This window comes from Mesorhizobium sp. IMUNJ 23232 (assembly GCF_044326205.1).
Classification (GTDB): domain Bacteria; phylum Pseudomonadota; class Alphaproteobacteria; order Rhizobiales; family Rhizobiaceae; genus Kumtagia.
The window spans coordinates 1-57,671 of record NZ_JBIRCY010000036.1; the positions used below are offsets into that span (position 1 = coordinate 1).

The 57,671-nt window shown below is 64.0% G+C and carries 48 protein-coding genes and 2 pseudogenes (1 of these 50 running past the window's edge); 15 read left to right on the top strand and 35 right to left on the bottom strand.

From position 1 onward, the window contains the following. Window positions 1-192: transposase (locus ACH196_RS23460; protein WP_396647233.1), on the bottom strand; the 192-nt coding region annotated here is incomplete at its 3' end. Between the two features lie 891 nt (window positions 193-1,083). Here ACH196_RS23460 and ACH196_RS23465 point away from each other — a divergent pair. The 8 genes from ACH196_RS23465 to ACH196_RS23500 all read left to right on the top strand — a co-directional run bounded on the left by ACH196_RS23465 (window position 1,084) and on the right by ACH196_RS23500 (window position 12,848). Further along, window positions 1,084-2,484 (top strand): calcium-binding protein, encoded by a 1,401-nt coding sequence (locus ACH196_RS23465; protein WP_396649362.1) that lies wholly within the window; start codon window positions 1,084-1,086, stop codon window positions 2,482-2,484. A 401-nt stretch (window positions 2,485-2,885) separates the two neighbouring features. Beyond that, window positions 2,886-4,736, top strand: a complete 1,851-nt coding sequence (locus ACH196_RS23470) for a beta strand repeat-containing protein (RefSeq protein ID WP_396649363.1) — start codon at window positions 2,886-2,888, stop codon at window positions 4,734-4,736. Between the two features lie 312 nt (window positions 4,737-5,048). Next, window positions 5,049-7,820 carry a beta strand repeat-containing protein gene (locus tag ACH196_RS23475; protein ID WP_396649364.1) on the top strand — a complete coding sequence of 924 codons (2,772 nt, stop codon included), beginning with the start codon at window positions 5,049-5,051 and terminating at the stop codon, window positions 7,818-7,820. Between the two features lie 179 nt (window positions 7,821-7,999). Beyond that, window positions 8,000-10,291, top strand: coding sequence for a PBP1A family penicillin-binding protein (locus tag ACH196_RS23480; protein ID WP_396649365.1), 2,292 nt, complete (start codon window positions 8,000-8,002; stop codon window positions 10,289-10,291). Window positions 10,292-10,381: 90 nt separating this feature from the next. Beyond that, window positions 10,382-11,191 carry a SapC family protein gene (locus ACH196_RS23485; protein ID WP_396649366.1) on the top strand — a complete coding sequence of 270 codons (810 nt, stop codon included), beginning with the start codon at window positions 10,382-10,384 and terminating at the stop codon, window positions 11,189-11,191. Between the two features lie 311 nt (window positions 11,192-11,502). Further along, the gene (locus ACH196_RS23490) at window positions 11,503-11,976 is read left to right on the top strand and encodes a hypothetical protein (protein ID WP_396649367.1); all 474 of its coding nucleotides are present in this window, start codon (window positions 11,503-11,505) and stop codon (window positions 11,974-11,976) included. Between the two features lie 60 nt (window positions 11,977-12,036). Next, a complete protein-coding gene (locus ACH196_RS23495; RefSeq protein ID WP_396649368.1) occupies window positions 12,037-12,231 on the top strand; it encodes a hypothetical protein in 195 nt (64 codons plus the stop codon). Window positions 12,232-12,233: 2 nt separating this feature from the next. Beyond that, a complete protein-coding gene (locus ACH196_RS23500) occupies window positions 12,234-12,848 on the top strand; it encodes a hypothetical protein (protein ID WP_396649369.1) in 615 nt (204 codons plus the stop codon). A 92-nt stretch (window positions 12,849-12,940) separates the two neighbouring features. Here the strand turns inward: ACH196_RS23500 and ACH196_RS23505 are convergent, their stop codons facing one another. Beyond that, window positions 12,941-13,573 carry a hypothetical protein gene (locus ACH196_RS23505; RefSeq protein ID WP_396649370.1) on the bottom strand — a complete coding sequence of 211 codons (633 nt, stop codon included), beginning with the start codon at window positions 13,571-13,573 and terminating at the stop codon, window positions 12,941-12,943. A gap of 314 nt (window positions 13,574-13,887) precedes the next feature. Between ACH196_RS23505 and ACH196_RS23510 the strand changes: the two genes are divergently transcribed. Then, entirely contained in the window at window positions 13,888-15,636 is a 1,749-nt protein-coding gene (locus tag ACH196_RS23510; RefSeq protein WP_396649371.1) for a hypothetical protein, read from the top strand. Window positions 15,637-15,740: 104 nt separating this feature from the next. Here the strand turns inward: ACH196_RS23510 and lepA are convergent, their stop codons facing one another. From lepA to ACH196_RS23530, 4 genes are all read right to left on the bottom strand, one after another. After that, a complete protein-coding gene (gene lepA / locus ACH196_RS23515) occupies window positions 15,741-17,552 on the bottom strand; it encodes a translation elongation factor 4 (protein WP_396649372.1) in 1,812 nt (603 codons plus the stop codon). A 227-nt stretch (window positions 17,553-17,779) separates the two neighbouring features. Further along, complete coding sequence (locus tag ACH196_RS23520; protein WP_396649373.1) at window positions 17,780-17,962, bottom strand: DUF1127 domain-containing protein; 183 nt, start codon at window positions 17,960-17,962, stop codon at window positions 17,780-17,782. 217 nt (window positions 17,963-18,179) lie between these two features. Then, entirely contained in the window at window positions 18,180-18,617 is a 438-nt protein-coding gene (locus ACH196_RS23525; RefSeq protein WP_396649421.1) for a hypothetical protein, read from the bottom strand. 254 nt (window positions 18,618-18,871) lie between these two features. Next, window positions 18,872-19,150, bottom strand: a complete 279-nt coding sequence (locus ACH196_RS23530; protein ID WP_396649374.1) for a DUF4242 domain-containing protein — start codon at window positions 19,148-19,150, stop codon at window positions 18,872-18,874. Between the two features lie 169 nt (window positions 19,151-19,319). Between ACH196_RS23530 and ACH196_RS23535 the strand changes: the two genes are divergently transcribed. Beyond that, entirely contained in the window at window positions 19,320-21,017 is a 1,698-nt protein-coding gene (locus ACH196_RS23535; RefSeq protein WP_396649375.1) for a hypothetical protein, read from the top strand. A gap of 41 nt (window positions 21,018-21,058) precedes the next feature. On the opposite strand, the gene groL is transcribed toward ACH196_RS23535, so the two are convergent. The 7 genes and pseudogenes from groL to ACH196_RS23570 form a co-directional block, all read right to left on the bottom strand. Next, window positions 21,059-22,699 carry a chaperonin GroEL gene (groL, locus tag ACH196_RS23540; RefSeq protein WP_396649376.1) on the bottom strand — a complete coding sequence of 547 codons (1,641 nt, stop codon included), beginning with the start codon at window positions 22,697-22,699 and terminating at the stop codon, window positions 21,059-21,061. Window positions 22,700-22,749: 50 nt separating this feature from the next. Continuing rightward, window positions 22,750-23,050, bottom strand: a pseudogene (locus ACH196_RS23545) (co-chaperone GroES). Between the two features lie 78 nt (window positions 23,051-23,128). Further along, window positions 23,129-23,728 (bottom strand): DUF922 domain-containing Zn-dependent protease, encoded by a 600-nt coding sequence (locus tag ACH196_RS23550; protein WP_396649377.1) that lies wholly within the window; start codon window positions 23,726-23,728, stop codon window positions 23,129-23,131. 88 nt (window positions 23,729-23,816) lie between these two features. After that, a complete protein-coding gene (locus tag ACH196_RS23555) occupies window positions 23,817-24,446 on the bottom strand; it encodes a dihydrofolate reductase family protein (RefSeq protein WP_396649378.1) in 630 nt (209 codons plus the stop codon). Beyond that, window positions 24,443-24,914: pseudogene (locus tag ACH196_RS23560) on the bottom strand (SRPBCC family protein). The gene ACH196_RS23555 and the pseudogene ACH196_RS23560 overlap by 4 nt, the downstream one beginning before the upstream one ends. A gap of 1 nt (window position 24,915) precedes the next feature. Next, window positions 24,916-25,245, bottom strand: a complete 330-nt coding sequence (locus tag ACH196_RS23565; protein ID WP_396649379.1) for an ArsR/SmtB family transcription factor — start codon at window positions 25,243-25,245, stop codon at window positions 24,916-24,918. 234 nt (window positions 25,246-25,479) lie between these two features. Then, window positions 25,480-29,025: a beta strand repeat-containing protein gene (locus ACH196_RS23570; protein WP_396649380.1), complete on the bottom strand. Its 3,546-nt coding sequence runs from the start codon at window positions 29,023-29,025 to the stop codon at window positions 25,480-25,482. 298 nt (window positions 29,026-29,323) lie between these two features. On the opposite strand from ACH196_RS23570, the gene ACH196_RS23575 reads away from it, so the two are divergent. Continuing rightward, window positions 29,324-31,114, top strand: a complete 1,791-nt coding sequence (locus ACH196_RS23575; RefSeq protein ID WP_396649381.1) for an ATP-binding protein — start codon at window positions 29,324-29,326, stop codon at window positions 31,112-31,114. A 141-nt stretch (window positions 31,115-31,255) separates the two neighbouring features. On the opposite strand, the gene ACH196_RS23580 is transcribed toward ACH196_RS23575, so the two are convergent. The 7 genes from ACH196_RS23580 to ACH196_RS23610 all read right to left on the bottom strand — a co-directional run bounded on the left by ACH196_RS23580 (window position 31,256) and on the right by ACH196_RS23610 (window position 39,255). Further along, the gene (locus tag ACH196_RS23580; protein ID WP_396649382.1) at window positions 31,256-32,923 is read right to left on the bottom strand and encodes a N,N-dimethylformamidase beta subunit family domain-containing protein; all 1,668 of its coding nucleotides are present in this window, start codon (window positions 32,921-32,923) and stop codon (window positions 31,256-31,258) included. Window positions 32,924-32,960: 37 nt separating this feature from the next. Further along, window positions 32,961-33,782, bottom strand: coding sequence for an SMP-30/gluconolactonase/LRE family protein (locus ACH196_RS23585; RefSeq protein WP_396649383.1), 822 nt, complete (start codon window positions 33,780-33,782; stop codon window positions 32,961-32,963). Window positions 33,783-33,836: 54 nt separating this feature from the next. Then, the gene (locus tag ACH196_RS23590; RefSeq protein WP_396649384.1) at window positions 33,837-34,859 is read right to left on the bottom strand and encodes an ABC transporter ATP-binding protein; all 1,023 of its coding nucleotides are present in this window, start codon (window positions 34,857-34,859) and stop codon (window positions 33,837-33,839) included. Between the two features lies 1 nt (window position 34,860). Continuing rightward, entirely contained in the window at window positions 34,861-35,844 is a 984-nt protein-coding gene (locus tag ACH196_RS23595; RefSeq protein WP_396649422.1) for an ABC transporter ATP-binding protein, read from the bottom strand. After that, window positions 35,844-36,608, bottom strand: coding sequence for an ABC transporter permease (locus tag ACH196_RS23600; RefSeq protein ID WP_396649423.1), 765 nt, complete (start codon window positions 36,606-36,608; stop codon window positions 35,844-35,846). The genes ACH196_RS23595 and ACH196_RS23600 overlap by 1 nt, the downstream gene beginning before the upstream one ends. Before the next feature lie 71 nt (window positions 36,609-36,679). Then, window positions 36,680-37,690, bottom strand: a complete 1,011-nt coding sequence (locus ACH196_RS23605) for an ABC transporter permease (protein WP_396649385.1) — start codon at window positions 37,688-37,690, stop codon at window positions 36,680-36,682. A gap of 29 nt (window positions 37,691-37,719) precedes the next feature. Beyond that, on the bottom strand, window positions 37,720-39,255 hold the full coding sequence (locus ACH196_RS23610) for an ABC transporter substrate-binding protein (protein WP_396649386.1): 1,536 nt from the start codon (window positions 39,253-39,255) through the stop codon (window positions 37,720-37,722). 126 nt (window positions 39,256-39,381) lie between these two features. Here ACH196_RS23610 and ACH196_RS23615 point away from each other — a divergent pair, with 126 nt between their 5' ends. The 3 genes from ACH196_RS23615 to ACH196_RS23625 are packed head-to-tail and all read left to right on the top strand — an operon-like array spanning window position 39,382 to window position 41,950. Next, complete coding sequence (locus ACH196_RS23615; protein ID WP_396649387.1) at window positions 39,382-40,254, top strand: transketolase; 873 nt, start codon at window positions 39,382-39,384, stop codon at window positions 40,252-40,254. Then, window positions 40,251-41,243 carry a transketolase family protein gene (locus ACH196_RS23620; protein WP_396649388.1) on the top strand — a complete coding sequence of 331 codons (993 nt, stop codon included), beginning with the start codon at window positions 40,251-40,253 and terminating at the stop codon, window positions 41,241-41,243. Before ACH196_RS23615 ends, ACH196_RS23620 begins: the two co-directional genes overlap by 4 nt. Beyond that, entirely contained in the window at window positions 41,240-41,950 is a 711-nt protein-coding gene (locus tag ACH196_RS23625) for a GntR family transcriptional regulator (RefSeq protein ID WP_396649389.1), read from the top strand. The genes ACH196_RS23620 and ACH196_RS23625 overlap by 4 nt, the downstream gene beginning before the upstream one ends. Here ACH196_RS23625 and ACH196_RS23630 read toward each other — a convergent pair. From ACH196_RS23630 to otnK, 5 genes are all read right to left on the bottom strand, one after another. Continuing rightward, entirely contained in the window at window positions 41,947-43,248 is a 1,302-nt protein-coding gene (locus ACH196_RS23630) for an aspartate aminotransferase family protein (protein WP_396649390.1), read from the bottom strand. The two genes, ACH196_RS23625 and ACH196_RS23630, sit on opposite strands and share 4 nt — an antisense overlap. Window positions 43,249-43,252: 4 nt before the next feature. Next, window positions 43,253-43,981 (bottom strand): GntR family transcriptional regulator, encoded by a 729-nt coding sequence (locus ACH196_RS23635; protein WP_396649391.1) that lies wholly within the window; start codon window positions 43,979-43,981, stop codon window positions 43,253-43,255. A gap of 114 nt (window positions 43,982-44,095) precedes the next feature. Continuing rightward, on the bottom strand, window positions 44,096-44,884 hold the full coding sequence (locus ACH196_RS23640; protein WP_396649392.1) for a shikimate dehydrogenase family protein: 789 nt from the start codon (window positions 44,882-44,884) through the stop codon (window positions 44,096-44,098). A gap of 33 nt (window positions 44,885-44,917) precedes the next feature. Beyond that, window positions 44,918-45,565, bottom strand: a complete 648-nt coding sequence (locus ACH196_RS23645; RefSeq protein WP_396649393.1) for a class II aldolase/adducin family protein — start codon at window positions 45,563-45,565, stop codon at window positions 44,918-44,920. Between the two features lie 11 nt (window positions 45,566-45,576). Continuing rightward, window positions 45,577-46,854 (bottom strand): 3-oxo-tetronate kinase, encoded by a 1,278-nt coding sequence (gene otnK, locus ACH196_RS23650; protein ID WP_396649394.1) that lies wholly within the window; start codon window positions 46,852-46,854, stop codon window positions 45,577-45,579. A 156-nt stretch (window positions 46,855-47,010) separates the two neighbouring features. Here otnK and ACH196_RS23655 point away from each other — a divergent pair, with 156 nt between their 5' ends. Further along, window positions 47,011-48,237, top strand: a complete 1,227-nt coding sequence (locus tag ACH196_RS23655; protein ID WP_396649395.1) for an aminotransferase class III-fold pyridoxal phosphate-dependent enzyme — start codon at window positions 47,011-47,013, stop codon at window positions 48,235-48,237. A gap of 45 nt (window positions 48,238-48,282) precedes the next feature. On the opposite strand, the gene ACH196_RS23660 is transcribed toward ACH196_RS23655, so the two are convergent. The 10 genes from ACH196_RS23660 to ACH196_RS23705 form a co-directional block, all read right to left on the bottom strand. Further along, entirely contained in the window at window positions 48,283-49,383 is a 1,101-nt protein-coding gene (locus ACH196_RS23660; protein WP_396649396.1) for a M24 family metallopeptidase, read from the bottom strand. Between the two features lie 37 nt (window positions 49,384-49,420). Continuing rightward, entirely contained in the window at window positions 49,421-50,032 is a 612-nt protein-coding gene (locus tag ACH196_RS23665) for an aspartate/glutamate racemase family protein (protein ID WP_396649424.1), read from the bottom strand. Beyond that, entirely contained in the window at window positions 49,927-50,229 is a 303-nt protein-coding gene (locus ACH196_RS23670; protein WP_396649397.1) for a hypothetical protein, read from the bottom strand. Before ACH196_RS23670 ends, ACH196_RS23665 begins: the two co-directional genes overlap by 106 nt. 44 nt (window positions 50,230-50,273) lie before the next feature. After that, window positions 50,274-51,938 (bottom strand): hydantoinase B/oxoprolinase family protein, encoded by a 1,665-nt coding sequence (locus ACH196_RS23675; RefSeq protein ID WP_396649398.1) that lies wholly within the window; start codon window positions 51,936-51,938, stop codon window positions 50,274-50,276. An 11-nt stretch (window positions 51,939-51,949) separates the two neighbouring features. After that, window positions 51,950-54,025 carry a hydantoinase/oxoprolinase family protein gene (locus tag ACH196_RS23680; protein ID WP_396649399.1) on the bottom strand — a complete coding sequence of 692 codons (2,076 nt, stop codon included), beginning with the start codon at window positions 54,023-54,025 and terminating at the stop codon, window positions 51,950-51,952. Between the two features lie 2 nt (window positions 54,026-54,027). Continuing rightward, window positions 54,028-54,528, bottom strand: coding sequence for a GAF domain-containing protein (locus ACH196_RS23685; protein WP_396649400.1), 501 nt, complete (start codon window positions 54,526-54,528; stop codon window positions 54,028-54,030). Further along, window positions 54,515-55,327, bottom strand: coding sequence for an ABC transporter ATP-binding protein (locus ACH196_RS23690; RefSeq protein WP_396649401.1), 813 nt, complete (start codon window positions 55,325-55,327; stop codon window positions 54,515-54,517). Before ACH196_RS23690 ends, ACH196_RS23685 begins: the two co-directional genes overlap by 14 nt. A gap of 226 nt (window positions 55,328-55,553) precedes the next feature. Next, window positions 55,554-56,444 carry an ABC transporter ATP-binding protein gene (locus ACH196_RS23695; protein WP_396649402.1) on the bottom strand — a complete coding sequence of 297 codons (891 nt, stop codon included), beginning with the start codon at window positions 56,442-56,444 and terminating at the stop codon, window positions 55,554-55,556. After that, window positions 56,441-57,274 carry an ABC transporter permease gene (locus ACH196_RS23700; protein ID WP_396649403.1) on the bottom strand — a complete coding sequence of 278 codons (834 nt, stop codon included), beginning with the start codon at window positions 57,272-57,274 and terminating at the stop codon, window positions 56,441-56,443. The genes ACH196_RS23695 and ACH196_RS23700 overlap by 4 nt, the downstream gene beginning before the upstream one ends. After that, window positions 57,271-57,671, bottom strand: the end of a protein-coding gene (locus ACH196_RS23705; RefSeq protein ID WP_396649404.1) for an ABC transporter permease. The gene runs 625 nt beyond the window's last position; only the last 401 of its 1,026 coding nucleotides appear in the window; the start codon falls outside the window, past its right edge — the gene reads right to left on this strand; its stop codon occupies window positions 57,271-57,273. Before ACH196_RS23705 ends, ACH196_RS23700 begins: the two co-directional genes overlap by 4 nt.

Consider the following 57,671-nt stretch of genomic DNA (forward strand, 5'->3'; position numbering starts at 1 on the left):
CCACTGGCAACCGGTCGACAACACATACATCAGCCCATTGACCACCTCGCGCAGCTTCACGCTCCGCTTGCCGCCGCCTGGCCTGCCGGGCGGGATCAGCGGTTCGATCAGCGCCCATTCCTCATCGGTCAGATCGCTCGGATAACGCAGATGATCACGGTTGTAGCGAGCCCGGTTCTCGGCGGTCCACATCGGCGCATTCCTTCTCGAATCATGCCGAACAAGGAATCACAACCGATCCAAAACCAGAAACTCAAAATCCGACAACCGATTCTGCCCGCTCACAAAGTCCCCGGACGGACACTCACTGCTGCGACCGCATTCCTATGGCGACAGCCGCAGGAAATATGCTGTACGGTCGAGGCGGCCGAATGGTCAAAACACCCAGGTTCCAGTGCATCCAGATTTCACCCGCCAGGTGGACCGTTTGGGACACCATTGCGGATCAGCCGGCTTCGCTGGGCGGCAGCCCGTTGACGGCCCGCACCAAGCCAAGCGCCGAAGCCGCCTGCGACGTGCTCAACCGTATCTACAAGAATCGCCTGCGACATGAGCCTTTCAGACCACATACACCCGGAACGTAGCAGGGCTGCCGAAGCAACCGCGCGAGAGCCCACCCGGCGCCGGCGACCGATCTTCCTGACAAAGCGGATTGCCGACCCGCCGTTCGCCGTCGGCCGATCCCCGATCACGGCGCGTTACCGCTTTCCCTTCCCGCCTCCCCATCGCTTTCGAACCGCCGCGAGGATATCGATGGCGGCTTCGGCGAAGCAGTCCACGCCAGCGCTCGGCGTTGAACCCAATGTATTGTCGAGATTTTTCCTATTTAAGAGATCCGTAATGTATCCAACGGAGGCAGAACAGACTCGCCTTCCAGCCGTCGGACACAGATAAACCGATCCTATGCGCCGGAGGATATAAGATACAACGCTTCGTATATTCGTCAATGCGCCTTGTGCAAATAGAGATTGCATAGGAGCCTGAATTCCATTTATCGTGTTCTGCCTATTCGATAGGCGAGGCCCCTTTCAGTCTCTCGCAGCCGGCTGCCGCCTGTGCGACCAGCAAAAGCAGGAAGTATCAATGCCAATCGTCAATCAGTTCTCGCCCGCAAATTCCGGCTACAAAGGCCCTGCCGAGCAACTCTTCTACGCCGGCGGCGGCAGCAGTTCCTTGATACATACGTCCGCCGAGGGCTTCGTGTATGGGCGGAGCGTTCCGAATAACGCTATGGGCGAGGGGTATTTCGACTTGGATCGGTCCAGCATTGTCGTTCAGGGGACCGACATCGGCTATGACACGAATGGCCTGCCGGTCAGCGGCACCATCACCAGCATCAGCATCACCAATGGAGAGGGAACCGTGCTTCCCGGCAATGAGTTCGTTTTCCGGCCGGCGCTGACGATCTCCGGTCTGTCGATGGATGTGGCGAGCCTGGCCGACGAGTTATTCCAGGCCTTCCAAAGCGACCCTTTGCCATTGCAGGCCTATTTCGACACGCTCCCCTGGTTCCATAGCGGCAGTGACGGCGTAGACGCGTTCACGGGCGGCGTTCTCGCCGACGTTATCCAGGGAAACAAGGGCAACGATAGTCTTCAAGGAGGGGTCGGCGACGACAAGCTCTTCGGCGGCGCCGACAATGATGTGCTCACCGGCGGCGCCGGCGCCGACCATCTCAGCGGCAGTTCGGGTATCGACATGGCCCGATACGCCGACGCGGCGGCCGGCGTCACCGTCAGCCTTGCCAATGCGTCGCTCAATACCGGCGAGGCGGCGGGCGACACCTTCGAGTCCATCGAGAACCTCACAGGTTCCGGTTTCGGTGACAAGCTCTCGGGCAACTTTCGCAACAACATCCTTCTCGGCGGCGACGGCAACGACACGCTGACCGGCGCGGCCGGCGCCGACACTCTTGATGGCGGAGCCGGAACCGATACCGCCTCCTATGCCGGAGCCGCCGCCGGCGTCGTCGCCAGCCTCGCCAACAAGGCGTCCAATACGGGGGATGCCGCGGGCGACATCTACCTGTCTATCGAGAATCTCATCGGCTCCGGTTTCGGCGACGTGCTGAACGGCGACAACACCGTCAATGTCATCAATGGCGGCGGCGGCAACGACATCATCAAAGGGGATGGCGGCAACGACCTGCTGAAGGGCGGTTCGGGCAACGACTTTTTCACCTTCAATTCCGCGCTGGATGCAGCCGGAAACGTCGACACCATCATCGACTTCGAGGTGGCAGCGGACACCGTCCGCCTGGACGACGCAATCTTCACGGCCCTGACCGCGGGCGCGCTTGCCGCCTCGGCGTTCAAGGACACCGCCGGCGGCCCGAAGGATGCGGACGACCGCATCATCTACAATTCCGCCACGGGCAACCTCTACTACGATGCCGACGGCTCGGGCACCGCGTTCAGCAACGTCAAGTTCGCGTCGCTCACCGGTGCGCCGGCGCTTACGGCTTCTGATTTCCTGGTGGTCTGAACAGTCCGTTCGAAGCCTCCAGGGGCGCTTGGCGGCCAGGGCGGCCAGCCCCCTCGTCGTGCCCCTATTGTGCGCACATGGTGGGCAATCGTGTCCTGCTCGCGGATCGTCATGGCTCCCAACACTTTTCGGCGTAAGGCTCCAGCACGACGCTCCCGGCACAAGGTATGAATTTGTGCCTCGCCGCCACTTGGGATCGCACGGCAAACTGTCCTGCCTCCGGTAAACTTCAACTGCGGAGGTCAATCATTTCTTAGCCATCACCCAAGAGACGGGCGCCCCTCGTATCGCTGGCGGGTGGAAGCTTGTCATTTTTACGATACAACCCTCGATAGCCGAGTCGGGCCTGGTTTCCGGCGGCCGCAATCATTTCACCACCGACAGCTTGCGAGGAGGACATCATGGCCACTTTCACCGGCAGCAACAGCGCCGAGGTTATCCCTGATCTCATCATCGGCCCTGTCCAGGGCATCGGCAACGACTTCGTCGACGCGCTCGGCGGCGACGATGTCGCGATCGGCTGGTCCGGCGACGATGTGGTGCGCGGCGGCGAAGGCGCGGACGCGATCATCGGCGGTCTTCTCAACGCCGCCGGTGTCATCACCAACTCAGGCATCGACGCCGCCGACTACACGACCTCCGTCGGTGGCGTGACCATCGATCTGTCGGTGACGGTCAGCGAGGTCCGCCCGATGCTGGGCATCAACATCCAGTTCACCGCTGCCTCCCAAGGTTTCGGCGGCGATGCCGAGGGCGACTATCTGCAGGGCATCGTCAACCTGATCGGCTCCAATACCAGCGGCGACAATATTACAGGCAACGCCGGCGCTAACACGGTCAACGGCCAGGGCGGCGACGACGTGCTCAGCGGCAATGACGGCAACGACATCCTGCTCGGCGGCGCCGCAAACGACCGGCTGATCGGGGGCGGCGGCGCCGACTCCTTGCAAGGCGGAGCGGGTTTGGCGGACACGGCGGATTATTCCGCCTCTGCTGCGCCCGTGACCGTCAACCTCACCACCGGGACCGGCAGCGATGGCGACGCCCAGGGCGACACGCTGACCGGCATAGAGCGCCTGATCGGATCGACGGGCAACGATACTCTCATCGGATCATCTTTCACCGACGACACCTTAATCGGTGGCGCGGGAGCCGATGTGCTCACCGGCAATGGCGGCATCGACACCGCCGACTATTCCGCTTCATCCGCGGCGGTGAGCGTCAGCCTCGCCGCCGGTACCGGCACGGGCGGCGACGCCCAGGGCGACACGCTGACGGGTATCACCAATGCCATCGGCTCGGCCTTCGACGATGCGTTGACCGGTATCGGCGCGGGCACGCTGGACGGCCAGGACGGCAACGATCGGCTGAGCGGCGGGTCGGTAATGAACGGCGGAGCCGGCAACGACAGCTTGCTGGGCAGCTCCCTGATCGAGACGCTGAACGGCGGGACCGACAACGACACCGTCAGCTACGCAAACTCGGCGACTGGTGTCACCGTCAATCTCAGCCTGTCGGGCTCGCAGGTCTCGCTCGGCGACGCCAGCGGCGACACGCTGACCGGCATCGAGAACCTCAGGGGCTCGATCTTCGTCGATACGCTGACCGGCGACGCCGGCGACAACATCCTCAACGACGGCGGCTTCGGCGGAGCCGACACGCTGACCGGCGGCGGCGGCAACGACAGCTATTCCGTCTACAATGCCGGCGCGGTGATCATTGAAATCGGCGGAGAAGGCAGCGACCGCGTCAATGCCGGCGTGGACTATGTGCTGGCCAGCGGCGTCAGCGCCGAATATTTGAACACCACTTCGCTGCTCGCCACCTACGCCATCAACCTGACCGGAAACGAACTGGCGCAGCTCGTGCGCGGCAATGACGGCGCCAACGTGCTCGACGGCGCTGACGGAGATGACGTCCTTTGGGGCATGGGCGGGGCGGACACCTTCAGCTTCTCGACCGCGCTCGGCGCTGGCAATGTCGATCGCATCGGCGACTTCAGCGTGACTGATGACCAGATCCAGCTCGACAGCACGATCTTCACCGCACTCGGGATCGGAGCCCTGGACGCCTCGGCGTTCAAGGACAGTTTCCTTGGCCCGCGCGATGCAGACGACCGCATCTTCTACAATTCGAACTCGGGCTCGCTGTATTACGACGCCGACGGCTCGGGCAACGCTTTCGCGGCCGCGAAATTCGGTACGCTCGCCCCCGGCCTTGCCATCACCGCCGCCGACTTCATCGTGGTCTGAGGCGCGGGCGTTTCGTCGCGGCCGGCGGACAGGAACGGCGGCTGGCGCTGGTGGCGCGTGGGCTATCGGCGACTTCGAGATCGCCGTGGACCGCGCGCGACATTGACCCAGGCCGACGCTCCAGCGCATCCGGCAACCTCGAAATCGAGGGTCGGTTCTCGGCGGAAAATCAACACCCGGGAATTGCCGAGACAGAGGCACACATAAAGGTCGGCGGGCGAACAAAGTTTACCGTTCAACGTAGCTTTTCGTTCAGCTTGTTCCGATAGCCCTTGCCGCCATCACAACCAGACCGGGTGGAGATTTCCCGTAATGACCGTCAACGCCAGTTCGCTCATCCGCATCTCGGTCGACAGCAGCGGCGCCAGCGCCAATGCCGCCGCTGTCGGCGGGCCGATGTCGGGCGACGGCCGCTACGTCGTGTTCGAGAGCGGTGCGACCAACCTGGTGGCCGGCGACGCCAACGGTTTCTTCGACGTCTTCCTGCGCGACACGGTGACCGGCACCACGACGCTGCTCTCGACCGCCACCGACGGCACGCAGGGCAACAACGCCTCCAGCGTGGCGGCGATCACCGATGACGGCCGCTATGTGTTCTTCAGCAGTTCGGCGACCAACCTTGTCGGCGGCGACACCAACGCCGCATCGGACCTCTTCATGCGGGACGCGCTGACGGGCGTGACCACCCGGGTCTCAACGGATTCGGGCGGCGGCCAGGCAAACGGCCTCAGCCTGAATGTCGACGTCACCGGCGACGGCGCCTTCATCAGCTTCGCGAGCGCCGCGACCAACCTGGTGGCCGGCGACAGCAACGGTTTCGACGACGCCTTCATCAAGAACATGTCGACCGGCCTCGTCACCCGCATCTCGGTGGCGGACGACGAGTCGCAGGCCAACGGCACCTCCTCTGTGGCCCGCCTGTCCAACGACGGCAACCACGTCTCCTTCGTCAGCTTGGCCAGCAACCTGACGGCAAACGACACCAACGGCACCGTGGGCGATGTCTTCGTCCGCGACATCGCCGCCGGCACCACCACCCTGGTCTCCGCCTCCACCACCGGCGGGTCGGGAAATGCTGTGTCTAACGGCGCCTCGATCTCCGGCAACGGCCGCTACGTCGTGTTCGTGAGCATTGCGACCAACCTGGTCGCCGGCGACACCAACGGCGCCGCCGACATCTTTGTCCGCGACCTGCAGACCAACACCACCACCCGGGTATCCACCGCCACCGACGGCAGCGAGAGCAACGTCCTGTCGAACCAGGCGGTGATCTCGGCTGACGGGCGCTACGTCGTCTTCGTCAGCGGCGCGAGCAACCTGGTGCAGGGCGACACCAACGGGCGGCGCGACGTCTTCCTGAAGGATACGGTGACCGGCAACGTGACGCGCCTGTCCGTCGCTATCGACGGCACCGAGCTCAACGATCTTTCGAGCACGCCCTTGATCTCGGCAGACGGCCGCTACGTCACCTTCCAGACGCAGGCGACCGACACCGGAGTGGGCGCCGAGGGCAACGGCACCGGCCTCGACGTGTTCCGCATCTCGCTCGTCGCCTCGGCGGTAGCCGATCGCATGATCGGTTCCGACGGCAACGACACCATCGACGGTCTGGCCGGCGACGACATCATCACCGGCGGGTTCGGCGACGACATAATCACCGGCGGGCTGGGCGACGACACCCTGATCGGCGGCGCCGGAGCCGATGCCCTCACCGGTGGTGGTGGCGTCGACACGGCCGACTATTCCGGTTCGTCGGGAGCAGTAAGCGTCAACCTCGCCGCCGGCACCGGCAGTGGCGGCGACGCCCAGGGCGACACGCTGACGGGCTTCACCAACGCCCTCGGCTCGGCCTTCAACGATTCCTTGACAGGAAATGGCGCTGGCACCCTGGACGGCCTGGCCGGCGACGATATCCTGAGCGGCGGCGCGACACTGAACGGCGGGACCGGCAACGACACCTTGCTCGCCGGCGCTTCGGCCGAAACGCTGGATGGTGGGGCCGACAACGACACCGTCAGCTATGCGGGTTCCGCGGCGGGCGTGACGGTCGATCTCGGTCTGTCGGGGCCGCAGGTTTCGGCCGGCGATGCTTTTGGCGACACGCTCACGGACATCGAGAACCTGAACGGCTCGGCCTTCAACGATTCCTTGACAGGAAATGGCGCTGGCACACTGGACGGCCTGGCCGGCAACGATATCCTGAGCGGCGCGGCAATCCTGAATGGCGGAGCCGGCAACGACGCCTTGCTCGGCAGTGCCGGGGCCGAGACGCTGGATGGCGGGGCCGATAACGACACCGTCAGCTATGCAGGCTCGGCGGCGGGCGTGACGGTCGATCTCGGTCTGTCGGGGCCGCAGGTTTCGGCCGGCGACGCCAGCGGCGACACGCTGACCGACATCGAGAACCTGAAGGGCTCGGCCTTGGCCGACACGCTGACCGGCGACGCCGGCAACAACATCCTCAACGACGGCGGCGTCGGCGGCGCCGACACGCTGACCGGCGGCGGCGGCAACGACACCTATTCGGTCTACAATGCCGGGGCGGTGATCGTCGAAGTCGCTGGTGAAGGCAACGACCGCGTCAGCGCCGGCGTCGACTACGTGCTGGCCAGCGGCGTCAGCGTCGAATATCTGAACACCACCTCGGTGCACGCCACTTATGCCGTCAACCTGACCGGCAACGAGATCGCGCAGATCGTGCGTGGCAATGACGGCGCCAACGTGCTTGACGGAGCAGGCGGCAACGACTTCCTGGTCGGCATGGGTGGTGCGGACACATTCCGGTTCTCGACCGCGCTTGGCGCCGGCAACGTCGACAAGATCACCGACTTCAGCGTGGCGGACGACCAGATCCAGCTCGACAGCGCGATCTTCACCGCACTCGGGACCGGGCCCTTGGACGCCTCGGCGTTCAAGGACAATTTCCTTGGCCCCCGCGACGCCGACGATCGCATATTCTACAACTCGAACTCGGGTTCGCTGTTCTACGATGCGGACGGCTCGGGCAATGGGTTCGCGGCTGTAAAGTTCGCCTCGCTCACTCGCGGCCTCAGCCTCACGGCCGCCGACTTCATCGTGGTTTGAGGCGCGGGCACTTGGTCGCGGCCGGCGGACGAGAGCAGCAACCGCGCTGGTGAAGCGTGAGCGGTGCCACAATTTGTTACCGCCCGGCTTTCCGATCCGGCCCCTTAACGGCCCCTTAAATCGCCGCATTTAGTCTCCACCCGGTTGCCGCTCAGCAAACGGGATTTAAGTCGCAGGCAATGGCAAAGGGGAACGGGACACGGATCGAGCCGACCTTCGACGGGCCGCCCCGTGGCAAATCCTCCACGGACTTCTCGCTCGACGAGGACGACCGGGTCGTGCCCGCGCCACGCAAGCGCGCCGCATCCGGCCGCAAGACAGCCGGAACCGCAAGAGACAAGGCCCCGGCAAAGGGCCGCGCCAGGCGTCGCGGCTTGCGCCTTGGCCGGCTGGTCTACTGGTGCTGCGTCCTCATGCTGTGGTGCGGCATAGGGCTCGCCGGGATGGTCGCCTGGTATGGCGCGCAATTGCCCAGCGTCGCCGACTGGTCGGTCCCCGACCGGCCGCCCAATGTCAAGATCGTCTCGACCGACGGCTCGCTTGTCGCCAATCGCGGCATGACCGGCGGCGAGGCGATCGGCCTGCACGAGATGTCGCCCTATATCCCGCAGGCGGTGATGGCGATCGAGGACCGCCGCTTCTATTCGCATTTCGGCATTGACCCCATCGGGCTGACGCGCGCCATGGCGCGGAACGTGATCAGCGGCCGCTTCACCCAGGGCGGCTCGACGTTGACCCAGCAGCTCGCAAAAAACCTGTTCCTGAAGCCCGACCGCACGCTGGAGCGTAAGGTGCAGGAGGTTTTGATGGCGCTGTGGCTCGAGCACGAACACAGCAAGGACCAGATCCTCGAAATGTATTTGAACCGGGTCTATTTCGGTTCGGGTGCCTATGGCGTGGAGGCGGCGTCGCGCCGCTATTTCGGCAAGTCGGCGCGCGATGTGACGCTTGCCGAGGCCGCGCTTCTGGCTGGCCTGTTGAAGGCGCCCTCAAAACTGTCGCCGGCCCGCGACCCGAAGGCCGCCGAGCAGCGCGCGCAACTGGTGCTCGGCGCCATGCGCGAGGAAGGCATGATCGGCGACAAGGAACTGGCGAACGCCATGAGCACGCCGGCGACCCGCGCTGCCGCATTCTGGACGGGTTCGGAGAACTATGTCGCCGACCGCATCATGGAAGAACTGCCGGCGCTGATCGGCGACGTGCGTGCCGACATCGTTGTCGACACGACCATCGACCTTTCGCTCCAGCAGCTTGCGGAGACCTCGATCCGCCGGCTGGTCGACGAGAACGGCAAGAAGCTGAATGTCAGCCAGGGCGCGCTGGTGGCGATCGACGATGCGGGCTCGGTGCGCGCCATGGTCGGCGGCTACGACTATGCCAACAGCCAGTTCGACCGCGCCTCGGAAGCGCGCCGCCAGCCGGGCTCGGCGTTCAAGCCGTTCGTCTATCTCGCCGCGCTCGAACAGGGCAGCCGGCCGGACAGCGTGCGCAACGATGCGCCGATCCGCATCGGCAAATGGACGCCGGAAAATTACAACGGAAAATATTACGGCCGGGTGACGCTGGCGACGGCGCTTGCCAAGTCGCTGAACTCGGTCGCGGCGCAACTGGTCATGGAGGTCGGGCCGGGGTCGGTGGTCGAGGCGGCGCAGCGCATGGGCATTGAGTCCAGCCTTTTGGCCAACAATTCCATTGCGTTGGGCACTTCGGAGGTCACCCCGCTGGAACTGACGGCGGCCTATGTGCCGTTCGCCAATGGCGGCTACCGGCCGGACGTGCATTTCGTCCAGCGGGTGACCAGTGCTGCCGGCGACGTGCTTTATGAGCACAAGGAAGGCGGCGCGCCACGGGTGGTCAGCCCGGATGTGGTCGGCATGATGAACGCCATGATGTCGGAGACACTGTCGGACGGCACGGCGCGCAAGGCGGCGTTCGGCTGGCCGGCGGCGGGCAAGACCGGCACCAGCCAGAACTCGCGCGACGCCTGGTTCGTCGGTTATACGGCGAAGCTGACCACCGGCGTCTGGTTCGGAAACGACGATGGCAAGCCGATGAAGAAGGTGACGGGCGGGGCGCTGCCGGCGATTGCCTGGCATGAATTCATGGCGGCGGCGCATGAGGGGCAGAAGGTGGCAAAACTGCCGGGAGGCTGGCAGGCGGCGCCGGACCTCGTCGACCAAAGCGTCCCGGACACCGCGACGCTGATCGAGCCTGCCGCGCAAGTCCCTGAAACGGCTGCGGTTCCGGAAGCGTCCAGGCCGACCCAGGCGACGCGCGCCGAGCCGGAGACGGCAGAGCGGGCAGCACGCGCCCAACCCGAGACGGTCGATCAGGCGGCACGGATCGAGGCCGAACCGGCCGAACAGCCGACCGCCTCGATCCCCAGACCGAGGCCCAAGGCGGATGTCGGCGGGCCGGTGGTCAAGAGCGAGAAGTCGATCCTCGACATCATCCTCGGCGATGGCGGCTGAGCCGCCGAAAGGCCGGATGCATTGGCCGGAATGGCTTGCGCGGGAGCGGTCCGGCGGGCATCATCGGCGCGGGCAGGAAAACGAGAGACAATGGCCGATACACTGCATATGGTGACGCGCGAGCGGCACACCTACAAGAAGTGGTTCCGCTCGCGCGACTACCACTTCGCCGCGGCGTTCAACATGATGCCGGTCAGCGCCGCCGAGATGATCCATATGGCGCGGGCCTTTCCGCTGGCATTTGTGGAACTGGAAGGGGCGCCGACGCTGGTGGCGCTGTTCAGCCTGAAGGTCGGGCACAACCTTTTCGTGGCGCCGGACGGGCGCTGGCTGGCCTCCTATGTGCCGGCGGCGTTGCAGCATTATCCGTTCAGCCTGGGCAAGAAGGCGGATGGCGGCTTCGCCCTTTGTGTCAATGAATCCAGTGGGTTGCTCCGCGACGCCGCGGTCGGCGAGGAGGGGTTTCCGTTCTTTACACACGACGGAACGCCCTCCCGCGAGACGCAGGAGGCGGTGGATACGCTGTCGAAGGTTCGGCTGGGTTTGCAGACGGTGCGAGCGGCGGGCGCGATGCTTCTGGAGAAGAAGCTGCTGGAGCCGTGGCCGATCACCGCGCAGGAGGAGGGCGGCAACCGCAAGATCGACGGCGTTTTCCGCATTTCCGAGCCGGCGCTGAACGCCATCGGGGCCGAGGATTTGTTGGCGCTGCGCAACTGCGGCGGCCTGGCTGTTGCCTATAGCCAGTTGTTTTCCATGGGAAATCTGTCGACGCTGGGAGCGCTGACCGGGGCCCGCGAGCGCGCCGCAAGGCAGCGCATGGCTATCCCCGCCAACAGCTTCATCTCCGAGGACGATGGCAATCTGAAGATCGACTGGGCGACGTTTCTGAAGGACGACTAGGCGTTTTCTAACGTTGTTCGAAAGCATGTCATGCCTGGAAAGTCGCTCCCAATCAATGACATGTCCGCTATCCGCCGGCAAAATCGTGTTTTAAGCCGGACATTGACCCCCGACAAGCCGGACATTCGCCGCCAAAAACCGGTTTTGGCCTGACATGAGCAGGAAAAAGGGCCGTTTGGGCTGGCGTCCGGGCAGGGGCACATGAACGACGTTCAAGGCACCTTCGGATTGCTCCTTATAGATAGGATACTGACCGTCTGGTGTCAGGAGGGGCCTGCTATGATCGGCCCACATCGGGGGGAGATTTTTTCATGCATGATTTAGGCTTCGGCGATTTCGATTTCCTGATCGGGGAATGGACGATCCGCAACGAGGTGCTGAAGGGCCGGCTGGTCGGCTCGACGGAGTGGGAGTTTTTCGACGCCACCTCGAAAGTCGAGAAGGTGATGCCGGACGGCAACGGCGTCTTTGGCGGCAACCTCGACCAGATGTTCGTGCCGGCACGCGGCTTCACCGGCATGACGCTCAGGCTCTACAACCCTGAGACGCAATTGTGGTCGATCTACTGGTCTGACACCAAAAGTTATCGCCTGTTTCCGCCGACCGTCGGACGGTTCGAGAACGGCGTTGGGGAATTCTTCGGCGACGATGTCGAGGGCGGCCGGCCGGTAAAGGTGCGCTTCCTGTGGACGGCGGGCGAGAGCCCGGTGTGGGAACAATCGATGTCGGCGGATGGCGGCGCGAGTTGGGAGAAGAACTGGGTGATGCGGTTCGAGCGGAAGTAACGCAATTTCCGCAACGGAAGATGGCTTGAAGGAAGCGGTCGCTTCGATCATATTCGGGTCATGAGCAAAGCGCCGAAACAGACTCGGGGAATCAGAACGGGGCGGTCGTCGCAGACCGGCCAGTTTATCGGCCGGACCGAAGACGGCATCCTGATCCCGAAACCGGATTTCAAGCCGAAGAGCTTCACCGTGCGGCAGTTGGAAGAAGCGATCCGCGCGGTGCGCCGCCGTCAGGCCGCCGAGCAGGCGGGGTAGATTTGGTCGCCCGGCAGAAGCCGGTCTTCATCAATTGTCCGTTCGATGCGGCCTATCTGCCGTTCTTTCATGCTATTGCTTTCACGGTATCCCGTTGCGGATTCAAACCGCGTTGCGCGCTGGAAGTGATCGATTCCGGCGGCACGCGCATTGCCAAGATCGAAAAGATCATCGAGGAGTGCCCGCTGGGCATTCACGATATTTCGCGCACCGAGCTTGGCGGCAATGGCCTGCCGCGTTTCAACATGCCGCTGGAGCTTGGATTGTTTCTCGGCGCCAAGCGGTTCGGCGACAAGATTCAAGCCCGTAAACGTTGCCTCGTGCTCGACACCGAACCCTATCGTTATCAGATTTTCATGTCGGACATCGCCGGCCAGGACATCGAGGCGCATGGCGGCAAGCTCGAAACTCTGATCGGCAAGGTCCGGAGTTTCCTCAACGCCGCAAAGCGCGGCGCTCCACTGCCGTCAGGTGCGGCGATCGCGGCCGAGTACAAAACCTTTCAAGCCGCGCTGCCGGGGATTTGTAGTGAGCTGAAGGTCGAGGCGGACAGGCTGGAGTTTAAGGATTTCGTCTGGGCGGCCGCGAAGTGGATGTCCGTGAACGCGACGGGCTGACGTCGAAGCGCCGGAGCACGCCGGGACCGATCTCGGCGTGGCCGCCGGCCGTGACTGAGTCGACGAGACACGCTGGATCAGGCCGCGCGCGCTCAGCCCTTGTCCGCCGGGTCGGTCTCGCCGCCGAGGCCGACGCCAAGACCCATGCCGCCCATCATCATGCCGCCACCTCCCTCGCGGCCGCCCCGGCCGCTGGCGGCGGAGGGGCGGGCGGGGCCCTGGTTGGGGATGACGACGGTTTGCGGGATGGCGTCGAGGTCGAGCACCTCGCGGATGTAGTTGCGCAGCGAGACCACCAGCGCGTGCACCTCGACCGGTCGGCCGCCGGCCATGTCGCGCATGGCGCTGGCTGCGAGTTCGACCTGGGCTTGCGTGCCGAACAGCACGATGTCGGAAAGGGCGGCCTCAACGGCGTCGCGCACGCGGCGCGCCCGCTCGGTGCCGCCGCCCGGCGCCTCCGCGCCCTCGGTCTCCGCTATGCGCTTAAGATCGCGCAAATGCAGCGGGCTGACGGTGAGCGTGCCGGTGAAGGAGCCGCCCAAGACCTTGTAGGCTGATATCAGCGCCTTCAGCCGCTCGTTGATCTGCCGGTTCTGGCGCTCGCGCCGCTGCTGCAGCGTCATCATCATGACCAGCCGGATGCCCATGCCGATCAGCGTGACCAGCAGCAACCCGGCGATCGAGGTCAGGATGGTCTGCCAGGAGGAAAAGTCGAAACCGCGCATGAGAACAATCCGGTTGCGCGGGGAGGCTAGCACTGGGAGGCGGTGTGGGCGAGGTGGTATACCCTGAGCCGATCAAGCTCCCCTAAACTCTACCACGAAGAACTCCGTCTTCATAAACGTTCCGTTTGACGGCGCATGTCGTCTTCTCTCGTTACCTTCGTTTCACCTATCCTGTCGCTCAGCTTCGAGACGTGTTGAGAGCTAGAGACTGTCGATTTGGCCCACTAGCCTCATCATAGCTAGCACTAGGCGTTTGAAGCCACACTCGTTGGTGATAAGCGTTCATATATTGCCTGCGAACCTATGTGACTACCGTGACCGAACCGACTCGATCAACGCTTTCCGATGACGATGTTAAAGCTATCGAATCCGATATCGACGCATCGTTTGCTGCAGTCGATTTTCCCAACGTTGACGATTTAGAAGCGCAACGACTTGTATGCACCCTATATGAGATAATATACTTGTCAATAGTAGAAGAATCTGCAAATAAACTAAAGTCTGACGATTTTGGCAGTGTTATGTCAGATCTTATTATTCGACTTGACGCACTGAAATACGCATTTCGTAATCGCTTACGTCTGGCGTCTAAATCGAAAGGTATCGCTCAAGACTTTCGACGGAGTCGTGCTGAACATATTTCTACCATGGAGAATGTTGTAAGCGCCTCTTTACAGTACGAGCGCGCTTCCAGGATATTTTATGAATACCACAACGGCGGCATAACGCTATACAAGGGTGATGATGATGTGATTTATACCAGCGAAACTGAAATAGACACAAGATTTCATGCACTAGAATTTAGTGTTCATGCAGCTTCCAGACGGGCCAACGCGTTCACGTTCTTCGTACTATGTTTTGTTGGTAACAAAGTCAAGTTAGCAGATGGGACCGAGGTATCTTGGCGTGAGGAATTTAAAAGTGTTGCTTCTCGTGCTACTGAAAGAAAGGGGCTCATAAGATACAACTTGATAACGGTTTTGGCAAAACCATTGTACGAAACATTTCTTCATGAGACCGAACTTTTGATAGATTCTTGGTATTTCCCTTGGGGTAATATGCAAGAAACGGCAAGCTTTTTTGCAAGTCTGTCTGCAATCGGACTCTACCATTTGATTTCCATTCATGAGGGGGCAAAGAAGGCACGTCTCGATGACGGAGGAGCGGCGCAGATTTGTTACATCAATAATATCAAAAACTTGGAAACTGACATTTGCCGTATTTCCGGCCTATCTATCAAAGCGACACGAGCAATGATTGAGGCGTTTACCTACGGCCATATGACCCGTACACCGGATCCGGTACTTCAACCCTTGATGCCAATTGGTAATGATCAAATTGCCTTTCCGTCGACTATGTTTTTATCGTCAAACTGGCCGCGGAACGTTCTCAGTTTGCACGCCAGAGTATCACCAGCTACCTTTGATGCACATAGCGAGGTTTTTGAGAAAGGCATGATTGCAGGTCTGACCAATACGCTTGAGAAGAAATTTGACGTTTCCTCAAATGTTTTCTTTTCCACACCGGACGGGCCGGAGGAGGTTGATCTTGTCGTGAAACAGCGAGACAAAAACACCGCGTTACTCTGCGAACTGCGTTGGATGCTGCAGCCCGGTGACCCCGGAGAAGTTCAAAACAGACTAAAGGCAATTCGCCGAAAGGTGTCACAGATCGATAGGAAGTATGAACGCATAAACAGGGCAAAGCACGTCAAATCGATTGTTTACTTGCCTATTGTCATTATAGACGGGTATGGCGGAATTCAATCGCCTGTCCCCACTAAGATTCCTATCGTTAATATGCACATACTTGAAAAGATTCTTGATCGTAAGTCAGATATCGAATTTGCCCACGCTTTCCTCTGCACTCCGAACTGGCTTCCAAGACTCGGCCGTGACTTTGAGATTGTTAGAGATACAGATGAATTGTGTGGAATATCTTTTTCACAGACGGGTATCAGGCCAATGGGAAATCGCTATGTCGAAGAATCTCTTGACGCATATATTGACGAAATTGACCACCTTACTGTAGATGAAATTAAATCAATACGATGGCCTCACTAGTAGACGCTGACGCGAGTCGCGCTGCCTACGGCACCTCCCGCCCGGATTTTGCTCGCATCGATCCACCGGATCGACGGCTTGCCCGCTCGGCGGCAACCGGCTTCTCAATCGCCCATCTTCAACGCCTGAATAAACGCCTCCTGCGGGATATCCACCTTGCCGAACTGGCGCATGCGCTTCTTGCCTTCCTTCTGCTTGTCCAGCAGTTTGCGCTTGCGGGTGATGTCGCCGCCGTAGCATTTGGCCGTCACGTCCTTGCGCAGGGCGGAAATCGTCTCTCGGGCGATGATGCGGCCGCCGATGGCCGCCTGGATCGGGATCTTGAACATGTGCTGCGGGATCAGTTCCTTCAGCTTCTCGCACATGACGCGGCCGCGCTTTTCCGCCGCCGTGCGGTGGACCAGCATCGATAGCGCGTCGACCGGCTCGTCATTGACCAGGATCGACATTTTCACCAGGTCGCCCTCGCGGTAGTCGGTCAGGTGGTAGTCGAAGCTGGCGTAGCCTTTCGAGATCGACTTCAGCCGGTCGTAGAAGTCGAAGACGACCTCGTTGAGCGGCAGGTCGTAGACCAGCATGGCGCGCTTGCCCACATAGGAGAGGTCGGCCTGGATGCCCCGCCTGTCCTGGCAGAGCTTTAGAATGCCGCCGAGATAGTCGTCGGGGGTCAGGATCGTGGCGCGGATCCACGGCTCCTCGATGGAGGTGATCTTCATCACGTCGGGCATGTCGGCCGGGTTGTGCAGTTCCTTCTGGGAGCCGTCGAGCAGGTTCATGCGGTAGACGACCGAGGGGGCGGTGGCGATGAGGTCGAGGTCGAACTCGCGCTCCAGCCGCTCCTGGATGATTTCGAGATGCAGCAGGCCGAGGAAGCCGCAGCGGAAGCCGAAGCCGAGCGCGGCTGATGTTTCCATCTCGTAGGAGAAGCTGGCGTCGTTGAGGCGCAGCTTGCCGACGGCGGCGCGCAGATCCTCGAAGTCGGCGGCGTCGACCGGGAACAGGCCGCAGAAGACGACTGGCTGCGCCGGCTTGAAGCCGGGGAGCGCATGGGCGGTGGGGCGGCGGTCCTCGGTTATGGTGTCGCCGACGCGGGTGTCGGCCACTTCCTTGATCGAGCCGGTGATGAAACCGAACTCGCCGGGGCCGAGTTCGTCGACGGTCAGCATTTTCGGCGTGAACACGCCGGTGCGCTCGACCAGGTATTTGGCGTCGGCCTCCATCATGCGGATGGTCTGGCCTTTTTTGAGCACGCCGTCGATGACGCGGACCAGCACGATGACGCCGAGATAGGCGTCGTACCAGCTATCGACCAGCATGGCTTTCAGCGGGGCCGATGCGTCGCCCTGGCGCGGCGGCGGGAGCTGGTGGACGATCGCCTCCAGCACGTCCTCGATGCCGATGCCGGTCTTGGCCGAGATCATGACGGCCTGGCTGGCGTCGATGCCGATGACTTCCTCGACCTGCTCGCGGATGCGCTCGGGCTCGGCGGCGGGCAGGTCTATCTTGTTCAAGACGACCACAATCTCGTGGTTGTTGTCGATCGCCTGGTAGACATTGGCCAGCGTCTGCGCCTCGACGCCCTGGCTGGCGTCGACGACGAGCAGCGACCCTTCGCAGGCGGCGAGCGAGCGCGACACCTCGTAGGCGAAGTCGACATGGCCGGGCGTGTCGATGAGGTTCAGCACATAGTCCTGGCCGTCCTTGGCCTTGTAGTTGAGGCGAACCGTCTGCGCCTTGATGGTGATGCCGCGCTCGCGCTCGATGTCCATATTGTCGAGCACCTGCTCCTTGCCCGCCATCTCGCGCGCGTCGAGGCCGCCGGTCATCTGGATCAAGCGGTCGGCCAGCGTGGATTTGCCATGGTCGATATGGGCGACGATGGAGAAGTTGCGGATGTTTTTGAGCGGTGTCGTCATGGAGGGCGGCTATAGAGCATTCGCGGCCAAAACGGAAAGCCCGTTTTGCAGGCGCGAAGGCGGGAGAGCGGGGTTTTGGCGGGAAATTCGGGTGGATGGCGCGGACTGAGCGTCCCGGCTGTTCGCCATCAACGACCCGCGCACCGCCATGCCAACGCGGAAGGACGTGAAATCGGTGTCGGTGCAGGTGACCTATTCGGACGGAAGCCAATCGCCGGTGCGGGAGTTCAAGCGGCAGGGTGGCCGGCCGGCGCCCTGCCGGAAACCAGATGGACCGCGCTTTCGCCATGCGCGGCGAGGTAGTCGCTATCGCAACGGCTGATCCCCAGATCCTTCAGCACATGGTCCGGAAGCGCATGCAACTGGCGGCGGACTTTTCGGACGGCGAAGCCACGCCTGATATCAGCCAACAGGGTCGCGAAAAATCGCCGGAACGGTCGCGCGGCCTTGCCGCGGCATGTTCCATCAGGGCAGTCGACGGCCGAACATGTCATGAGGCGCTCCGGCTCACATCGCTCCGGCCGGCGCATCGCGCGGTCGGAACGGGTCTTGGGGGGTGCGGCCAACAACCTTTTGGTCCGCCGGCAGGAAACGGCGCCCTCAGCAAGGGTGCCGCCGGGCGAATTGTCATCCGCCGCTGGCCGTCGCCAGATCGCACGAGACATCGGGGTTCATGTCCGCGAACGCGCCGGTCGGGTTCGGCTTCCAGGCCCAGACATGCAATTCGTAGAATGCGCCCAGCCCATAGCGGTTGGGCGCGCTGTTGAAGTTGAACAACTGCCCTTCGAGCGCGGCGGGGCCCTTCGAGGTGATGTATTCGACCGCCACCAACGCCAGCTTTCCGCCGGGCATCGGCTCGTACATCACGGCTTCCGGACGGGCGAGGTCGATCTTGTCGTCGGAAAGGTAGGCCGCGTTGACGTAATGAATGCCCATGGCGCCGTTGCCGGCCGGGCTGCTGGCGCAGGGGATTGGCGCATAACCTTCCGCCTTCGCTACCGAGACGTCCACAAACCGGTTGTTTGCGGCGCGCACTTTTTCGGACAGTGGATTGTCCGCGTTCATGGCGGTGTTGTGCGCCTCGACGGAGGTGGCGGCACCGCAGAGGACAAGGATGACGGCCAGGCCGCGGGCAAGTATGTTTTTCGTCATTTTGTTTCCATTGGTTTGGGAGCGCGCGGCACGTGGCTGGGCCGGCTGACGGCCGCCGCCACGCCCGCGGCGTCGATTTGACTTTGATCGTGAAGGGGGGCGTATCTCGCCCGTCCCCAAAAGTGCGAAGAAGCGCGCACCCGGCGATCCGCCGGGCGCGCAAAACATCAGGCGCCGCGCGCTGTCGCCGGGCCGATGACGGCCGCGACCTCCGTCACCTTGTTGGCCGGGAAGCCGCCCTCTTCGGCATGGCGCCGAACGATGTCGGCGCTCTCCGCCTCATGCACGCAGTAAATCTTGTCGCCGGCCACATAGCTGGTGATCCATTCGTAGGGCACGCCAAGCGCGGCAACGACTTCGTTGGACTTTGCGGAAATGTCCTTGAGTTCGCTGGCGCTCAGCTTGTCGGCGCCGGGGATCTCCCGTTCGATCACATAGGTGGGCATCGTCAGTCTCCTTTTTGCTTGAACGATGCTTCACCATCGGCTGCCGACGTTGTACCGGATGTGTGAGGTGCCACTATTGTGAGGAATTCCGGTCAAACGTCCGGTCACACGCCTGCGGCGCATGGCACCGGCGCCGGCGGCAGCCGCTGGGGAAGAGCAATCGATGGGCATGAAGATCAAACTCCTCGGAGAACCCGCCATCCTCGATGACAGCGGCGCAAGCCAAGCGGTCCGCGGGTATCAGGCATGGGCGCTGCTGGTGCGCGTGGTGCTGGCGCCGGGTCCGCTCGACCGGCGCGTGCTGGCGGCGGAACTGTTTCCCGATACCGTCGATCCGCTGGGATCGTTGCGGTGGTGCCTGGCCTCGCTGCGCAAGGCGCTGGACTGCGCGGAATGCCTGAGCGGGGACCCCATCAGGCTGAACCTGCCCACCGATATCGAGGTCGATGTGCTGCGGCTGGACCGCGACGCGTTCGACGTCGAGAGCGCCGGCCCGTTGCTGGGCGGGATCGAACCTCGGTGCAGCCCGGAATTCTCGACCTGGCTTCTGGTCGAGCGCGAGCGCATCGCGGCTATCGTCGAATCCAGGATCAGGCAGGAGACGATGCGGGCCGTATCCGTCGAGGACTATGAGCGCGCCATCCGCCTGGCCGAGATCGGCGTGAGGGGCGATTCGTTCAACGAAGGCGCCCATGTTCTGCTGGTGAAAAGCCTGGCGCTAGCCGGACGCTACGACGCGGCGATGGCACATGTCGAGGCGACGGAAAGCCTGTTCCTCGCCGAGTTGGGTGAAAAACCCTCGATGGCGCTGCGAAGCGCGGCGCGCCGCACCATTTCGTCGCCGCCAGGCGGCATCTCGGCGCAAGCGTTCGTAAACTCCCTGATGCAATCGGGTCTCGCGGCGTTGTCGGCCGGTGCGGTGGATGCGGGGATCGATTGCCTGCGGCGCGCGGTCAACGATGCCGAGAAGATCAGGGACAGCCACCTCCAGGCGAAGGCGACGTTCGAACTCGGCACCGCGCTCGTCCACGCCGTAAGGGGCTATGACGACGAGGGAGCCATTCTGCTCCGTCAATCCACCGAGCTTGCCCGGCAGGCCGGAAGCGCAGGCATCGCTTCGGCCGGATTTCGCGAGCTGGGCTATGTCGACGCGCTGGCCGGCCGGCGGCCTGCGGCGTCGCAATATCTGTCCAGCGCGACCAGCCTCGCGCCCGATGACGACGGCCTTGCCGGAATCCACGGAGTGATCGGATTCAACCTGGTCGATTGGGGCAAGGTCGACGAAGGCCTCGAGCATTTCGCCATATCGCTCGACCATGCCCGCAAGGCCGGCAACCGCCGCCGGGAGATCTGGTCGCTCGGGATCGGCGCCTGGGGCCTGCTCGCGGCGGATCGGCTCGACGAAGCCGACGCATGGCTGGAATTGTCGCTGGCGCTCAGCGACGAACAGCGCTGGATTGCCTTCCGGCCCTGGCCGATCGCGCTTCTCGGCGAATCCAAAATCCGCCAGAAGCAGGACCCGGCGCCGCTGCGCGCGCGCCTCGAGGAAGCGTTTGCAACGAGCTGCCAGCTTGGCGACCCATGCTGGGAAGCGGCCGTGGCCCGTGCGATGGCCTTGACCTATGACGCCGCCGGAGACCTGCCGTCCGCTTCATACTGGCTTGCCGAGGCGCATCGACGCTGCGGCCGCGAAACCGACGCCTATGCGGCGCTTCAGGTCGAGATCCTGGCCAGCCAGGTCGAGCTTCATGCTAGGTATGGCCGGATGGAACTGGCCGACGCCATTGCCCGCGAATGGGTGTCGCTGGCGGCGCGGACGCATTCGAACACGCATGTGGCGCGCGCCGCAAAATTCATCGGGCGTTGATGAAGCGACGCCGCCTCGTGCCAGACTACCCGCTGCCGTGGTCAGTAACCCATGCCGCCCATGCCGCCATTGCGGCCATTGCCGACGGCGGCGGGCGCATCCTTGGGAGCCTCCGTGATCATCGCCTCCGCAGTGATCAGCAGCGCGGCGATCGAACCGGCATCCTGCAGCGCGGTGCGGACGACCTTGGCGGGATCGATTATGCCGGCCTTGATCAAGTCGACATAGGTTTCGGTCTGGGCATCGAAGCCTATGTCGAGGTTCTTGCCGTCCACCAGCTTGCCGACGACGATCGAGCCTTCGACCCCGGAATTCTCGGCGATCTGGCGGATCGGCGCTTCCAGCGCCCTGAGCACGATCGAGATGCCCGCCGTGACGTCGGCATTGGCGCCGGTCAGGCCGGCGAGCGCCGCCCTGGCGCGCAGCAGCGCCACGCCGCCGCCGGGCACGATGCCTTCCTCGACCGCAGCGCGGGTGGCGTTGAGCGCGTCGTCGATGCGGTCCTTCTTTTCCTTGACCTCGGTTTCGGTCGCGCCGCCGACACGGATGACCGCAACGCCGCCGGAGAGTTTCGCCAGCCGCTCCTGCAGCTTCTCCTTGTCATAGTCCGAGGTGGTTTCCTCGACCTGCGCCTTGATCTGCTGGACGCGGCCGGCGATGGCCTGCTTGTCGCCGGCGCCGTCGATGATCGTGGTCGTTTCCTTGTCGAGGACGACGCGCCTGGCGCAGCCGAGCATGTCGAGGGTGACGTTTTCGAGCTTGATGCCGAGGTCTTCCGAGATCAACTGACCCTGGGTCAGGATGGCGATGTCTTCCAGCATCGCCTTGCGGCGGTCGCCGAAGCCGGGCGCCTTGACGGCCGCGACCTTGAGGCCGCCGCGCAGCTTGTTGACGACGAGGGTAGCAAGCGCTTCGCCCTCGACGTCTTCCGCGATGATGAGCAGCGGCTTGCCGGATTGCACCACGGCTTCGAGGATCGGCAGCATCGCCTGCAGGTTGCCGAGCTTCTTCTCGTGGAGCAGGACATAGGGATCGTCGAGCTCGACGCGCATCTTCTCGGCATTGGTGACGAAATAGGGGCTGAGATAGCCGCGGTCGAACTGCATGCCTTCGACGACTTCCAGCTCGGTCTCGGCGGTCTTGGCCTCCTCGACGGTGATAACACCCTCGTTGCCGACCTTCTTCATCGCCTTGGCGATCATGGCGCCGACGCTGGTGTCGCCATTGGCGGCGATGGTGCCGACCTGTGCGATCTCGTCCGACGACTTGACCTTCTTGGCGCGCTTTTCGATGTCCTTGACCACGGCGGCGACGGCAAGATCGATGCCGCGCTTCAGATCCATCGGATTCATGCCGGCGGCGACCAGCTTGATGCCTTCGCGCAGGATGGAGGCGGCGAGCACGGTCGCCGTCGTGGTGCCGTCGCCGGCGAGGTCGTTGGTCTTGGAGGCCACCTCGCGCACCATCTGGGCGCCCATGTTTTCGAACTTGTCGGCGAGTTCGATCTCCTTGGCGACGGCGACGCCGTCCTTGGTGACGCGCGGCGCGCCATAGGCCTTGTCGATGACGACGTTGCGGCCTTTCGGACCGAGCGTCACCTTGACCGCGTTGTTGAGGACTTCGACGCCGCGCAGCATGCGGTCGCGCGCATCGGCGGAGAACTTGATTTCCTTGGCAGACATGATTTTTCGTCCAGTTCAGCCTTGAAATTGAAAGTACGCAAACCAGCCGGTCAGGCGGCTTTCCTGGCGGCCGCCGCGGGTTTTTCGACGATGCCCATGATGTCGGCCTCCTTCATGAAAAGAAGGTCCTCGCCGTCGACCCTGAACTCGGTGCCCGACCATTGGCCGAACAGTACAATGTCGCGGGCCTTGACGTCGAGCGGGATCAGCTTGCCGCTTTCGTCGCGAATGCCGGGGGCCGATGGCAATGACTTCGCCCTCCTGCGGCTTTTCCTTCGCATTGCTGGAAATGACGATCCCGTCCTTGCCTCGTGGCTTTCGATTTGGGGGTCGCGGCTCGATCCAGGGCATCGCATGGAAGGCCTACTCTCACGGCTGCCAGACCTCATACGTCCTCACGCCGCCGACTTTCGATAAGGCAAAGCGGTCCTACGCCCCGTTCAGCAACGCTATGATCAGTTGCTGGACGTTGCCGCCATCGCCCATCTCGACGCGGTCGAAGTCGCGGCCTTTGCGGCGCTGCTCCTGCGAGAGTTCGGACAGGCGCTGGGTGAGCACCGTCCTGATCTTCTTGCAGCCGGGATCGTCCTCCACGGTAAGGCCGACGCTGTAGGCCACGATCTGGCGCACCATGTCGATGATGTACTCGCCATGCACCTTCTCGTGCGCGGCGATGCCGGCGATGAAGGGCTCCCAGCGGGCGCGGGTGGCTGCCGGCAATTTTTGCGACGGTCTTGGCAGCGTGTAGGTGATGATCAGCTTCGGCGTCGCGGCAGCGATCACGCAGGCGCTGCCCCGCTGCTGGTAGTCGCGTCTCCAGGTGAGTTTGAAGTTGGTGAAGGCGATGACGCGGCGGCCCTTGCCGATCTCCGGCCCGCGCTCGCCCATGGAGGCGTATAGCTCCGGTGGTGTTGTGCCTGATATGGCGTAGGGTTCGACCTTCTCGACCGGCTGCCAGGCATCCTGCGCGGCGGCGGGCGAGAGGCCGAGCAAGGCCGCCGCAAGCAATAACCCAATGAATGTCCGCACGCCCGCTCCGTCGATGATCTGCGGCGGCGACACTATGGGCGGAGGGTTAGGGTTTCAACCGCCGATGGACGACGTTCCGTGCGATCAGTCACGTCAGCATGTCGGTGAAACTTTCGCGGTGGACTTCTTCGGCAGGTTGGCGCGGAACGTAGTGCAGGTTGACCACGCCGTTCTCGTAAGCGCTGGAGCCAAGCAGTTGCAGGTCGAGCCCGGCCGGCAGTTTTGCGAACCAGGATTTTCCCGGCGAAACGGTGGGATAGACGAAGAAGCGGTAGTCGTCGACCAGGCCCAGCGCGACGACGGATTGGGCAAGACTGGCACCACCGGAAAGATGGATGTCGCCGCCGGGTTGGGTTTTCAGTTCGACCAGATATTTTGCAAGATCGGCATCGGTTGCGGCGGCGACCCGTTCGACATTGTTCCAGGGCGTCAGTGGCGCGGCGCCGGATCGCGAAAACACCAGCTTTTGGATGGCGTTCATGCGATGTGCCATCCGGCGGTTGGTCTCGGTGCCTTCGGAGATCGCGCCCGGCCAATAGGCGGCCATTTCCTCATAGGTCGTGCGGCCGACAAGCACCGTGTCGTAGCCGGCGTAGATGCCATCGATCTCCCGGTACTGATCGTCGCTGACGCCATGCAGCCAAGCCATCGGATCGTCGAGGCGGCCATCCAGCGTCGTCATCATCTGCAGGACGATTTTTCGCCCGGCGCCGCTCACGGCTGGCGTTCCACCAGCCGGGCGAGTTGTCCGATGACCGTGCCCCAGCCGTCATAAAAACCCATCTCGGCATGCATGTTCCGGTCTGTTCTTGTGCATGACATGGGCGGCGTAATCCGTGCCGTCGGGATGATCGGCCAGCGTGATGACCGCGGTCATGAAGGCCTGTTCGGCCGGCCGCCAGCCCGCAGTCAGCGCGTTGGTGAAGACGATGCGCCGGCCCTCGTCCACGGCCAGGAAGCAGGCGCTCAAGTGTGGCGTGAAATCGCCGCCATTCTCGCTGATCTCGGTGACCAGCCCGCCGCCGGGCCGCACGTCCATCTCGACGACCTTGCACAGCGCCGGCTCGGGGATCCACCAGCGCTCGAATTTTTTCGGATCGGTCCAGGCGCTCCAGATGGCGGCGCGCGGCGCCTTGATGACCCGCGATATCGTCAGGTCGAGATCGGGATTGAGGGACGGGTTCATTTCAAAATTCCTTGGCGGTGACGAATTTTTCAAGCCGGTCGGTGCGGGCTTCCCAGAGCGAACGTTGCTCGGCGAGCCAGGATTCGACCGCCGTGAACTGTTTTTTCTCGATGGCGCAGGTGCGCACCCGGCCCTGCTTGGTGGTGCGGATCCAGCCGCTGTCCTCGAGCAGATGGATGTGCTTCATGAAGGACGGCAGCGCCATGTCAAAGGGTTTCGCCAGGTCGCTGATGCTTGCCGGCCCCTGCCCCAGCCGCCCCAGCACGGCGCGGCGGGTTGGGTCGGCAAGGGCTTGGAAGACGCCGTCCAGACGGGCTTGATAGTGTTCCATAAGGCTAAGTATCAGAGTGAGATACTTAGCGCAATGGCTAAGTGTTATCGGCCCCTTGTCGGTGCATGCACGGTGAAAGTCGGCCAGGATTCCAGGCGAGACGCGGAGGAGCGGTTGGGAGACCGGGACAATCCTCCGATCAGATGGTCAGCAAACCAAACGACGCGTCACGCATGGACACGGCGCGGGCCTGCGTGCAAGCGCGCAGGCCCCGTTTCGCCGAAGCAGGCGCGCTCAGATCACCACGAAATCGGCGGCGGTGAGCGTCGGGTGTCCGGTCAGCGTCGCGAACTTTATGGCGCCGAACACACTGCCTGAACCGTCCTGGTCGTAATAGAGATTGCCGGTGTCGGAGTTGTAGAGGATGCGGTCGTTGGCGTCCTTTGCCGCCACGGCAACATCCTTGAAGGCGCTGGCCGCCAGAGGCCCCACGGGCAGGACCGTGAAGATTGAATTGTCGAGCTGGATCGTGTCGGCGGCGACATTGTAGTCGGTGATGGTGTCGACATTGGTGGCGGCGTCGAGCGCGGTGTTGAAGATGAAGAAGTCACTCCCCGCGCCGCCGGTCAGCGTGTCGTTGCCGGCGTAACCCTTGATGGAATCGTTGCCGGCGCCGCCGTTGATGATGTTTGCGCCGCTAGCACCGTTCAGGGCGTCGTCGAAGCTCGTTCCGATCAGGTTCTCGATCGAATTGTAGGTGTCGCCGGCGGCGTCGCCGCTGTTGATCGCCGGGTTGGCGAGGCTGACGATGACCTTGGACGCGGCGCCGGCATAGGAGGCTGTGTCCGATCCTGCTCCGCCACTGAGATAGTCTGCGCCGACCCCGCCGATCAGCGTGTCGTTGCCATCCTGGCCGTAGAGCTTGTCGTTGCCGTCATAACCCTTGATCGCGTCGATGCCGGCATCGCCGCGGATGTCGTTGACGGCATTGGTGCCGTTCAGCGTGTCGTCGAAGCCCGAGCCGATCAGGTTCTCGACCGAATTGTAGGTATCGCCCGCCGCGTCTCCGGTGTTGATCGCCGGGTTGGCGAGGCTGGCTGCGATGCCAGAAGATGCGCCGGCGTAGGACGCGAAATCCGATCCTGCCCCGCCGCTCAGATAGTCCGCGCCGGCGCCGCCGTTGAGCACGTCGTTGCCGTCCTCGCCGAACAGCTTGTCGTTGGCGGCGTTGCCCGAGATCGTGTCCGCGCCGACGCCGCCGAGCGCCGTGTCGCTCTGGCTGGAACCGCCGAGCTGGTCGTTGCCGCCGGTGCCGTTGAGCGTGATCGTGTCGACGCCCGCGGTCCAGTTCGTGAACGCCAGGGCGGAGAGGTTCGTATTTGCCCCATTGATGACGAGCGTATCCTTGACGCCGTCCTTGCCGTCGATGGTGCCGCCCAGCAAGCTCGTGGCGCCGGTCAGCGTCAGCGCGTGGCCGTTGAGGTCGAGCGTCGCGAATGCACTGTCGAGGGTAAAGGCGCCGCCATAGGTCAGGTCGACGCCGAGCGTCGTGGTACCGGCAAAAATTCCGCCGGAGAGCGCCAGTGAAGCGACGGTGACGTTGGCGGTGTTGATCGCCGTGGTGGAGCCCGATCCCAGCACAAGCGCGCCGGCGCCCGAAATCGTGCCGCCGAGCGTGCTCGTGCTGTGGAGGATCAGCGTCGCGCCGGCGGCGACCGACAGCACGCCGCTGCTGGTGAAGGTCCCCGAAATGCCGCTGATGCCGGCGGCCTTGTCGATGAAGGTGCCGTTGTTGGTGATCGTGGCGCCGAAATTGTTGATTTCTCCGGCGCTGGCGATCGTATAGGTGCGGCCGGCGTCGTTGAGCAGGGTGCCGTTGAGGCTGATGCTGCCGGTCTGCGTCATCGAGCCGGAATTGCGGATGGTGGCCGGGGTCGTGGCGCTTCCGAACACGCCGATCGCGATGTTATTGCCGATGGTGGCCGAACCGGTCACCCGAAGTGTTCCGGCCCCGTCGATGATGTTGCCGAGCAGCGAATTGGATGCGCCGGACAGCGTCAGCGTACGGCCGTTGAGGTCCAGCATGTCGAACTGGTTGGCGAAGGAGAAGGCGCCCGCATAGGTCAGGTTGGTGCCGAGCGTCAGCGAGGCGCCGCCATTGCCGCCGTTGAGCGACAGCGCGGAGACGGTGACGTTGGCGGTGTTCAACGTGGCGTTCGAGCCGAAGCCCAGCGTCAGATTGCCGGCGCCCGATATGACACCGCCCAGCGTTTCCATACCGCCGTTGAGGACCAATGTGGCGCCGGCGCCGACGGAGAGCGTGCCGGTGTTGGTGAACGTGCCCGAGACGCGGCTGACGCCCGCGGCGCTGTCCGTGAATGTGCCGCTGTTGGTGATCACGGCACCGCCCTGATCGATGATATCGCTCGCGGTGGTGATCGTGTAGCTGCGGCCGGCGTCGTTGAGCAGCGTGCCGTGCAGGGCGAGGAATCCCGACTGGGTGGTGGTGCCGGAATTTCTGATGGTCGCGGCGTCGCCGGTGCCATTGGGACCGCCGACGGAGAAACTGGCGATGTCGGCGGTCCCTGTCACCCTCAGCGTGCCCGCGCCGACGAGATTTCCCGCCGACAGAATTGAACTGCCGCCCAGCGTCAGCGTGTGGCCGTTGAGGGAGAAATTGGCGAACTGGCCATCATAGGTGAAGGTGTTCGCATAAGTGAGGTTGTTGCCGAGCGTCACATTGGCGCTGGTGCCGACATGCAGCGTGCCGATGGTGACGTTCGACGAATTGAGCGCGGTCGCGCCGTTGAGCCACAAAGTGCCGGCACCGTTGATGATGCCGCCGAGCGTGCTTGCCGTACCGATGGCGCCGATGCCGAAGGAGAGCGTATCGCCGCTGTCGACGGTCAGCGTTCCCGTGTTGGTGAACTGCGCGTTCAGGGTGGCGCTGACGGCGGCGCCGCTGACCTTCAGCGTTCCAGCATTGGTAACGATTGCGGTGGCCGGGATGGAGTTGCCGAGAATGGCCGAGGCGTCGATCGTGTATAGCGCGCCGGTATCGATCTTCAGCGTGCCGGTCGTCGTCGCGTCGCCGAGGGACGTATGCAGATGCTGGGTCCCGGTCGAACCGCTGGCATATTCCAGTACCGCTCCGCCGATCACAACCGGCGAGCCGTTTCCGGTCGTTCCCTGTTCCGCCGAACCGGTGACGAGCACGGTTCCTGGCCCGTTGATGGTGCCGTCGATGTTGGCGGTTCCCGACAGCGTCAGCGTATGGCCACCGAGATTGAGAACCGCATGGTTGCCGCTGTAATCGCCCAGCGTGAAATTGTTGGCGTAGGTCAGGTTGGTGTTCAGGTTGGTGGTGGAGACGGTGCCGTTGCTGGTCACGCCGAGCAGCCAGTCCGACACCGTGACGCTGACGCCGGCGTTGAGGTTGAACGTTCCGTAGGTGAAGATCAGCTCTCCCGCGCCGGCAATCGTGCCGGCATAGTTGCCGGAGGTTACGACGAGCGCGTCGTCGGCGATGTTCAGCGTAGCGCCGGCGCCGACATTGATCGCCATCGAATTGAAGCCGCCGCCATGCAGCAGCGTCAGCGAGCCGCCCGTCATGTTGAGCGTTCCGACGATGCTGCCGTTGATCGTATTGATCGTGCTCGTCCCGTTGTACGACACGGTGAAAGGCGTGCCGATCCCGCTATTGTCGGGGAGCGAGGCATCCTCGTCGGCGCCCGGCACGTGGTGCAGAAGGGGCGGAGGCGCATCCGGGTTCGGCTCGTCCCAATTCGCGGCGGAGAACCAGTTGCCGCTGGTGGTGTTCCAGGTTGCGGGTGTGGACATTTCATACCCTCCGGATTGACCGCGCCGGGCAAACTGCACACAAGCGCAAGTATTCGTCGAATAGAGACCTGATGCCTGCCTGTTTGTCAGAGCTTACATGCCGGGTAAATTGGATTGATGTCTCTCCCGGTCCTAGGACCGTCCTAAGACCCGCGCCTCCGTTCAAGACCATCCGCGCACTGGTCATGGGCAGGATTTGCGCTCATCCTTGAGCTTCGGAGCGAGGTGAGACGGTGTTGCCGCCGGCGCCGTCTTCCTGCACGCTGCGCCCACGCCCTCTGATCCGGACCCAGGCAGATTGGTAGCAAAACCCGCCGTTCCGCCGCAGCCGGCCGATGCCGAGCACATCGGTCCCGAACAGGTTGCCGCGCTGTTCGCGGCATTGCCGCTCGGCGTTCTCGGCGCAGCCATCGGCGCGGCGGTGCTTTCGCTGGCGCTGGTGCGCCTCGGCGCGATGGACTTGCGCCTGTGCTTCGGCTGGGCCGGCTACATCGCCCTTTGCGCCCTGGCGCATCTGGTGCTTTTTCGGCAATACCGGCAGGATCCGAAACGCGATGAACGGTGGTCCAATTGGGCGGTCTGGTTCGCCGTCGTCGCCCTGCTGGAAGGGATCGGCTGGGGGCTCATTCCGCTGGCTGCGGCGGTGGGGGGCAATTTCGACATCGAGATGCTGACCATGGTCGTCACGCTCGCCGTCGCGGCGGCATCCATTCCCGCGTTCAGCCCGTATCTGCCGGCGTTCGCCGCCTTCTTCCTGCCCACAACGATCCCCTACGCGGCCTGGAGCATCGCCTCCGCGACGCCATTGCATCAGGCGACGGCGCTGCTGATGGTGGTCTTTATCTGCGCGATCTTCGGACTGGGCGTGATCGCCAACCGGTCGTTCAGTCAACTCATCCGGATGCGCATCCAGACCACGGCGATGGCCGAAGACCTGCGCAGGCAGAAGGAGATCGCGGAGGCCGCCAGCCTGTCGAAATCGACCTTTCTAGCCGCTGCCAGCCATGACCTGCGCCAGCCCGTCCATGCGCTTGGCCTGTTCGTAGGAGCCCTGCGTGGCATCCCGATGGGCGCCGAAGGCCAGCGCATCGTCGAACAGATCGAGACGTCGGCCCAGGCGATGGACGGCCTGTTCGCCGCCCTCCTCGATATTTCGCGGCTCGACGCCGGCACGGTCGACGTGCGGCCGAGCAGTTTCGCCGTTTATCCGTTCCTCGACCGCATCTGCCGCGATCATGCCGAGGAAGCCCGAGCCAAAGGGATTTCCATAGAACCGCAGCGGACAAGCGTCATCGCTCTCACCGATCCGGTGCTGCTGGAGCGGATCGTGCGCAACCTCGTCTCGAATGCCGTGCGCTACACGGATGCCGGACGCGTCGTCGTCGGCTGCCGGCGTCGCGGCGGCCGCGTCGCGATCCAGGTATGGGATACCGGCCCCGGCATCCCGGCCGACCAGATCGGACGCATCTTCGAGGAGTATTACCAGATCGGCAACCCGGAGCGGGATCGCGCCAGGGGCCTGGGCCTCGGCCTGGCGATCGTCCGGCGACTGGCCGACCTGCTGGGCTGCGAGATCAAGGTGCGCTCGAAGGTCGGTTCGGGTTCCTGCTTCGAGATCACCGTGCCGGTGTCGGACCGCGAAACGTCCAAGCTCGCGGACGCAGACGAAAGGAGCCAGGGCGCGCTGGCAAAGAGCATGGTTGTCGTCGTCGACGACGAACTGCCGATCCGCGAGGGTATGACCACTTTGCTCGGCGGCTGGGGGCACGAGGTGGTGGCCGCCGCCTCCGGCGACGAGGCGATGCGGCTGCTGGCGTCCCATCCGCGCCGCCCGGACCTGATCATCTGCGACTACCGGCTGAGGAACGGCGAGAACGGCATCGAGGTGATCGAAGCTCTGCAGGGCGAATACAATCATGCCATCCCGGCCCTGCTGGTCACCGGCGACACCGCACCCGACCGTCTCGCCGAGGCGCATGCGAGCGGACTGCTGCTGCTGCACAAGCCGGTCTCCAACAGCAAGCTCAGGGCGGCCATCGCCAATCTGACCAGGCACACCGAAGAGGACCTGCCGGCGACGGCTGAATGATGCTGGGCGGGGTGGACCGGCTTCGCCAGGCCCGGCCGACGCAATCGACGCCGTCCGCCGGCAAGGCCGATTGAAGCGTCTCCTCGCCATGCTTGTCGGGATGGCCGAGATGGGATTTGACAGGCCGTCGTATGGACCCGCTTACACCTCGACAAACCTGTCCAAGACGTTGCGCGTGATCTGCTGCGTGAACAGATCGCCGCGCTTCAGGCCCATCACCCATTCGCAAGATGCGGCGGTGAGCACTTCGCCCTTGCCGCGCTTCATGTGCACCATCATGCCGGAGCCATACTTGTAGCGCGCCAGCCCTTCCGGGGTGACCTCGCCGGTGACGCATTTCACCAGTCCTTCGTGGTCGCTGCTGCGCACATAGTAGCGAAAACCCTCACCGTCCGGCTCGTCCTCCGCAAGCACGGCGGGCGCCATGGCAAGGATATCGATCGTCTCCGGCTGGCCCTCGACCGGCACCGGATAGGGCAGGCCTTGATGGAACGTGTAGTCCAGCCCGTCGACCTCGTAGGCGAAGATGCGCGCCTGGTCGCCAAAAATGTCGGCATAGTGCAGACCGGTGCCGGCGAAAGCCCAATGTTCCGGGCGGTAGACGGTAAATCCCCTCTGGCCGTGGGGCGCAAAGCCGCCCCAGGACGCGTAGAGGCCGTGCAGTCCGTTGACGCCGACGGTCGAGGCGCCCGGCCAGCGCACTTGCCTGTCTTCCCAGGCGGTCGAGAGCAGGTGCGCCTTGTCGGTGCCGGCGACCGGATCCTCGTCGATCGCCTTGAATTTGTGGCAGATCTGGCGCTTGCCGTCGTCCTCCAACCTGATCTGCCAGAGAAAATTGGCGCCGAACCGCGCCAGCCGGCCACCGCGTTCGACATAGGCCTCGATCGAAAGCCGCATCTCGCGCGTCCAGTATTCGTCATGGCCGATGATGGTCACGCAAGGGTAGGCGTCGAGCAGGTCCGGACGGTAGTGCAGGTCCGTCTGGGTGATCATGTCGAGGGCGTAACCCTCCTTCTCCGCCCACAGCACGAAGTGCCGGTCGAACTGCGCCCAGCCCGCGGCGGCGTAATACTGGCCAAAACCGTTGGCGAAGGCCCATTCCTTCATCGCATAGCGCGGCGCGTCGCCGAACTCCGGCAACGGGTCGGCGCAGATGCGCGGCGCGCCGGCCGGCAGCCAGACGATGCCGCGCGTCCATGGCCGTTCCAGCGACAACACCGGCGACGGCAGGTTCTTCTCGGAGCCGACGATGCCGAAATAATGGTTGGCGCCGCCGAAATCATTGTAGGCGGTCCAGGTGGCGGTCGGCAGAACCATCAGGATTTTCGCTTGCCGGGTTTTCTCGGTCGGGCGGACGACGAAGAAATGGTGCTGGACGAATTTGCCGCCATTGGCGCGGGCACAGGTTGAGACGACGCGGTAGAAGCCGGAAGGCAGGTCGACCGGCAGGCGCCAGCGATGGCTGACCGGCCAGTTGCAGCCGTTGCGATAGGCGTCCGGCGGGGTCGGCGAGTGCTTTCCCTCGATCGCCTCCACTCTGTGGACGGTCTCTGGCTCGTACCCGTCGCGGTAGATTTCCAGCGTCCAGTCCGGCGCGGTGGTGCTGGAATGGAACACAACCTCCTCGCCGGGATCGTAGGAGATGGTGTCGGTGTAGGTGTAGACTTCCGGCAGCGCCGGGTTGTCGTGCGGTGCCTCGTACCAGGGTTTTGAATGCCAGTGGTCGTCGGCGTGCATCGGGCGCGCCACGCGCGGCGCGATGTTGAGCGGGCCGAGTTCGGGCGGCAGAAAGTCTTTCTTGTCAGGCATGTCGGTCTCTCATGTCGGCGACACTGGATTGGACGAATCACAAAAGATAGGAAACGAGCTGTCCCGGTATGCCGAGCGTGACCCACAGCCGGCCCGCATGGACGCAGCAATTGGTCGGGTCGCTGCCCGGCCCGCAGTCGATCGTGTCGACCAAGCGGCCGTCGAGGTCGAGGATCGCGACGCGGTCGCCAGTGCTGCCGGTGAGGAAAAGGCGGTCGCCGTGAAAGACCATGCCGTCCGGGTTGAAGCCGTCGTCCAGCCGGCACCATTCTTCCACCTTGCCGACGCGCCCGCCCTCCCAGGGAAACCGCAGGACCCGATGTTCCATGGTGATGCCGACCAGCAGCGAGCCATCCGGATGGAAGACGAGCCCGTTGGGGAACCCGGTCATCGTCGCGAGCTGCCGCACCTTCGCGTCGGCGCCGACGGCAAGAAGCTGGCCGCCGTGATAGGCGTCGGCGTCGGCGCCAAGCACTTCCCAGTTCTGCGGGTCGGTGAAGACGATCTCACCTTCCGGCGAGAAGATCAAATCGTTAGGCCGAGAGGGTTTCTTGCCGGGCAGGACGTCGGCAAAAACCTCCCAAACTCCGTCCGTCTTAAGTCGCTGGATGCACCCCGTGATCAGCGGCTCGGCAAAATTAAGTTCTTCCAGGCTGCGCGGCGCGATGCCGCCATTGTTGGCGATGTAGAGGTTGCCGTCGCTACCCAGCCGCATGCCGTTGGGCGCGCCGGATACGGTCGCCAGCTCGCGCGTCTCGCCTTCCTTGTAGGCGCGGATCTTTGCGTGCAGCAGGTCGACGAAGGCGATCGACCCGTCGGTGAGCGCCACCGGCCCTTCCGGGAAGCCCAGGCCGGTCACGTGGATTTCCGGCGTCCAAACCATCGTTGATCCCCCCTCTCTTGCTTTCTTTCGCTAGGCCGCGGCCACACCCCTGCGCCCCAGCCCGATCTCGGCGCCGGTCGCCGCCGTCTCCTCGGGCGCGAGGTGACATGCAACCAGGCGATTCCCACCGCTCACCATGCGCAGCGGCGGTACGGTCTCGCGGCAGACGTCGCGCGCCAGGTGGCAGCGTGGATGGAAGCGGCAGCCGGACGGCACGTTGGCCGGGTTGGGCGGATCACCCGACAGCATGATGCGTTTCCAGCCGCGCTCGCGCCGCGCCGCGAGCGTCGGGGCGGCCGACAGAAGCGCCTGCGTGTAGGGATGCAACGGCCGCGCCATGATCTCGGCCGCCGGCCCCTGCTCGATGATCGTGCCGAGATACATCACCGCGATGCGGTCGGCGACATGACCAATCACGTCGAGATCGTGCGAGATGATCAGGTAAGAGATGCCGCGCTTGCGCTGGATGAACAGCATGAGGTTGACGATCTGCGCCTGGATCGACGGATCGAGCGCCGAGGTCGGCTCGTCGGCGACGATGATCTCCGGCTCGAGCGCCAGCGCGCGGGCAATCGCGATGCGTTGAAGCTGCCCCCCCGAAAATTGCGGCGGCAGTTTTTCGAGGTCGATGTTTTCAAGCCCGACGAAGGACAACAGTTCGCGGATACGCGGCGTGAGACCCTGCCCCAGCTTTATGCCGTGCGTGTCAAACGGCTCGCGCATCACTTCCGCAATGGTCATGCGCGAATTGAGCGATGCCAACGGGTCCTGGAACACGGCCTGCAGGCGCCGGCGCACCGGCAGCATCTGCCTGCTGCCCAGCGGGGTCACGTCGGCGCCGTCGAACAGGATGCGGCCGGCGGTCGGGTCGACCAGCTTCAGCGCCAGCCGCGCCAGCGTCGATTTCCCGCAGCCGCTTTCGCCGACAAGGCCCACCGTCTCGCCCTTGCCGACCGACAGGGAAACGCCGGCGACCGCCTGCACGTCGCGCTTGCCGCCGCGTTTCTGCGTGAAGGTTTTGACGACGCCGTCGAGTTCGAGAAGCGGACCCATGTCAGGCCTCCACCAGGAGGGCGGCATCGGCCGCGGTCACGGGATGGTGGCAGGCGAGGTCTACCTCGCCCAGCCGACGCCTGAAGGGCTCGATCGTTCGGCAATCCTCTTCGGCTTTTGGGCAGCGCGGATGGAAACGGCAGCCCGGCGGAAAGCCGCCCAGCCCCGGCGCGTTGCCGATGATGGCGTTGAGGTCGTGTTTCGGGGTCGCCTCGGAGATCATCGCGCTGGTCATCAGCGCGGCCGTGTAGGGATGCGACGGCCGCAACATGATCGCATCGGCCTGGCCGATCTCGGCGATGCGCCCGGCATATAGGACCAGGATGCGGTCGGCGACCTCGGCCACCACGCCCATGTCGTGGGTGATGAGCACGATGGTCAGCGACAGCTCGCGTTTCAATTCGGCAAGCAGCTCCAGCATCTGCGCCTTGATCGTCACATCGAGCGCGGTGGTCGGCTCGTCGGCGATCAGCAGTTTTGGGCCGGCGGCGAGCGCCATGGCGATCATGGCGCGCTGGCGCATGCCGCCGCTGATCTCGTGCGGATAGTCGTTGGCGACGCGTTTCGGATCGGGGATGCGCACGCGCTCCAGCATCTCGACGGCGCGTTTCGCGGCAACCGGTTTGGTCGCGAGGCCATGCGCCACCAAGGCCTCCGCGATCTGGTCGCCGACCGGCCAGACCGGATTGAGCGACCCCAGCGGGTCCTGGTAGATCAGCCCGATCTCGCGGCCCCGGATCTTTCTGAGTTCGGCATCCGGGCGATTGAGCAGTTCGCGGCCGTTGAACCGGATCGAGCCGGACACATGCGAGGTCTGCGGCTGCAGGCCGGCGATCGACATCCCCGTGAGCGACTTGCCCGAACCGGACTCGCCGATGATCACGAAAGTCTCGCCCTGCTCCACGTCGAACGAGATGTGATCGACCGCGATCAGGTCGCGGTCGTCCCGGCGGAAGCCGATGGCGAAGTCACGGACCGAAAGGATCATCCGCCACGCCTCGACGCCAAAGCATCGCCGATCAGCGAGAAGGCCGTCGCCGTCAGCATGATCATCGTTCCGGGAAACACCAGATACCACCAGGCCGAGCCGAAATACGGCCGCGAGTCGCGGATCAGCAGGCCCCATTCGGGCGTGGGCGAATTCGCGCCGAGGCCGAGGAAGGAGAGCGCGGTGACGGCGACCAGCGCGTAGCCGATATCGGTGGTGACGCGCACGTTGACCTCCTGGGCTACGAAGGGGATGATGTGGCGGCGCAGGATGGCGAAATCGGAGACGCCGAGGGCGCGAGCGGCCTCGACATGCGGGCGTTCGCGCAGCCGCAACACCTCGCCGCGCACCAGCCGCGCGTAACCCGGCCACCAGATGATCGCCAGCGACAGCGCCACGCTGTCCAGCCCGCGCCCGATCGAGGCCGCCATGGCGAGCGCCAGCACCAGCGCCGGAAAGCCGAAGAACAGGTCGACGATGCGCATCATGAGATCGTCGACCCAGCCGCGCGCCATGCCGGAAATCGCACCGTAGACGACGCCGAACGCGGCCGACGCGAAGACGATGACGATCGCCACGCCCAGCGAATATCGCGTGCCGTAGACGACGCGCGAGAAGATGTCGCGGCCGCCCTCGTCGGTGCCGAAGAGGTGCGTGAAGCTCGGCGGCCTGAGCCGGTCGGCCATGGCGAGCGCGATCGGATCGTGCGGTGCAATCAGCCAGGGCAGCAGCGTGAACGCGGCAAGCACCGCCACGACCAGCAAGGCCAGCGGCGTCAGCACCCCCTTGGGGCGCGTGAAACGGCGGCGCACGGGTTCGGTCGAAACGCTCATCAGCCGACGCTCTGCACGCGAGGGTCGATGATGGGATAGAGCACGTCCATGATGAGGTTGATGATGACAAAACCCGCCGTCGACACGATGGCGAGCGCGATGACCGGCGAATAATCGAAGACCTGGAACGACTGGTAGGCATAGAGGCCGATGCCCGGCCAGTCGAAGATCACCTCCACGAGGATGACCCAGCTTATCATGTAGCCGAACTGCATGGTCGTGGCGGTGAGGATCGGGCTCAGCGCGTTGCGCAGCATGTGCTTGTAGAGGATCGTGCGCGGCCCGAGCCCCTTGCCGCGCGCGGTGCGGACGTAGAGACGGCCCTGCTCCTGGATCAGGGCCGCCCGCGACAAGCGCGTGCCAACGGCAAGCAGGTTGATGACGATGGTCAGCGCCGGAAGAACCATGTGCTTGAGGCTGCCGAGAAAGGCGGAAAAACTGCCGGCAAGCAGCGAATCGATCAGCATGAAACCCGTGACGGCAGCCGGCGCCGACTCGCGGATCGGAAAGCGGGCGCCGAGCGGCAGCCAGTGAAGTTTGTAGAAGAAGAAAAACTGCAGGGTCATGCCGAGCCAGAACACGGGGATGCCGGTGCCTATCATGGTCATCAGCCGGATAGCGCCGTCGACCGCGCCGCCAGGCTTTTTTGCCGCCAGTACGGCCAGCGAAAAACTCGTCGCGAGATAGACGACAAAGCTGACCAGCAGCAGTTCGAGCGTCGCCGGCAGATACTGCGCGAGGTCGGTGCTCACGCTGCGGCGGGTACGAATGGAATCGCCGAGATCGCCCTGCGCCAGTCCGGCCATGTAGGAGACGAACTGCTCCGATAGCGGCCGGTCGAGACCATGCTCGACGCGGATGCGCTGCACCGTCGCTTCCGATGCGTTCTGGCCAGCCAGGAAGGCCGCAGGATCGGCGGGAACGACGCGGCTCAGGAAGAAAGTGATCACGGCAACCGCCAGGAGCACCAGAATGCCCCAGGCCAACCGCTTCGAAAGAAATGCAATCACCGCCGCGTCGCTCCGCTTGAATGGTCAGCCTACTCCTTGCTGTACATCTCCCAGAAACGGGCGTTGATGTATTCCGCCGGATCGATGCGGTAGCCGCCGATGCGGTCCGGCTCCGGAACCACGGTCGTCGGCCGTGCGGTCCAGATGACGTAGTGGGAATCGACCACGATCCCGGCGGCCTGCTTCAGCAGCGCGGCGCGTTCGTTGGCATCCGCGATGGTCGGCAGCTTGGCGACGAGGTCCTGCAGCGTCTGGTCGAAGAACTTTCCGGAATTGTAGAAGCCGCCCTTCAAGTAGTGCGCCGAGAAGAATTTCGTCGCGTCCTGCGGACTCAGATTGGCGTTGCCGAGCACGAAGCAGTTGCTCTTGTCCGTCTTGATCGCGGTGATGGCCTCGACGAAGGGCTGCTCCTCGATCTCCACGGTCACGCCGATCTGCGCGGCCGAGGATTGCAGCACGGTCGCCGCGAAACGGAACTCGGGGAAGCCGGCCGGCACGGAGCATTTCATCGTGGCGTTCGACAGGCCGGAGGCCGCGAGCGCGGCTTTCGCCGCTTCCAGATCCGTCTTGATCTCGGGCGCATCCTTTTCGGGGCTGCCGGGGAACCATTCCGGGATGGGGCCGCGGCCGACCACGGCCTTGCCCTGGAAGGACTGCACCATCGCAGTGTAGTCGAAGGCCTTCACCAGCGCGTTGCGGAAATCCTTGTTGTTGGTCGGCGCAAGATCCATGTTCAGGTAGATCGCCGGCCAGGCCCAAAGATTGTTGCCTTCGATCATGTGGAAGCCGCTGGTGCCGCCGATGCGCAGGGCTTCGTCGAGCGGCACGAAATTCGCGAGGTCGAACTCGCCGCCTTCCAGGCCGCGCGCCCGGTTGGCGCCGTCGGTGACGAAGCGGTCGAGCACGCGGTCAAACGGCTTCTCGGGGAATTTGCCCCACCATTTGTCGTTGCGCTTGAGTTCGATCTGCGTGCCGCGCGTCCACGCCACGAAGGAATAGGGCCCGGTGCCGTTGGCGTTCTCGCCGAACCAGGCCTCACCGAGATCGTCCTTGTGCTTGGCGACGTCCTCGTCGGCGATGATCTCGATGCGGCTGAGGTTCGAGGCAAGGAACACGGTCGGCGCCTTGGTCTCGATCTTCACCGTCCTGGGATCGACCACCGTGACGCTGGCGATGTCGTCGACCAGGTAAGCCTGGCCCTGGCCGATCTTGAGCAGCCGGTCGAGCGTCGCCTTGACGTCGTTGGCGTCGAACGGGCTGCCGTCATGGAAGGTCACGCCCTCGCGCAGCGTGAAGGTCCAGGTGGTGCCGTCCTGCTTCCACTCGGTCGCCAGCGCCGGCAGCAGCTTGGACGGATCGGCGAGGTCGAAGTCGACCAGTCGGTCATAGATGTTTCGGGTGACCGTGAACTCCCAGTTCACATTGGCCTTGGCGGGGTCGATCGTGCTGGGCTCGCCGGCATCCGCGTAGACGAATGTGGTCGGGTCCTGGGCAAGGGCCGGCGATGCAGCACCCAAGGCGAGCAGCGTCAGCAAGGTTCCCGAAATTCCGGACGGCAGTCTCATTTTTTGCACCCCTCTTGTTCATTGTGTAGAGCCGGGCTTGGCTAGACGCAACATATATCATATATGATGCGTCTGCAAAGAGCCGAAGCGAAACGATCTGGCGCGAAGCCGCCGCAGTGGGGAAGGATGACGTCACATAACAGTCTGCCGAACAGTCTTTCGGAGGCGGAGACCCGCCGGCTGAAGGAACTGGCCCTGTTCGTCCGCACGGAAACGGTGCGGCTGATTTCCATCGCCAAGGTGGGGCACTACTCCTCCGTCTTTTCCTGCGCCGAGATTTTTTCGGTGCTCTACGGAGATGTCATGGCGCTCAGGCGCGCCGAGCCGAAATGGCCGGAGCGTGACAGGTTCCTGATGGGCAAGGGCCATGCTGCGGTCGGGCTTTTCCCGCTTCTGGCCGAATGGGATTTCTTCCCCAAGGAATGGCTCGACAACTATACGCGCCTGGGCAGTCCGCTTGGCGACCACCCCGACATGCGCAAGGTGCCCGGCGTGGATTTCAGCTCCGGCTCGATCGGCCACGCGCTCTCGGCCGGCATCGGCATGGCGCTCGGCGGACGCCTCAACCGGCAGGATTTCAGCGTCTATGTCCTGCTCGGCGACGGCGAGATGCAGGAGGGCCAGGTATGGGCGGCGGCGATGGCGGCGGCCCATCACCGCGTTGGCCGCCTCACCGCGATCGTCGACCGCAACCGCTACCAGTTGGACGGCACCGTCGAAGAAGTCATCAACATCGAACCGCTCGCCGACAAGTGGCGCACCTTCGGCTGGGACGTCCACGAGGTCGACGGCCATGACGTGGAGGCGCTGGCCCTGCTGCTGCGCCGGCTAAAGACCGACACGGCGCGCGAAAAGCCGGCCTGCGTGATTGCCCATACGCTGAAGGGCAAGGGCGTCGGCTTCATGGAGAGGGAGCCGGGCTGGCACCTGGGCTACCTGGCGCCCGCGGACGAGGAAAAGGTTCTGGCCGAGATCAAGGCCAAGGCAGGTGTGGAATGAACGAGACGCTCGATCCCGGAAGCTGGCAGTATCGTGGGCTGAACGCCCGCGCGCCAAGCCTTTCCACCCTCGCCGACACGCTCAACGCGCTGGCCGACGAGGGCCACCCGGTCGTTGCGGTCACGGCCGACCTGCAATATTCGAACGGCCTGATCGGCTTCGCCCGCAAACATCCCGAACGGCTGTTCCAGTTCGGCATTTCCGAGCAGAACATGGTGTCCGCCGCGGCGGGACTGGCGACGACAGGCTTCATGCCGTTCACTGCGACCTTCGCCTCGTTCCTGGCGCTGCTGTGTTGCGAGCAAATCCGCACCGACATCGCCTATTCCGCCTTGCCGGTGCGGCTGATTGGCCATCACGCCGGCATCAGTCTCGGCTTCTACGGCACCTCGCACCACGCCACCGAGGACCTTGCGATCATGCGCAGCATCGCCGACCTGACGGTGGTCTCGACGGCGGACGGCGCGCAGTTCGCCGCCGCGATCCGGGCCTCGATGACCTGGCCGCAACCGATCTATTTCCGCATCGCGCGCGGCCACGATCCGGTTGTCTATGAGAAGCCCGCGCCGTTCGAATTCGGCAAGGCGATAATCCATGAGGAAGGCAACGACCTCACCATCATCGCTTGCGGCACGATGGTTCATCCGTCGGTCGAAGCGGTGAAGCGCCTGCGCTCAGCCGGCCGAAGAGTCGGCCTGATCGACATGCACACGATCAAGCCGCTCGATCGGGAGGCGATCATCGCCGCCTCGCGCCGCTCGAAATGCCTGATGACGGTCGAGGAGCACAATGTGCTCGGGGGGCTTGGCGGAGCGGTCGCGGAGGTGCTCGCCGATCTCGGCGGAGCGCCGCGCCTGGTGCGCCACGGCATCATGGACGAATACAGCCTGATCGCCCCGCCGACGCATCTCTATGCCCACTACGAACTCGATGCTAAGGGTATAGAATCGCGCGCACTCGCGGCAATCGCGAACCAGGGGCTTTCGTGACCATCAAGCCGCTCGTCACCGACAATCTGTCAAGCCGGGCCTATACCTCGCTTCGCAATGCGTTGATCGATGGCGATTTCCTGCCGGGCGAGCGGCTGGTCATGCACGATATCGCGGATCGGCTGGGAACCAGCGTCACACCGGTCCGTGAAGCATGCCTGCGCCTCGTCAGCGAGAAAGGCCTGGAGATCAGGTCGGGCCGCTTCCTCAATGTTCCGGATCTTGATCTCGGGCGCTATCTGGAAATCCGCAAGATGCGCATTGCGCTGGAGGGGCTGGCAACCGAGGAAGGTGCGGCGAAGGTCAGGCCGCAGGACATAACGCGGCTCGCCGACATCCACCGGCGCTTCCTCAAATCCAGCCACGCCCACGACAATTTCAGCACCATCCGCCTCAACCGCGAGTTCCACTTCGGCGTCTACCAGCTTTCCGGTATGAACATGCTGATGAGCCAGATCGAAAACCTCTGGGTGTCGATGGGCCCGATCCTCAAGGTCTATTACCGCGAGCATGCCGACGACCACTATCTGGGCGCCGAAGAGCACGTGAACGTCATGAACGCGCTCGAACGCCGCGACGGGCGCGCCGCGCGCGAGGCTCTGGTTGGCGACATCGAGCGCGGCGGGGAGGGCATCCTGGCCTATCTCGGCAAGCGTCCGGGTCCCGGCGCAAACCAGCCGGCATTCCGGGACATGGCCCTCCGCTAGCGCCGACCGACCAATTCGTCCAGAATATCTTCGATGACGCCCAGCGTCTCGTCGAGGATTTCCGGCGTATGGGCAAGCGACAGGTAGAGGCGCTTCAAGGGCAAGGGTTGGCCGATGCAGCGCCGCTCGACCAATTTCCGGCGGAAGGCCAAGTCGAGCGCATCGTCGTTGCGCAGCAGGTCGTCGTAGCTTCTGTAGGAGCCTGAGAAGAAATAGAGGAGCCAGACCGAACCGAAGCCGGCGCTCTGCGCTTCTAGCCCGAGCCTGGAAACAATCGAGTCGAGGCCCTCGCGCATGTGGCTGCCCAGCGCCGATAGACGCTCATAGGTTCCCTGCTTCGACAGTTCCTCGATCGTGGCGAGCACCGCGGCCAGCGAGGTCGGTGTGCCGTTGAAGGTTCCGCCCATGAACACGGCGCCTTCGCCGGTGCGCCCGACGTGCTCCATGACGTCTCGCCGGCCGGCGACGATGCCGATCGGCAGGCCGCCGCCGGCCGCCTTGCCGAAAGTGGCAAGGTCCGGGGTGACCCCACAGATCGACTGGTAGCCGCCCAGCGCGTGGCGAAAGCCGGTGATGACCTCGTCGAAGATCAGGAGGACGCCGTGCTCGCTGGTCAATGAGCGGATATCGGCCAGGAATTCGTCGGAGGCGATCACCGAGCCGATATTATGGGCGATCGGCTCGACGATGATCGCCGCGACCTCTCCGGGATGGGCCTTGAGATAGCGCGAAACCGCCTCGGCGTCGTTGAAGGGCAGCACGGCGGTGTGCCGCGCCGTCTCTTCCATGATGCCGTCGCACAGCGGGTCATAGTACCCGACTGCACTGGCCGCCGACTGCACGTTCATCGCCACGGCATCGTGCCAGCCGTGATACCCACCCTGGAACTTGATCAGCGTCTTGCGCCCGGTCGCCGCACGGGCGATGCGGATGGCGTGGAATGTCGCCTCCGAGCCGCTGCTGCACAGCGCCACCAGTTCGGCGCAGGGGATGTGCCGGGCCAGCGCCTCGCAGGTCTCGACCTCGAGCCGGGTTATGCCGGCGCCGATGAGGTCGATGTCCTGCATCACGGCATTCACTTTCGCCGCGATCGCCGGATGGCAGTGGCCGAGCACATTGGCTCCGAACCCGCAATGATAGTCCGTGTAGCGGTTGCCGTCGGCATCGTAGAGATATGGCCCCGACGCACTCTGGAACGCTACGGGGTAGCCGAGCTTGCGGCTGGGGCTCAGATGGCCGCCAGCCATGACCTTGGCCGCGCGGGCCGACAGTTGCAGGTTCTCGCTCGGGACATGCATGGCTTCAGGCTCTTTTCCTCTTGGATGGGCGCGGCGCCTCGTCCTTGTCCTGCCCGCCGATCTCCTTGCCTTCGATCTCGGTCAGATAGCGGACGAAATTTGCGCCCCCTTCGATCAGGTCCTGTTCGAAGGCTTCGCGCACGGCCTTCTCATCTTTCGCCGTGAGCGCGCTGATGACGTTCACATGCTGATGCAGGCCTCGATAGGTCGGGTGTCCATGCGGATAGAGATAGGTCAGCAGCGGGCCGACCTGGATCCATAGCCGTTCCAGTATCTCGATCAGGTGCGGCATGCCGGACTTGCGGTAGACCGAGAAGTGGAAGTCGTAATTGTGCTGGAGGGCCGCCGAGTAATCCTTTGTCCGCTCGGCCTCGACGAGCTTGTCATGCGTCGCCGAGAGCTTCTTGAGGAAGGCGGCATCGATGCGCGGCATGGCCTTCAGTGCCGCATACGGCTCCATCAGCAGCCGAATATCGCGCAGTTCCATATATTCCTTGAGATTCACGCGGCGTACGCGGATGTAATAGCCGGGCTTCATTTCCAAAGCGCCGTCCTTGACCAACTGGAACAGCGCCTCGCGCACCGGCGTCTCGCTGGTGCCCAGGCTCTGGGCAAGGTCGCGGATCTTGAGCCGGTCGCCCGGCTGGAAACGCGCCGACATCAGTTGCTGGCGCAGACGCAGATAGATCTGGGAGGACAGGCTCGTCGCCTGGATTTCGCTTAGTTCCGCCATCGAATTCCTCGCACAGGTCTCGGCATTCAACCGCCTTGCCGACTAAACCCGCGACTCGTCAAGCACAGTTCCAAATATTCGTCGGGCCTTGGTCCCCAAGGCCTCGAAGTCCGTTCACACGTGAAGAAACGCCGTCACCAGTCCCATCTGCTCGTCCGGCATAACCTTGCCGCCGATCGTCTTGCAGCCGCGTTCGGCCGCCTTTGCGAGAAGACGCGTGACCGGAGGGCTCATGATGACGTCGGCCACCACGGTTGCCGGTCCGGTCCGGCCGAGATCGATCGGGATGGGATCGTCCTCCTTCATGCCGACCGACGTCGTGTTGACGACGATGTCGAAGTCCTCAGCCTTTTCTGGTCCGGCGGTGGCATCGCAATCCGGGTAGAGCGCGACGATGTTCCGCGCCAGATCGGCGGCCTTGCCGACATCGCGGTTGATGATGCGCAGTGCGCTCGCGCCGGCCTCCGCCAGCGCGAAGGCAACGGCTCGCCCGGCGCCTCCGGCACCGATCTGGAGAACGCGCTTTCCAACCGGATCTACGCCGTTTGCCTTGAGCCCCGCGACGAAGCCAAGTCCATCGGTGTTGTGGCCGATGAGGCGGTCGTCCTCGTCGCGCCGCGTGAAATTCACCGCTCCGACATTCCTAGCATTCGGCGTCAGTTCGTCGAGATGACGCATCACCGGGATCTTGTGGGGAATGGTGGTGCCGAAGCCTATGACGTTCCGCATCTTTCGGATTGCTCCGATGACTGTCTCGAGGTCCTCAGGCGCGACATGCAGCGGCGACGCCGCGACGTTCCTGCCGATCGACTGGAAATGGGCGTTCAGAATCGCGGTCGCACGCACATGGCCGATCGGGTGCGCAAGCACAAACATGAGTTTGGTCTGGCCCGTGATCTCCAAGAGAACTTCCCTCCTAACGCGACCTTGCGGACATCAGCCCGGCAAAAGCCCGACGCCATAGTTGCCGTAGCGCCTGCCCACCCGCTCCATCTCCTCCGGCGAGAGCAGCACAGGCTCGCCGCTCTGCAGCGCCGTGAGATATTGCCGCGCCAGCGTCTCCAGCTTGATCGTCGTGTTGAGGGCCGCTTCGAGCGTCTTGCCCATCGCGATCATGCCGTGGTTGGCGAGCAGGCAGGCGGTGCGGTCCCTGAGCGCCTCCACCGCCGACAAAGCGAGGTCGGCGGTGCCGAAGGTGGCATAGCGGGCGCAGCGGACATCGTTGCCGCCGAAGCCCGCGACCATGTAGTGGAACGCAGGAAGCGGCTTGCGCAGGCACGACAGCGCCACGCAGGCGTCCGCATGCGTATGGACGACCGCGTTCGCCACGGGGAAGGCGCGCAGGATCGAGGTGTGCATGTGCCATTCGCTGGACGGCACGCCGCCGCCGATCACCTTGCCGTCGTCGTCCAGCCGCACGATGCGCTCGGGCGTGGTGTTGGCGCTGTTCCCGCCGGTCGGCGTGATCAGGATTCCGCCACCCGCGCGACAACTGACATTGCCGGTGCTGACGTGATTGAAGCCCTTGTTCTCAAGTTTCACGACCACGTCGAGGATCGCCCGGCGGGCCTTGAAATCATCCATTTCGGCGCGCCTCAGTTTTCCGGATGCAGCATGGATTCAAGCGTCGGCAGGAACATGCCGACGGGTCCGAGCTTGCCGGATTTGAGGCTGAGCGCGAGGGTATCATCGCCCTCCGTCGTCGCGCGGGCGATGCCCGGCCCCTGATACGCGCCGATCCGCAGCCGGTCGATGCCGAGGCGTTCGACGATGGTGCCGGAGGTTTCGCCGCCGGCGACCATGAAGCGGCGCACGCCTTTTTCATGAAGCGCGACCGCCAGCCCGCCAAGAATATCCTCGGCCAGCTTTGCCGCCCCGTCTCGCCCATGCCTGTCCTGTGCGGCGCGGACCTGGTCCGGCGGCGCAGACGTCGCAATCGCCACCGGGCCGGACTCCAGATGGCGGCACGCCCACTCAAGCGCCCTGGCGATCACAGGCTCGACACCGTCGGCCGAGGCCACGTCGATGCGATGCACCGGCCGCGCCGCTTCAAAAGCTGCAAGCTGTTCCAGGGTTCGATCGGCACAGCTACCAGCGAGAACGACGCCGGGGCTTTGCACCGCCGGCAACGCGCGCTTCGGCGGCGCGCAGTCGAGCCAGCCACGCCTGCGCCAGATCGGCGGATAATGCTGCGTGATCGGCGCATTGCCGGTCATCACCTTCCAGTCGACAGTGAGCGCGGCAATGGCGTCGAGATCTTCCTTGTAGATCGCATCGACGATGAGATGCCGGACGCCTTGATCCACGAGCGCATCGACATGCGCGCGGAGCGCCTCGGCGTCACCCCGCACGAGACCGTGCGTGACGAGGCCCACCTTTAATTTCGACTGCCTCTGCAGGACGCACACAAGATCCGGATCGGTCATCGGCGTCAGCGGATCGAAACGCTTGGGCGATTCGGAGACGAGCTGCGTGCCGACGAAGAGATGGCCGTTGTAGACCGACCGGCCGAGGTCCGCCGAGGTTGGGCAGAACCCCGTATGCGTCTGCCCGGTCACGGCGAGCAAGGCATCGGCGACCGGGCCGATATTGCCCTCGTCGGTCGAATCGAAGGTCGCGCAATATTTGAAGAAAAGCTGCCGCGTTCCAACGGCAAGCAGTGCCCGCGCCGCCTCTTCCGATCTGCGCACGGCGTCAACGGCCGGAATGACGCGAGTCTTTTGCGCGATGACGATCGCCGGCGAAGCAGCAAGATCCTTCACCAGGGCGGGCTTGGAAACGAAGCCGCAATCGACGCCGAGCGCCACCATCATCGCGGCGGTCTCCATTCCGCCGGTCAGGTCGTCGGCGACAACGCCAAAGATCGGTTGCATCGTTTCCTCGCCGCAGCGGCCTGCCTGCCAATCGCCGGATCAGCTTCAGCTTGCCAGCAATTGATACATGATATATCAAACTTGGCAAATGGAATCCCGCCGGCTCGACCTTTGCGTGTAGGCCGTCGGCACCGGCAATAGGGCAAGGGGCCGCCAATGAATCAGCAGGTCATCGATCTGGACCGCACATTGCGGGCCCGCGCCACGCGCGTCATTCCGGGAGGCATGTGGGGACATCAGAACGCTCCCAGGCTTCCCGAAGGTTACCCCCAATATTTCTCGCGTGCCGAAGGCTGCCGGACCTGGGACGCCAACGGCCGCGAATACATCGACTTCATCTGCGGCTGGGGGCCGATGATCCTCGGCTACAACGACGCCGACGTCGAGGCGGCGGCGGCCGATCAGCGCAAGCGTGGCGATGCGATGAACGGTCCCAGCGAGCGGCTGGTCGAGTTGGCCGAACTGGTGGTCGAAACGGTTCCGCACGCCGATTGGGCGATGTTCTCCAAGAACGGCACGGACGCCACCACCGCCTGCATAACAATTGCTCGGTCCGGCACCGGCCGGCGCAAAGTCCTTGTGGCACGAGGCGCCTATCATGGCGCCATTCCGTGGTGCACGCCCTCGGTCGCGGGCGTGACCGAGGAGGACCGGGCGCATCTTATCCATTACGACTACAACGATCTGGCCAGCCTAGAAACCGCGGTCGAGCAGGCAAAGGGCGACCTTGCCGCAATCCTCGTTTCGGCCTTCAAGCATGATCTCGGCAAGGAGCATGTGCTCCCGAACTCCGCGTTTGCCAGGCGCGCCCGCGAACTTGCCGACGAGGCCGATGCCGCGCTGATCGTCGACGACGTTCGCGCCGGCTTCCGCCTCGATCTCGGCGGCAGTTGGGAGCTTGTCGGCGTCCGGCCCGATCTCGCCGCCTGGAGCAAGGCCATCGCCAACGGCCACGCGCTGGCCGCGGTCACCGGCAACAACCGGTTTCGCGAAGGCGCGACGCGGATATTTACCACCGGCTCGTTCTGGACGTCTTCCGTTTCCATGGCTGCCGCGATCGCCACCATCCGCAAGCTGCGCGACACCGGCGCCATCGCCCATATGAAGGCGATGGGCCAGCGGTTCCGCGACGGTCTCGAAGCACAGGCAAAACGCCATGGCCTGGCGATCAGGCAGAGCGGGCCGGTGCAGATGCCTGTCGTGCTGTTCGACGACGACGCCGACCGGCGGATCGGCAATGCCTTCTGCCAGGAAGCGCTGGCTCGCGGCGTCTATCTGCATCCGGCGCACACGATGTTCCTGTCGGCCGCCCACCAGCAAGCCGACATCGACACAGCCCTCGCCGCCACCGACGAGGCGATGGCTGCGGTTGCTCGGCGATAGGAGCAACGGCCGACCTCATTTAAGATTCGGTCGCGCCGCCGTCGGTCAGGCCCTCACTACATGCAGGTCTCGCGGTAGCGTCGATAGAATCTCCGGCCCGTTCTCGCGCAGGATGACGATGTCCTCGAGCCGTATCCCGAAGCGGCCGGGGATATAGATTCCGGGCTCGATTGAGAACACCATGCCTTCCTCCAGTACGGTTTCCGAAGTGGACGTTATGTAGGGCGGCTCGTGGCCGTCAATGCCCATGCCGTGGCCGGTGCGGTGGACGAAATACTTGCCGTAGCCGGCATCTTCGATGACCCGGCGGGCCGCCTCGTCGACCTCCCTGGCGAGCACGCCCGGCCTTGCGGCTTTCAGCGCCGCCTGCACGGCCTTCTCGACAATGCTGTGGATCTGCCCATAACCTTCCGGCGGGCTGCCGACGACCGCCATGCGGGTGATGTCGCTCGGGAATCCGTCCTTGCGTCCGCCGATATCGATGACGATCGCGTCGCCCTCCTGCAGCTTGCGGGAACCAGTCTGGTGATGCGGGAAGGCGCCGTTGCCGCCGGCGCCGACGATCCAGAATTGCGGCGTCGCGCCCTCGGAGGAGAAATGGTCTTTGATCGCGGCGGCAAGCTGGATCTCGCTCATGCCCGGCTTGATGGATGCGAAAGCTTTCTGCATGGCGCGGTCGGCGATGCCGGCATTCATCTTCAGCTTCTTGAATTCGGCAGTGTCCTTGCGCATCCGGAGCGCGCCGATCGTATCGTCGGTGAAGCTATGTTTCGCGCCTGGGAGCGCGCCGAGCAGCAGCAGCGCGAAGTCCGCCCGCATCGTCTCGTCGAGCACCACGCTCTTCGCCGCGGACGCGTCGATCGCGGCCAGCGCAGCCGCGAGCGCGGCGTTCGGACCTTCCGCATCGGGCCAGGTGTGGAACTCTATTGCCGTCTCCTCGCGCGAGCCTTCCGCATTGAGCACCGGCATCAGGAACGTTTCCTTCTCCGGTCCGACGAGAAGCAGGCATGGCCGCTCGTCGGCATGAGGATGGAAACCGGCCAGCCATTGCATATGCGATCCCGGGCCGAGGGCGACGAGGTCTGCTTCGACTGCCTTCATCTTCTCGCGTAGCGCGGCGAGCCTCTTTGCTATCTCTGTTTTCATCGTTTCCTTCCCGATTGCTGATTTCGATTTGAGGCCGTCACGCCGCCTTGACGACGATCCGGTTGCCAAACAGCTCGTTGGTGTCGAACTGGCCGAAGCGGGCGATCTCGCCTTCCGGCGGCGCCTCGCTCGACCATTTTCGCGAGGGCACCCAGCCACATTGACGACGAAGCACGGCGGCGTATTCCGCTCGCTTCAACGCGGCGATGGAGGGGTCGATGACCGGCACGCCGAGCCGTTTCTCGACGTCGCGGTAGAAACCCACCTCCATGGTGCAGCCGAGGATCAGCGCTTCGGCGAAATCCTCCTCGACCGCTTTGCGGCCAGCTTCGATCAGCCGCCGTTCGGTCTCGGCATGGTCCTTCTGGAAATCGTTGACGCCGAGCTCGACGTGATAGAAGCCGGACAGCCGGTGATCGTAGCCGTGCTCGCGCACCGTCGACTGCATCTGGTGCACCCACTTCCTCCGCCCGACGATGATGCCGAAGCGGTTGGACAGGCTCGCCGCGATCTCGCAAGAGGCGACGCAAGGCGCCGTCACGATCATGCCTTCCGACACCTCGCGCGCATCGTGCAGCGCCGTGTCGTAGAAACAGCCAATCGCCAGCGCGTCGAACCCCTCGCGCGCAGCCGCCCGCGTTGCGCGGATGTGCCGCGCGTCACCATCGCCTCGTAGGAGCGGTATTCGATATGGGTGAAGCCGCCCTCGCTTGCCGGCAGTGAGGTGATGTGCACCTCGGTGCCCGGCAGCTTGTGCTCCTCGGCCATGGCGGCGAAGATCGGATCGCTTTCCGCATAGCCGACCGGGCTCCGGAACATGATCTTGAGCGGTTTTTTGTTCGGCATTCGCGCCTCCTCCTGCGTTTGAAGTCGTGGTCCAGCTTGGCTCGTCACCCGTGGCCGTACACCTCCCGCGCCCGCTCGGGCGTGACGAGGCCGTTGCGGATATCCTCCTCGACCAGCGCGCGGTCGCGCGCTTTCGGGTCGCCTATCCCGCCGCCCGCGCCGGTAATGATGCGGATGACGTCGTCGGTGTCGACGCGGATGCCGGAGCCGAAGGCGTAGCGTTCACTCGATCCGTCCGTGCGCAGCACCAGCGCGTAGTTGGCCGAGCCCTCACTGCCGCCGTCGAGCGACCAGGGCAGGATGCGCGAGCGGGTGTAGCCGAGCGTCAGGAAGGAGTTGTCGCGGCGGATGCGGTAGTCCATGCGGATGCCCTGGCCGCCGCGCCACTGGCCCTCGCCGCCGGGGTCGGTGTTGAGTTCCATGCGGTCGACGAACAGGCCGTTGCGCGCCTCGGAGATTTCCGCCGGACAGTTGTAGGTCTCACCGTGCACCCCGGAGAAGATGGCGCTGTTGCCGTCGCGGCCGGGCGAGGCGCCCCAGCCGCCGATCTGCGGCTCGATGATGGTGTATTGCCGGCCGGTATCGGGGTGGATACCTCCGATGAAAGTGCCGGCGATTGATGAGAAATGGCCGGCCGGCAGCTTGTCCGGCATGTGCGGCGCGAGGCAGCGCCAGACCAGGTCGTTGCCGCGAATGCCGATCTCGTAGTAAAAACCCACTGCCGCCGGTTCCTTGGCATGGAAGGTGGTGCCCTCCTTCGTCAAAACCTTGAGCGGCCGGAACGAGCCTTCATTGGCCGGCGAGGTTGGATCGGTAAGCGCCTTGAAGATGACCTGCATGCTGACCAGCGTGTCGTCGCGGCCGGCGTTCGACGGTCCGGCATCCTGCTCGGGATTGTCCCTGAGGTCGATGACGAATTCGGTGGCCGAGATCGTCACCTTGACGTTGAAGAAGCGGCCGTCGTCCTGCTCCTCGGTCAGTTCGAATGTGCCGTGCGGCAGCTTGGCGAGTTCGGCCAGCGCGATCTTCTCGCCATGGTCCATGAAACTTTTCATCGCCGCCTCGAAGGTGGCGACCGAGTATTTCTCCGCCAGTTCGGTCAGCCGCCTGGCGCCGATACGCACCGAGGCGATCGCCGCCCACAGGTCGCCCTCCAGAAAATCCGGCATGCGCGAGTTGACGGTGATGATGTCGAAGATGCCGGGGATGGGCTCGCCCCGGGAGATCATCTTGATCGCCGGCAGGCGCAACCCCTCCTGGAAAATCTCCGTCGCGTCGGCGGAGAGCGAGCCGGGCGACTTGCCGCCGACGTCTGAATTGTGGGCGATGTTGGCCGTCCAGGCGATGATGCGGCCGTCGGCGAACACCGGCATGCAGACGACGAGGTCGTTGAGATGCGTGACGCCGCCGTAATACGGGTCGTTGGTGATGAAGACGTCGCCGGGCTCGATGTCGCCCGGCTTGCCGAACTTTTGCAGGAGCACCTTCACTGACTTGTCGAGCACGCCGATGAAGCCCGGAATGCCGGCGCCGGACGACGCCAGCGCGCCATCCGCGTCGGTGATGCCAGTGCCCATGTCGAGCACCTCGTAGATGATCGAACTCATCGCCGTCTTCTTCATCACCGCGAACATCTCGTCGGCGGTGGCCTGCAGCGAGTTCTGGATGATCTCCAGCGTGATCGGATCGTTTTTTGCCGTGTTAGGCATCGTCGTCTCCCTCAGGCCGCCAGATGGATGTGGATGTTGCCGTAGCCGTCGATCTCGACCCGGTTGCCGGGGTGGACGACCACGGTCGTGCCGGGATCCTCGACGATCGCCGGGCCGGCGAAGCGCATGCCGGGCTCCAGCTTGGTGCCGTCGTAGATCGCAGCCTTGTGGACGCCTTCCAGCGCGTAATCGACATCTCGGTGGCCCTTGAGGGCGGCCTCCGCCAAAGCACCCGTCGCCTCGCGCTTGCGCATGGTGAGCTTGCCGACCTCCGCCGAGGCGACGAGGTGAATGCCGACCATCTCGACCGGCGCTTTGAGCCGGTAGGTATATTCGCGCTCGTAGGTCTCGTGGAACGCCGCCTCGATCTCCGCCAGCCGCGCGTCGGTGATGGCGCCTTCCGCGATCAGCACCTCGGTCGTGTGCTCCTGGTTCTGGTAGCGGAATTTTCCGTAGCGCAGGAACCGCACCCCGGCCGGGTCGACGCCCTCCGCGGCAAACTGGGCGCGCGCCTGCTCCTCGCTCTCGGCGAACACCTTTTCGATGCCTTCGGCCGCGCCCTTCTTCAGGTCGGCCAGCCGCGTGACGAAATAATCGCGGCGCAGGTCCGACATCATCATGCCCCAGGCCGAGAAGACGGCGGCGCCGGCCGGCACCACGACCTTGCGCACGCCAAGCTCCATACCGAGCGCCACGCCATGCATGGCGCCGCCGCCGCCGAACACGACCAGCGTGAACTCGCGCGGGTCGTGGCCGCGATTGAGCGACACCAGCTTCAGCGCGTTGACCATGTTGTTGTTGGCGATGCGCACGATGCCGCGTGCCGCCTCGTCGGCGGAGACCCCGAGTTTTTCGCCGACCGCCTCGATCGCAGCCTTGGCGGCCTTCATGTCGGCGATAACCTCGCCACCGCAGAAGTAGTCGCGGTTGATGCGGCCGAGCCAGAGATTGGCGTCGGTGGTGGTCGCATGAACGCCGCCGCGTCCGTAGGCCGCCGGGCCGGGCATGGCGCCGGCAGATTGCGGCCCGACATGCAGCTTGCCGAAATCGTCGACCCAGGCGATCGAGCCGCCGCCATTGCCGATCTCGACGAGGTCGACCACCGGCACCATGATCGGATAGCCGGCCGAAAAACGGTCGCGCTCGATCCAGTAGTCGGTCTTGATCTTGACCTCACCGTCCTCGATCAGCGAGCATTTTGCCGTCGTCCCGCCGATGTCGAGGGCGAGCACGTTCTTCTCGCCGATCAGTTTCCCCAGCTCCGCCGCGCCCCAGAAGCCGGAGGCCGGGCCGGACTCGACCATAGTGATCGGGATTCTTGAGACCGATTCCAGCGAATCGACGCCGCAGTTCGACTGCATGATGTAGGGGCTCTTCGAAAGCCCCTTCTCCTTGAGTCCCGCATGCAGCCGCGACAGATAGCGCTCGGCGGCTGGCTGCACATAGGCCGACAGCACCGCCGTGTTGGATCGCTCGTATTCGCGCCATTCGCGGGTGATCTGGTGCGAGGCGACGGCCGAGACCTCCGGCCACAGGCGCTCGAGTTCGGTCAGCGCAGCCTGCTCGTGGCTGGTGTCGGCATAGGAATGGATGAAGCAGATGGCCACGGCCTCGACGCCCTCCTTGCGGAAATCCGCGACGATCGCCGGCAGGCCGGAGAGGTCGAGCGGCTTCATCTCGAGGCCCTTGTAGGAGACGCGGCCGGGCAGTTCGCGGCGGAGATAACGCGGCACGAACGGTTTCGGCTTCTGGTAATGCAGGTTGAAGAAGTCCGGCCGGTTGCCGCGCGCGATCTCCAGCGAATCGCGGAATCCCTCGGTGGTGATCAGCCCGACCTTCACGCCCTTGCGCTCGGTCAGTGCGTTGATGACCACCGTCGTGCCGTGAACGAGGAAATCCACCGCCTTCGGATCGACGCCCCCCTTCTCCAGAACGTTCAGCACGCCCCGCTCGAAATTTGGCGGCGTGGTATCGGATTTCGCGGTGACGATGCGCTGCTCGCCGGTTGCGTGGTCGGTCTCGAAGCAGACGAGGTCGGTGAAGGTTCCGCCGACATCGGTGGCGACGCGGATCGTCTTGTCGGCCATCGTCAATCTCCCCTGGCGGTCAGTTCGTTGAGCAGCAGGCAGAGCGCGCCGGGCAGCTTCAGCGCCTCGGCAGCCTCGACCCGTTCGGGCGTGTAGAATCCCGCCACATGCAGGCAGTTGATCGTGCCCTTGACCTCGCCGGCGACGATGATCGGCACGTTGATGACACTCTCACAGCTCAGGGACTTGATCAGTTCGTGATCGGAGAAGACGGCGGCGATGCCGTCGATGTCGTTGGCGACGAAGGTTTTTTTGTCGCGGATCACCTGGCGCGACCAGTCGGTCTCGTTGGCGGGTTTTGTGCCGGAGACTGGATAGGCGTCGGGCATGTTGGAATAGATGCGCTGCGCGACGCCGTTCCTGCCGTCATGGGTCATCACCGTGAACAGTTTTGCCCCGACCGCGTCGCGCGTCAGCGCCCACAGCGCGGCGAAAGCCGTCTCGGGGGTCGCGCCTTCAGCCGCGACGGCTTTGGTGAAAGCTGTGTAGTCAGGCACTTGCATTACTGTTCTCCATGAGCCGGCCCCGCAGTTCCGCTTCTTCCGCGGTGACGACCGGGACGGCGCCGATCAGCCGGCGCGTGTAGGGATGCTTTGGGTCGGTGAACACGGTCTCGGTCGGCGATAGCTCGACCAGCCTGCCCTTCTCGAACACGGCGACGCGGGTCGCGACGTTGCGGACGACCGAGAGGTCGTGGGTGATGAAAACGTAGGTCAGCCCGCGGCTGCGACGCAGTTCGTTTAGCAGCTTCAGCACCCGCGCCTGCACCAAAACGTCGAGCGCCGAGGTCGGCTCGTCGAGCACAACCAGTTTCGACTGGCAGGCGAGCGCGCGGGCGATCGCCACGCGCTGCCGCTGTCCGCCGGAGAGCGCGGAGGGCGACCGCGAACGGAAGTCCGCCGGCAGGCCTACCTCCTCCAGCAACCGGCCGACGCGGTCCCAGCGCGTGTTCCTTTCGCCGATGCCATGCACGTCGAGTGCCAGGCGCAGCGAGGCACCGACGCTGCGCTTGGGATTGAGCGAGGAGAGCGGGTTCTGCTGCACGAGCTGTATGGCGCGGCGATGTTTGAGCGCGCGGCGGGCGGGAAGCGGGCTGCCCTCGAACAGGATATCGCCGGCGCTCTGCGGATAAATGCCGAGGATCATGTTGGCAACGGTGGATTTTCCGGATCCGGACTCGCCGACGATCGCCAGGCACTCGCCCTTTTCGACATCGAAGGAAACATCATCGACCGCCCGCACAGCGCGGCCGGCGGTGGTGAAGGTTTTGGAGACGGAGCGGAGGGAGAGGAGGGCGATCATGCGGGGAGGCTCCCGCATGTCAGGTTTGGCGTTCTACGTTGCCCCCCTCTGTCCTGCCGGACATCTCCCCCACAAGGGGGGAGATTGGCCTTCAGCTTTGTTCTCGCCAATCGCCAGCGTTGAAGATTGGCGAAATCATCGACGACGGCCAATCTCCCCCCTTGTGGGGGAGATGTCCGGCAGGACAGAGGGGGGCGCGACAGAGCGCGAAGCTGGACAAACGCCATCACCTCGCCACCCCCGGCTCGCCGAAACCCTCATGCACTACGAGCGGCGCGAAATAGCTTTCCGATGCGTCCTCGATCTCCGGAATGCCGCCGCCGGTGATGCGCGGCACGGCCTGCAAAAGCGCCCGCGTATAGGGATGCCGCGGATCGTCGAACAGCGCGGCGGTAGAGCCCTGCTCGACGATGCGGCCCTTGTAGATGACATAGACGCGGTCGGCGAATTCGCGCACCACGCCGAGATCGTGCGAAATGAACAGCACCGCCGTGTGATGCCTTTCGGTGAGGTCGCGCATCAAACGCAGCGTCTGCGCCTGCACGGTCACGTCGAGCGCCGTGCCGGGTTCGTCGGCGATCAGCAGCGACGGCTCGTTGGCGATCGCCATGGCGATCATGACGCGCTGGTTCATGCCGCCGGAAAGCTGGAACGGATAGGAATCGAGCACCCGCTCCGGCTCGGTTATCGCCACGTCGTCGAGCGCCGCAATCGCACGCCGACGTGCCTCCACCTTCGTGATGTTCGGGCTGCCGCGTGACAGCACTTCATGGAATTGGATGGCGATCGTATAGACCGGGTTCAGCGACGAGGTCGGGTCCTGAAAAATCATCGACATTTTCGTGCCGCGCAGCGCATGGCGCTCGCGCTCCGAAAGCGTCGCCAGGTCACGACCCTCGAACTCGACAAGGCCGGCGACGCGGGCGCTGCGCAGCGACTGGATGAGGCCGAGCACGATGCGCGCCGTCACCGACTTGCCGGAGCCGGATTCACCGACCAGCGCGACACGCTCGCCACTGGCGATGTGCAGCGAGATGCCGTGCAGCACGTCCAGCATGCCAGCATAGGTGCGGAAGCCGAGTTTCAGGTCGCGAATCAAAAGCGTGGGCACGTTCATTGCTCGGCCCCCAGAATCTCGCGCAGCGCGTCGCCGATCAGGTTGAAGCCGAACACGGCGACCAGGATGGCAAGGCCGGGGAACACGGTGAGCCACCAGCTATCCGGCAGATATTTCGCGCCGTCCGCCACCATCGAGCCAAGATCGGGCGTCGGCGGCTGCACGCCGAGGCCGAGGAAGGACAGCGACGAGGCGATCAGGATGACGAAGCCGAGGTCGAGCGTCATCTTGGTGAGGATCGAGGGCACGCAATTCGGCAGGATCTCGCGGAACATGACGTGCGCTCTGGATGCGCCGATCACCTCGGCGGCCAGAACGTAACCTTCCTCCTTTTCGGAGCGCGTGAGATTGTAGACGAGGCGCGTATACCAGGGCCACCACATGGCGGTCACCGCGATCATGCCGTTGGTCAGCGTCGGCTCCAGCACGCCCATCATCGACATGGCGAGCACCAGCGGCGGGATCGACAGGAACACGTCGGTGATGCGCATCAGCAGGTATTCGACCCATCCGCCGAAATAGCCTGCGACGAGGCCGATGGTGACGCCGACCGGCACGGCGATCGCCAGCACCACGACGCCAAGGATCAGCGAGATGCGGTAGGCGTAGACGATGCGGGTGAACAGGTCGCGGCCGACAAGGTCGGTGCCCATGATGTAGGGCCATTCCGGCGCCTTGTTGAAATTGGCGAAGTCGACGACAGCGCCGGCGTGCTCCGGGAACGGCGTGATGAAGTCGGCGAAGATCGCCGACAGCACGACGATGGCGACCAGCACCAGGCCGAGCAGCGACAGCGGGTTGCGCAGCAGGATGGCGAGGGTGCGCTTCATCCCGCCCTCTGCGAATAGCGGATGCGCGGGTTGATGAAGGCGATCAGCAGGTCGACGATGACGTTGACGATCAGGAACATCGCCGAGATGATCAGTACCGTGCCGATGATGGCGTTAAGGTCCTTGCGCAGGATCACCGCTACGCCGTAGCGCGACAGGCCCGGCCAGGCGAACACCGCCTCGACCAGGAAGGCGTTGCCGAGCATCGCCGCGAAGTCGAGGCCGATGATGGTGAGCGACGGGATCATCGACGGCCGGAACGCGTATTTGTTGGCGATCCGCCTGCCGGGAAAACCGTAGGACTGCGCCATCTCGATGTAGGGTTTTTCGTAGGTCTCGACCATGTTGGAACGGACGAGCCTCGCCGCCTGGCCGATGCCCGACAACGCCAGCGCGA

What these genes read in the sequence shown, in the direction of transcription:
- ACH196_RS23690 (WP_396649401.1), bottom strand. Translation starts at nt 55,327, where the DNA reads ATGATCGCCCTCCTCTCCCTCCGCTCCGTCTCCAAAACCTTCACCACC.
- groL (WP_396649376.1), bottom strand. Translation starts at nt 22,699, where the DNA reads ATGTCTGCCAAGGAAATCAAGTTCTCCGCCGATGCGCGCGACCGCATG.
- ACH196_RS23485 (WP_396649366.1), top strand. Translation starts at nt 10,382, where the DNA reads ATGGCCGATACACTGCATATGGTGACGCGCGAGCGGCACACCTACAAG.
- ACH196_RS23660 (WP_396649396.1), bottom strand. Translation starts at nt 49,383, where the DNA reads ATGAAAACAGAGATAGCAAAGAGGCTCGCCGCGCTACGCGAGAAGATG.
- ACH196_RS23505 (WP_396649370.1), bottom strand. Translation starts at nt 13,573, where the DNA reads ATGCGCGGTTTCGACTTTTCCTCCTGGCAGACCATCCTGACCTCGATC.
- ACH196_RS23475 (WP_396649364.1), top strand. Translation starts at nt 5,049, where the DNA reads ATGACCGTCAACGCCAGTTCGCTCATCCGCATCTCGGTCGACAGCAGC.
- ACH196_RS23620 (WP_396649388.1), top strand. Translation starts at nt 40,251, where the DNA reads ATGAACGAGACGCTCGATCCCGGAAGCTGGCAGTATCGTGGGCTGAAC.
- ACH196_RS23675 (WP_396649398.1), bottom strand. Translation starts at nt 51,938, where the DNA reads ATGCCTAACACGGCAAAAAACGATCCGATCACGCTGGAGATCATCCAG.
- ACH196_RS23480 (WP_396649365.1), top strand. Translation starts at nt 8,000, where the DNA reads ATGGCAAAGGGGAACGGGACACGGATCGAGCCGACCTTCGACGGGCCG.
- ACH196_RS23630 (WP_396649390.1), bottom strand. Translation starts at nt 43,248, where the DNA reads ATGCATGTCCCGAGCGAGAACCTGCAACTGTCGGCCCGCGCGGCCAAG.
- ACH196_RS23535 (WP_396649375.1), top strand. Translation starts at nt 19,320, where the DNA reads ATGAAGATCAAACTCCTCGGAGAACCCGCCATCCTCGATGACAGCGGC.
- ACH196_RS23680 (WP_396649399.1), bottom strand. Translation starts at nt 54,025, where the DNA reads ATGGCCGACAAGACGATCCGCGTCGCCACCGATGTCGGCGGAACCTTC.
- ACH196_RS23565 (WP_396649379.1), bottom strand. Translation starts at nt 25,245, where the DNA reads ATGGAACACTATCAAGCCCGTCTGGACGGCGTCTTCCAAGCCCTTGCC.
- lepA (WP_396649372.1), bottom strand. Translation starts at nt 17,552, where the DNA reads ATGACGACACCGCTCAAAAACATCCGCAACTTCTCCATCGTCGCCCAT.
- ACH196_RS23635 (WP_396649391.1), bottom strand. Translation starts at nt 43,981, where the DNA reads ATGGCGGAACTAAGCGAAATCCAGGCGACGAGCCTGTCCTCCCAGATC.
- ACH196_RS23530 (WP_396649374.1), bottom strand. Translation starts at nt 19,150, where the DNA reads ATGCCCACCTATGTGATCGAACGGGAGATCCCCGGCGCCGACAAGCTG.
- ACH196_RS23645 (WP_396649393.1), bottom strand. Translation starts at nt 45,565, where the DNA reads ATGGATGATTTCAAGGCCCGCCGGGCGATCCTCGACGTGGTCGTGAAA.
- ACH196_RS23465 (WP_396649362.1), top strand. Translation starts at nt 1,084, where the DNA reads ATGCCAATCGTCAATCAGTTCTCGCCCGCAAATTCCGGCTACAAAGGC.
- ACH196_RS23655 (WP_396649395.1), top strand. Translation starts at nt 47,011, where the DNA reads ATGAATCAGCAGGTCATCGATCTGGACCGCACATTGCGGGCCCGCGCC.
- ACH196_RS23695 (WP_396649402.1), bottom strand. Translation starts at nt 56,444, where the DNA reads ATGAACGTGCCCACGCTTTTGATTCGCGACCTGAAACTCGGCTTCCGC.
- ACH196_RS23700 (WP_396649403.1), bottom strand. Translation starts at nt 57,274, where the DNA reads ATGAAGCGCACCCTCGCCATCCTGCTGCGCAACCCGCTGTCGCTGCTC.
- ACH196_RS23470 (WP_396649363.1), top strand. Translation starts at nt 2,886, where the DNA reads ATGGCCACTTTCACCGGCAGCAACAGCGCCGAGGTTATCCCTGATCTC.
- ACH196_RS23615 (WP_396649387.1), top strand. Translation starts at nt 39,382, where the DNA reads ATGACGTCACATAACAGTCTGCCGAACAGTCTTTCGGAGGCGGAGACC.
- ACH196_RS23525 (WP_396649421.1), bottom strand. Translation starts at nt 18,617, where the DNA reads ATGAACGCGGACAATCCACTGTCCGAAAAAGTGCGCGCCGCAAACAAC.
- ACH196_RS23490 (WP_396649367.1), top strand. Translation starts at nt 11,503, where the DNA reads ATGCATGATTTAGGCTTCGGCGATTTCGATTTCCTGATCGGGGAATGG.
- otnK (WP_396649394.1), bottom strand. Translation starts at nt 46,854, where the DNA reads ATGCAACCGATCTTTGGCGTTGTCGCCGACGACCTGACCGGCGGAATG.
- ACH196_RS23590 (WP_396649384.1), bottom strand. Translation starts at nt 34,859, where the DNA reads ATGGGTCCGCTTCTCGAACTCGACGGCGTCGTCAAAACCTTCACGCAG.
- ACH196_RS23610 (WP_396649386.1), bottom strand. Translation starts at nt 39,255, where the DNA reads ATGAGACTGCCGTCCGGAATTTCGGGAACCTTGCTGACGCTGCTCGCC.
- ACH196_RS23570 (WP_396649380.1), bottom strand. Translation starts at nt 29,025, where the DNA reads ATGTCCACACCCGCAACCTGGAACACCACCAGCGGCAACTGGTTCTCC.
- ACH196_RS23670 (WP_396649397.1), bottom strand. Translation starts at nt 50,229, where the DNA reads ATGCCGAACAAAAAACCGCTCAAGATCATGTTCCGGAGCCCGGTCGGC.
- ACH196_RS23495 (WP_396649368.1), top strand. Translation starts at nt 12,037, where the DNA reads ATGAGCAAAGCGCCGAAACAGACTCGGGGAATCAGAACGGGGCGGTCG.
- ACH196_RS23580 (WP_396649382.1), bottom strand. Translation starts at nt 32,923, where the DNA reads ATGCCTGACAAGAAAGACTTTCTGCCGCCCGAACTCGGCCCGCTCAAC.
- ACH196_RS23685 (WP_396649400.1), bottom strand. Translation starts at nt 54,528, where the DNA reads ATGCAAGTGCCTGACTACACAGCTTTCACCAAAGCCGTCGCGGCTGAA.